This is a genomic window from Streptomyces hygroscopicus (assembly GCF_026168105.1).
GTDB classification, from domain to species: domain Bacteria; phylum Actinomycetota; class Actinomycetes; order Streptomycetales; family Streptomycetaceae; genus Streptomyces; species Streptomyces hygroscopicus_D.
On the sequence record NZ_LBMW01000048.1, the window covers coordinates 1 to 57,055 of the forward strand.

Genomic DNA, 57,055 nt, shown 5'->3' on the forward strand with positions numbered 1-57,055 from the left:
CCAGCACCCGGGCGCCGAGCTGGATACCCAGGCCGGGGAAGCTGTCCCCGGCACCCCCATCTCGTGACAGCCGCGGGCGCGTGACCGGCCGACGAGGGTCCGGCAGGCGGGAGAAACTGATTCACGTGCTCGAAGCAACACATCCGGGTGCCTGGCGATGGACCCCCAGCGTCCTACTGAGACACAGGCTCGGATCGCACCAAGTTTCCTCGACGTCCGCCGGACGGCCACGCACCGATTTTCACGCCCACGGGGTGGAGCCGCCAGGCCCCCGGATTACTGAGACGAAGCCCGCGCGGAACTCGGATGACGGCCGACTGCTGCGGGCGCTAGCCTGCGGCGGTGATCAGCAGTGAGGGAGTACGCCTGGGAACGGCGGCCGCACGTCGTCTCGCGCAGACAGGCCTCTATGAGTTCGAGCCCGGTCTGACGGACGCCGAGTTCACGCGTATCAAGCGCGAGTACGGCTTCGAGTTCGCGGACGATCACCGAGCGTTCCTCGCGGCTGGCCTCCCGGTCAACGTCCCTCCCGAGGAGGGGCAGACCTGGTCCAGGCCCTGGCCCGAGTGGCGCGGCGGCGATCCGGACAGCTTGCGTCGACAACTCGACTGGCCGGTCGAGGGTGTTCTGCTCGACGTTGAGCACAACCGGTTCTGGTACGAGGGCTGGGGTGAGCGTCCGGCCGACGGGACGGCGGCACTGGATATTGCGCAGCGTCATCTGGCGGAGGCGCCAGTGCTGGTGCCCGTGTATGCCCACAGGTACCTGCCCGCCGGCCGGGGAAGCTTCGGTCATCCGGTGCTCTCGATGTGGCAGACCGACATCATCTATTACGGGCTGGACCTTGCCGACTACATGCACCAGGAGTTCGACGAGGCGCGGGGCGAGGTCGACGAGACCTGGAACCCCCGGGCGACGGTGCCCTTCTGGCGGGACCTTCTCTGACTCCTCGGAGCCCGTGGCCAGGCGGCGGGCGCGCTCAGCTTGGGAAGCTCAGGTGCTTCAGGGGTGGGCGCACTACTGACCTGCTGTGGAGTGGCCTGGGCTCCTGATGGAGCCCAGGCTGGTTCCCCGCCATTCCCCGTGCATCCCCGCACGATCTGGCACGCACCGGGCACGCCGCGTCCGCGGTCAGTCCAGGTTCGCCGGCCGCTGCCGCCGTCCAATCGCCCGGAGGACCAAGACCAGCACCGTGACGGCCAGCACCAAGTTGAGAGTGTCCACGATCAGGACGACGGGGTGAGGCGCGACCAACAGTCTCGGCATCTCAGCGCCGATCACCCCCACCCCCATCAGGAGGGGGAGCCATGCCCGGAAGAAGCGCATACCGTGGTCGGGATTCGCTCCCTTCCGGCCCTTGGTCCATTGCATCCGCCTACTGCCGAGTCCCACGAGCAGTAGTGCGCACCCCATCACGAGTACGGAGAGGTCCATGAACCGCAACATGACAGCTCCCTTGATCGGCGGGAGGATCATCTTCTTGTGAGGTGACCACGGTCAAGGGGCGGACGTCCCACCTTGCAGCCTGGCCTCTTTAGGTCCGGGGAGCTGTGCGCCCGCCTCGGGCGCCCAGGCCTCTGTGACACTCGCTTTAGGAGTTCGATCCGGCGGCTCTTCTCGGCCTGAGTGGCTTCGTAACGACGTTAGTGAGTACGCCCTCAACTTCACTGATACGCCGACGTTCGCGCCCGTTGATGTCAGGCGTAGATGTCAGCTGCCGCGCCCGACGCCCTTGACCCGCGGATCACGGGCAAGGCGTTTGCGGGGTCACAGGGCGTATCGGCCCCCGACCGAAACCGTGCGAGGGCGATACGTCCTACCGCGCCGCTGGCTAACCCATACTCTTGGCGCCGTCCAGGGACTCGCGGATGATGTCGGCGTGGCCGGCGTGCTGGGCGGTCTCGGCAATGATGTGCATCAGCACCCGGCGGACCGACCATCGCGCACCCGACTCGAACCACGGGGCCTTCGGCAGCGGTTGTGTGGCGTCCAGGTCGGGCAGGGTGACAACCAGCTCGTCGGTCCGACGTGCTACCTCGGCATAGTCGGCGAGCACGCCGGTCAGCGTCTCGCCGGTCAGCATCCGGAACTCGTCGGCCCGCCGGGCCCAGTCGGCCTCGGTCATGGCGGTGAAGTCGTCCATCGCCGACGGGCCGTCAAGGATGAACTGCGCCCAGGTCCGCTCGACCGCAGTGACATGCTTGATCAGGCCGCCCAGGCATAGCTGGCTGGCGGTGGTCTGACGCCCAGCCTGCTCGTCGGTGAGGTCGCGGGTGGTGAAACGCAGGAAGTGCCGATGCTTGGCCAGCACCTCCAGCAAGTCGGCGCGCTCGCCGGTGGCGGTCGGCGCATCGGCCGGGTCGTGGGTGGCCAGTGCGTTGACAGTCAGGGTCTCGCTCATGGTCGCTGCCTTCCATGGTTTGTGTTCCGCCGGGCAAGGACGACGCTAGAGGCCGTAGAGGTCAGACTCTGACCTAAATAAAGGGAGAGGCGAGATTTCCATGATCCACTTCCCGCTCGTCCCCAGGCGCCTTCCAAGAACGCATCAGGCCCGATCTCCTGAGAAGGAGAACCGCCCTGACCTGGGGCTTCACCTGTGAGGGTGGCGGGATTTGAACCCACGACCTCTTCGTCTCGAAGCAACTTGGGCAGGTGCCGGACCTTGGGCTGGTGTGCCTCTCACCTGCTGCAATTGTCCACAGGCGTCCGCGCTCGTCCGCCGCTGTCTGTCGGCGTTGTCACGCGGTTAGACACGCACCCGCACTTCATGCCCCGCCCAGTACGGCGCTTGCTCAGCGGCCTACTTGAACCAGTAGCGGACGCCATGGTGGTGGGAGCAAGTGCCCTGCGAGTGCCGCGAGTAGGACAGCGTGGCATCCACGCACTTCGCGGTCTCGTACTTGTCCTTGGGCTTTTGGTGGTGTGTCCACCCACACACGCCCGTGGTGTGGTGAACGCAGTGGTGGGCGGTGTTGGTGGACGGCAACGTCGCCGCGGATGCCGTCGGTGCGCTGAAGAAGACGCCGGCCACGGCGACAGCTATGGCTGAGGCGGCAAGACGAGCACGCAAAGGGACCCCCCCTTTTGAAGTCGGACAAGTGCAGGGGGACTCTATACGGGTTTCAACCGATCGGTGGCTCGTATGGGATTACCCCCGCGCGGTGGGTCACCGGGTCTGATCCGTTGGTCGACGGCGGCCACCCTCGAACGGTCCGCATAAACCTCAGCCGACGATAGTCAGCCATGACGGCGGGTGCGCCGACCGACCAGGCGCGCGTATGTCTTGCTGCCCCCCACCGGCCTCCGCCACGCTGCCAACGCTGTTGACCAGGGCAAGCCGTGGGGCCGGCTCACGATGACGGCACCCGAGCTCTCAGCTTGGGAAGCTGAGGTGATTCAGGGCTCGCTGTGGTAATGACCTGCGGCGGAAGGTTATCGGCGTCTCGCGAGCCAGTTTCATGGTTGCCCGCGGTACCCCGTGGTTCCCCGCAGGATCTGGCACGCCTTTGGCACGCCCTCTTCGTCCCGAACTCGGCCGAGAGGCCATTGAGGTCCACTGGGCTGGTCAGTCGGCTGGCCAGTAATGATCAATCCGGCCCTCCGACGGCCGGTCCGTGACGACGGAATCAGGACCCACAACTTGGGAAGCTCGTGTCTCCTGGCCCCGGTCGCCTGCTGACCTGCGACCACGGCTGTCGGCTACCGGTCAGTGACCTGCCGGGGAAGCGGCTGACGGACGAGGTCGGCGACGACGGCAGTTGGCCGGCTGGCAACTTGCCTGCCTGCCGCAACGCGCCAGCCATGGGGAAAGTGGGGCCGTTTTCGTCGCTGCGCCGACTTGGTTCGGATATCTGACACAGCTGAGGGTACCCGCCTCGCAGCATGGCCCATGGCCGAGTCCGGTACGCGGTGATAGCAACGGAGAACCAGATGAAGGCCCGCCAATCAGCAGCCCCGCCGACGCCAGCGCCGGTTCCAGCGAATGAGCAGCCCACCGAAGTCCTCTCCGGCCGCTACCGGTTGGGCGCGAGAATCGGATCGGGAGGCATGGCCGACGTGTACGAGGGCGTTGACACGCGCCTTCGGAGGCCCGTGGCCGTCAAGGTGTTCCGGCCCGGCCCGGACCCGCAGACGGAGGACCGTCTCACCGCGGAGGCCGTCCTCCTGGCCCGCCTGCAGCACCCGGGACTGGTCACCGTCTACGACGCCGGCCGCCACGACGACCGCACCTACCTGGTCATGCAACTGATCAAGGGCACCACGCTGCGCAGCCTTTTGGCGTGTGGAGCGCTGTCAGAGCGGCGTGTGGTAGATGTGGGCGCCGCCCTTGCGCGGGTGCTGGCCTATGTCCACCGCGCCGACGTCGTGCACCGAGACATCAAACCGTCGAACATCCTCCTCGACGCGGCCGGTGCTCCTCACCTGGCTGATTTCGGCATCGCGCGCCTGGCCAACGCCACCCGCCATACAGCACCGGACGTGCTGATAGGCACCGCCGCCTATCTGGCACCGGAGCAGGTTCAGGGCAGGCGGATCGGGCCGGCCGCCGACGTCTACGCGCTCGGCCTGGTCCTGCTGGAGTGCTTGAAAGGCGAACTGGAGTACCCGGGCACGCCGCTGGAAGCGACAGTCGCCCGCCTACACCGCCCACCCGAAGTCCCCACCTGGCTCCCCTCGGACCTCGCGGCCCTGCTGTGGGCCATGACCGCCCAGGACCCCGAGGCCCGCCCGGACGCCGAGCAGTGCGCGCAAGCCCTCGCCTCCCGGAACGCCGGACCTGATCCATACCCCCTGCCGCTCTCGGCGCCCTCCGAGGCGCGCCTTCCGACGCCGCTGGCCGCTCACCCCGGAACGGAAGAGCACATACGCTTCCAGGAGGCGGCAGTCACCCGACGCAACCTCCCCGGCGGCACTCGCCGCAGCCGTCGCCTGGCAGCGGGGACGGCCCTGGCCCTCTCCGTGGCCCTAGGCGCGACTCTTGCCGTCACATCGAGCACTAGCGGAAGCGACGACCGGGCAGCAGCGACGCCCGCCGAAACCCCCCCGCACCCGCCCTCCGGTACGGCAACTGCCAAGAGCGGGCCCGGTGCCCTCCCACCCACCCGATCTCATGGCGCTCAGCCCCCCTCTAGGGCATTCGGTGCGTCCCACCTCGCGGCTGCGGCAACCGGATCTCATGCCCAGCCCGTCTCTAGGACACTCGGCGCTTCTTATCCGGCGGCTGCCCCGAGCTCGAGCCGCAACGCCTCTGCACCGCCCGCGAGCTCGACGCCGCCCGGATCGGCGTCACCGCCGCCACGACCCGTGCCGACCGCAGCCGGGGCCGCTGGCCCGAGCCGGACGACACCTGCGACGGCGCCAACCGCTGGCACGACGCCCCCATCACCAAGGCCCTCGAAGGGCGGCGCCGCTACCGGCGCACCGCCCAGCCCAAGCCCGACGCATTAGAGGCCGAGGACCAAACCCGCCGTGCCGTTACATGCTTTAGGGGCACACCTGCTTTAGGAGTTCGATCCGCGTTTGCTCCGGCCGCAGAGCTCTGCGGTGGCGTAGTCCACCCAGGGGCATGCAAGTGTGCTGGCGTCCCGCGTCGTTGATGTCATCCCTGGATGTCAGCCAGATACGACAGCCGCCGGGGTTGCCTGCCATCTAAGGCCTGGGCATCGGCAGAATGGGGCCATGGACGCTGGATTGGCTGCACTGCTCGGCGCCGCCGTGGGCTCACTCGCCACGCTCGGCTCCGCGATGGTCACCGGGCGTGCGGCGGCGCGCTCGCAGTTCGCTCAGGGGCGCCGGCAGCACCGCCGGGACGCCTACGCGAACTACCTGGCCGCGGTGTACGACCGCGATGTCGCCCTGGATGCAGTGCGCGACGCGCTGCGGGGGGACCGACCGGACCTGCAGGAAGTTGACGAGAAGATGGAGCGTTTCTACGCCCAGGTCCGCGGTGTTCACCGAGCTGCCGAGTTTGTCATCCTCGAAGGTCCGCAGTCAGTGGTGGAGGCGCTCTATCGTGCCGTGCATGCGGCCGACGACCTGGCCGAGGTCATGCGGCGAATGGTGCGTGATGCCCATGCGGGTGACGCATCCCGCAAGGCCGCGGACACCGCCCTCGCCGCTGAGCGGGAACACCTGCTGTACCAGGCGGTGAAAGGCCTCCGCGTAGCGGCTGCGGACGTCCTCGGCGACAGTCGGATACGTGTCTCCTAGTTATTTGGTCGGCGGAGCCTCAAGGGTGCGTTGAGTAGCAGAAGTCTTGAAAGCCGAAGTGCCCTGGAACGGCCCTCAGAGGCGCGCATCGCGCAGACTCCCCAGCTCAGACAAACCGCAGGTGAGACGGGATGCCAGAGGGAATACGGCGTCCCGCCTCAATGATGCCTGTCTCACCGTGTCTCGTCCTGTGCCGCTATTGATCAGGACTCACGGACCAGCGACGGACCGGCAGGTTGGTCAGCAATCGCGGGCGGCGTTGGAAGAGCGGGAGCTCCGCAGCCGTACTGAGTGATTGGGCTCTCAGCTTGGGAAGCTGCGAGCATTCGCGGCCGGTTCGGGCGCTGACCTGGGCGAACGGGCGGGGCGCGGCCTCGTCGGGCTCGACTGCTTTCCCCGTGATTCCCCGCTGTTCCCCGCTCGATCTGGTGCGCTTGTGGTGCGGGGATGCCGTACCGCAGGCCGGGCATCCCTCCATGCATGCTCGCCATGGTGTTCCACCCCTTCGACGCGGCAACCACCGTTTGGGCGTTCGCGCTGTCGGTTCTGACCGTGCTGGTAATGGGCTGCTCCGTCCGTCTCGCAGATAGGCGTGTCCTCTTGGCATCTACTCCCATACGCTGTGGCTCACGGCACGCCGCCGTCATGGCCAGGGGGGAGCATGATGGAGCAGCTCCGGAAGCTTGTTGTCCGCTACGGCGATTGCGAACAGAAGCCCGTGCGCTTCCGTCCAGAAACGTGGCGCTCGTGGTTGGAGCCGCACGGAGCGGCGCACGTACTCGATATCGGCGTTGGATGTGTGAGCGGGTCGAGCGGTGACCGACTCATCAGCCGGGGCGACCTGGCCCATCTCCGTGACCGCGTTGGTGAGGATGATCCCGACAGTCTGCGTGACCTGTTCGTGGCCGTCATGATCTGGGGCTCGGGCACCACGAACGGACGTGGGCCGCGGTACACGGAAGCGGCTCTGTCCGACGCGCGCATGCCCACTGTCCTCCGGACCACCCGCGAAGCGGTCCGAGACGGCGACCTAAGCGAGGCCTACCGGCAATTCGCCCTCAAGGGGGTGGGGCGGTCCTTCTTCACCAAGTGGTTCGCGACCGTGGACGACCGCGACGCCCCAAGCGACCGGGCCTTGATCCTCGACGACCGGGTCTTTCGTTCGCTCAACGCCCTCGGATGGACCAGTTGGAAGGCGGCCGGCACACGCCACTGGCCCACCCGATACGCCGCCTACGTCAGGTCCATGCATGGCTGGGCCTCGTCTCTGGGAGTCACGGCGGACTGGCTTGAGTGGATTCTCTTCCATCTGAACGGTCGTGTAGACGAGCCGTGAGCTTGGGAAGCTAAGGTGCTCTAGGGCCCTGCTACAGGGTTGACCTGCGGCGGAAGGGTGTCGACACCTGGTGGCCGGGTCCGTTGATTCCCCGCTGTTCCCCCTGGTTCCCCGTACAACCTGGCACGCGTCTGGCACGACCTCTTCGTCCCGAACTCTCGGCTGAGTAGTCATTGCGGTCTTTTGGGCTGGTCAGTCGGCCGTTGTGGGGCATTGACGGTTGGCTGCGATCGTGGACGTCGCTGTACTCCGCTGCTGTACAGCAATGGCCCCCGCTCGCCGGATCGCGACGTGCTTGCGGTCGAGTGCTGAAGGCTGGCTGAGGCCTCGATCCGTCGTTACGGTGGCCGCTACGTTGTCCGAGGGCAGGTTGAACGGAATAAGGAGTAGCGGTGGCAGCCACTGGCGGGGCGGCGACCCGATCCTGGCGCTGGTACGGCGCGGCGGCTTTGGCCGCAACCGTGTTCCCTGCCGTGTTCCTGCAGGCGGCACTCGTTGCGAAATGGTACGTGCAGCACCCGGTGGTCGACCCCGGCGATGACTCACCTGGCGGGGGAAACATGGGGAATGTGATCGTCTTGCCGTTTTTCGGCGTCGCAGCAATCTCCTGTCTGCTGTTTCCTCTGCTCTGGGGGATTGCGGCATTCCGCACATGGAAGGGCGCGGCGGTGAAGGATCTGGCTGAGATTGCCACCGTCCTTCAAGGAGTCGCTCTGCTGATGGCCCTTCCGGTCGCCTGGACCCTGCCCTACAGCTGGGCCGACGTAACAGCCCTCGCTGCCGCAGACCTGGTCGCGCTGTGCACCGTCCTGAGGCGGCTCTGGTTGGGCCGGACAGGCCCTACGTCGGCGTAGCGACACAGCAAAGTGCCGGAGCCCTGCTCCGGAAGCTGCGGTCATTTGAGGGCGGTTCGGGCGCTGACCTGGGGAACGGCCTGGGTGCGGCCTTGTCGGGCTCGGCTGCTTTCACCGTGATTCCCCGCCGTTCCCGTGCAATCTGGTGCGGCGGATGACTGCCAACAGCTAACGGACACGGTGCGGCCCGCTTCCAGGTGGAGGCATGTGCCCTCCTATGGTGATCTTTCGAAGGATGAGCGAACGGCAGTAAACCCGTAGCGAGTTGAGCGGAGATGCTGAAGGGCCTGCCTGGCAGGCGAGCGCCAATCACGGGGACCTGAACTTGTGTCGGCGACGGCTGAAAAAGCCGTCGCCGACAAACTTGAACCTTGCGCCGCCCACGGGGAGCGCACGCTGCCGGCCACGCCACGTTCCTGACGCGACTTGGTGCACACAGAAACCGGCGGGCTCTTCCGGTAGGTCGATGTCGCCGAGCAGCTCTAGCGGTCAAGCGGCTGCATGCGCACGCGATTTGGCCCGAGCGGGCTGATGTCGAGGGTGACTCGGTTCGACCCGGCCTGACTGCCCCGACGCCAAATCGTGAGTATGATCACACAGGTTTGTCGTGTGGCAAGCACAACTGTCCGGCTGTGGTTGGGTCTGTCCCGTTGACGGCCCACGGCTCCGGGCCACGCCCGCCGCAGGGCCACCCACAAATCCGCCGGGGGCGAATAACATCTGCGTCCTGCCGCATCGGGTACAACCGCGACGGCATCTGCACTCATCTCTCATTCTTGTCCTGACCCCACGAGGTCGTAGTGAAGCTGTCCGGTGCCCAGGCGGCAATCGCCACGGTCACGCCATCGCCTCCGCCACTGTTCCGGCGGGCCTCCCAGCCGCCCGGTCTGCACGGTCCTGCTCCGTCCTCACGTCCCCAAAAAGCGCGGCTGTCGCGAGTGCCTAAGGCCTCCCCGCGCGTAGCTGTCCTCATCCCGCCCGTCGGAGGAAGTGTGATATCCAAGCGCGGCCTGTTCGCCGCCACCGCAACCGGAGCGGGCGCCGCTCTGCTGTTCAGTGGTGCCGCCTTCGCCAGTGACATAAGCGACTTCTCGGTGACGCCGGTGGCCAGTTGTGACACCAGCTCCGGTGTCGCCAAGGCCGCGATCACGGTCACCGACAAAGACAGCTCGGGCACGCCTGCCCACATCACCATCGGCCCGCACATGGCGTCCAGCCTGCCCGGCCCGGTGCTCGACCAGTGGGACTTCCCCCACCCCACCGCGGCCGGAGTCAGCCACACCTTCTACGTGGACTGGAAGCCGGGGGCCCAATGGGACGTCCGCGTGACAGCCGGATCAATCAGGGACGAACCCATCACCCCGTATCCCACGTCCGCTGACAAGCCGTGCACCGTCGCGTCGTCGGCGCCGTCGAAGACTCCGATGCCATCCAACACGCCGACCAGCAGCGCGGCGCCTGCCCCCACGTCCAGCACGACCGCCGCCGACAGCGCCCCTGCCCCGGCCGCCTCGGCGTCCACACAAGGCACATCGCTCGCCAAGACCGGCGGCGGCAGCGACAGCGGAATGATCGCAGGAATCGCGGGTGCCCTGATCGTCATCGGCGGTGGCGCGCTATTCACCGTCCAACGCCGCAAGGCCGCTGCGCGGCACTAACCCGGTCACGCGTAGCTCCGCTCCCCCGAGGGGAGCTACGCGTGTACGCCCCGATCGGTGGGATCACTGTCGGCTACCGTGCCGACGACCTCCCTCCGCAGAGCCGGCGCATCGCGGAACGCCGTCGCGACGCCGACACGGTCATACACCGCGCGCAACGGGGCCGGCACGCCTGAGACGGCTGTCCACCACAAGCGATTAACGTCCTGACCTGTGCTGAGCTGTCGACAGTTGTCGGCGTTGGTCATCGCTGAGCGCCCTTCCACGGCCCGAGGACGGCCCGGGAGGGCGCTTGTGCCTGAGCATCGCGGCGGGCGCGGGCCGGGCAGCGGCGCGGCCCACAAGGACACGGTGGACACCGCATTACGACGGCCCACGGTCGGTGTCGTATCCCGTCTTCAGCTGTACGAACATGATCCGTCGAGGCATGTGGACAGTGTGGCACGTCGTTGGTGGCACATTCGCATGTGGCCGGACAGCTGCAGCACCAGCCGTTCCGGCCGCGCTGTATCGGTCAGGTTGGGGCACGGTCAGCTTCTGATCCGTAGCTCTATATGGATCGGTCGGTGGCGGTCATACCGGTCGCCTGGGAGCTTCCGAGGGACGTAACTGGGCGGGTGCGGTGCTGGGGCTGCTGTATCTCGTTGCTGTACAGCAGGATCCCGAAGCGGGTGACGACGTGAAGCGGGAACAGGTTCAACAGCAACCGGCCGGTGACGACGAGGCGTTCCTTGCCGCTGTAGCAGCCCTTCGCAGCGGTGCCCCTCACGCGGTCTTGGAGGGCACCGCATCGGGGGATCGCGCGTAGTCAGTACCGGACGCGACCCCTACCATGAGCCTCGCTCACCAGCCGACGGGCGGCGACGCCGCGCGCCCCGGGCATGCGGCCCCTCTTCCCCGCCCGAGCCTGCCGACGGCCCCGTTGCGCCTGTGCTGACAGGGCCGCTGCCCGCCCTGCTCAACGTCTTTTCAACGTCTTCTCAACGTCCTCGCCCGAGACCTCGTGCAGGCTGGTCCAGGCCAGTGCCTGCTTCACTTCCGTCGCTCGGCGCCGCGGGCCCACGGTCTTACGTGGAGGGGTAAACACGGCGGGTTTATCAAATGTTCAGATTCCGGCTGTTGCCGCGACAGAACTGTCGATTACCCATATTCCGCGTCGCTGCCCGCGTCATCAATAGCAACTGGAGTTAGTTGTGACCCGCCGATCCATACGACTGGCCGCCGCCCTCGGTGTCGCCACGACCCTCGCCGGAGGCTCACTCGCCGCGGCGTCGGAGCTCACCGGCGCCTCCGCCGCGCCGCAGAAGCCTGCAGCCGCCAAGCACGTCCTCCTTCTGTCCGTCGACGGTCTGCACCAGTCGGATCTGGCCTGGTACATCGCCCGCCACCCCGGCTCCCCGCTGGCCCGGCTGGTGAACGGCGGCGTGCACTACAGCAACGCCCACACCACCACCCCCTCGGACTCCTTCCCCGGTATGACCGCCCAGGTCACCGGCGGCGGCCCGGGCACCACCGGCGTCTACTACGACGACACGTACAACCACGCGCTGCTCCCGGCCGGTACCACCAACTGCAAGACTGCCAAGCCCGGTGTTGAGGTGGACCTCACCGAGGACCTGGACAAGAACAAGGCTTCCCTCGACGCCGGCCAGGGCCTCAAGAACCTGCCCGGCAGCATCCTGCAGATGACCGGCCGGCCGCAGAGCCTGCTCGACCCGAGCAAGCTGCCGGTCGACCCCACGACCTGCAAGCCGGTCTACCCGCACTCGTACCTGCAGGTGAACACGGTCTTCAACGTGGCTCGCGACGCCGGTCTGCGTACCGCGTGGTCGGACAAGCACATCGCGTACGACATCCTCAATGGCCCGTCCGGCACGGGCATCCAGGACCATTTCTCCCCGGAGATCAACAGCGACGCCAACGGCTACCCGGCCGGTAACGACTGGACCACCGACAACAAGGCCACCGAGCAGTACGACAATTACAAGGTCCAGGCCGTCCTCAACGAGATCGACGGCTACGACCACTCCCGCAGCCACAAGGTCGGCACCCCGGCGATCTTCGGCATGAACTTCCAGTCGGTCTCCACCGCCCAGAAGCTCCCCACCTCCGAGGGCCTCAAGGGCGGCTACGCGACCAAGGGCGTCCCCGGCCCGCTGTTGCAGAAGAACCTCGACTTCGTCAACACCGAAGTCGGCGCGATGGTCAAGGAAATCCGGGCCAAGGGCCTGGCCTCCAGCACGGACATCGTCCTGTCCGCCAAGCACGGCCAGTCGCCGACCGACCCCAGTGCCCTGACCCGGATCGACGACGGCCCGCTGCTCGACGGTCTCAACGCAGCCTGGAAGAAGAAGCACCCGGGCGCCGGTGACCTTGTCGCGCACTCTGTGGACGACGACGGCATGCTGCTGTGGCTGAACGATCGCTCCGCCGAGGCCACGTCATTCGCCAAGCGGTACCTGCTCGCCCAGAGCGGCCAGGGCAACGACATCAACGGCAATGCCAAGGCGTTCACCACCAGTGGCCTCAGCAAGGTCTACGCGGGCAAGGAAGCCGCCGCGTACTTCGGCGTCAAGCCCGGTGACGCGCGGGTGCCGGACCTGTTCGGCATCGCCAAGTACGGCGTCGTCTACACCGGTGGCCAGAAGAAGATTGCCGAGCACGGCGGCGCCCACGCCGATGACTTGAACGTCCCGCTCATCATCTCCGGCGCTGGCACCCCCGCGGGTGTCACAAAGTCCGGTCAGGTCGAGACCACCCAGATCGCGCCGACGATCCTGTCCCTCCTGGGCCTGAACCCCAACAACCTGCAGGCCGTCCAGAAGGACCACACCCAGGTCCTGCCGGTCCGTTGACCCTCGGCACCCCGTAACTCCGGCGCGGGTGGGCCGCGCGCAGAACAGCGTGCGGCCCGCCCGTGCATGCGTGCCGTCAAGTGCTGGATGTGCCACGGCCTGCCCGCAAGCACGAGCCCGCTGAAAAGCCCTTCCTTACCGTGAAACCGCAGGTGAGGGGCTTCTTCGGTACCACTTCCGTCTTCTTGCCCTGGGTCTTGCCGGGGATCTTGGTGAGCTGCGTTTTCGCTGTTCAGACGCGGTGGGCTCGTGCGCCTAGTGGTCGTCGTTGGTCGTCATTGGCCACTGTCGAGCGACCTCGGACGGCCCAGAGACGGCCCAGCTTCGGCGCGCTCGGCTGACGCCGGCACCTTCGATGCGACCCGTCTTGGATCTCAGCCGACGACAGTCGGCCACGATGGCGGGTGCGCGTCTCGATCGCGCACGCGTATGTCTCGCTGTACCCCCGCCGAACTCAACCACGTTGCCATTGCCGTCGACCAGAGCAAGCCACGACGGCTGGCCCGCCACGACGCTGCCTGAGCCATCAGCTTGGGAAGCTCGTGTCTCCTGGCCCCGGTTGCCCTGCTGACCTGCGGCCAAGGGCGCGCTGATGCCCCTGGTGGGCCGCCGCTCGATTCCCCGGTGTTCCCCGTGGTTCCCCGTACAACCTGGCACGCGTCTGGCACGACCCCTTCGTCCCGAACTCTCGGCTGAAAGGTCATTCCGGTCCAGGGCACTGGTCGCGCGGTCATGGACAGCCGTTGGCGGCCACCTGTGGTGTTGCGGTGGTTGCTGTACTGCACCGCAGCCGGCTCGGATGGGGCTTTGGGCCACATGGCCCCGACGGCGAGGAACAACGCCTCCACTGAAGTCCTCCTGTTGACAGCCTCAGCCCCCACTCAGTCAGCTCAGAATGATCGGCCCGGTCGCCTTCCTTCTGGTGCGCGTGTCGTGTCGGCGGGTTTGCCCGCGTAGTCATCCGCAGAAGTTTCTGTTGATTGACCAGCGGGCTAGTGATAGTGGCTATCGGATGCGAGGACGGTATCCACCGTGTGGGTTTGTTGGCGGTCGGTGAGCATCTGCCAGCCCACCAGGATTGCCAGCACGGCGAGCAGAGAGGATGAGGTGATCGTGGTTCCTACTCCGAGTCCGCCCTGCGCGACGGGCTTTTCCACCGCGTTCTCCGCCACCGCTCCCAGGGGGCGCGTTAACACGTAGGCCGCCCAGAACAGCACCGTCCCCGAGATCGGGGTCAGATAGTGCGCGGCGAGGATCACGAGCATGGCCCCGGACAGCAGCAGAGAACTGTCGCGGAAGCCGAGGCCCAGACCGCCGGAAAGGAAGTCACCGCTGGAGGTGCCCAGCGTGTTGGACACCAGTGTGGCGGTCCAATACAAGATCTCACCCTTCGTGGTGACGATCCGTTCCACATCCATGGTCTGTCCAGTCATCCGCCACCCGACCAGCACGATCACCAGCAGGCTGGTCAGCAGAATCGAGCCGCCGGCGTAGCCGAGCCCGGCGGTGCGGTTCATGTAGTCGGACATCGAGGTGCCCACGATGCTGGTCGTTAGAATGACCGACCAGAACACCACCGGGTGGAAGCGGTCGGCCTTCAGCTGCATCACCAGCGTGAGCACGAAGGCCACCAGAAAGATGATCGCGCCGACGGAGTAGCCGAGATTCAATGGCGCCATCGTGACGAAGTTCGATGCCGACTCGCCCAGCGTGGTAGCCACGATCTTGGTCGCCCAGAACATCGCACCGACCAGCGGCAACTTGCTCACAGGAACCTTGCTCACCGAAGCTCCCATCCTCGCCCCTCGTAAGACACCGGTCTGTCGACCTCCTCACGGCGGACCGCAGACCTCGCCCGCGAGGCCATAGGTCCCCACCGGGGTCGCTCGCTCCCGCTTGACCGTGCTGATCCACCCGAGAGGGCGATGGTTGAGGGGCGCCCGACAGGTGAAACACGTGCTGGCTGCGCGCGAGTGTCGGCCGGTACTCTCGGCGACTGTGGCGGCCGTGTCAGGCCGCTCGCGCGGCGGTGGGGCTCGCCGTACCGGAACCGCGGCGAGGATGCCGACAGGCGACCGTTAGAGCCCCAGTTTGGAAGACGCCGTATGCGGATCGCGGCTGACCTACGTAGTCCACGACCTGGGCCGGAGTGTGGTCGGCGCCGCTGTTCCCCGTGAGTCCCCGTTGCGTCCCGCCGCAACGGGCACGCAACGGGCATGGTCCCGGCCGGATAGGAGCGCGCATGGGCACGGCATGATGGCCAGCATGGATGAGGACGCCTTTTGGCAGCTGATCGAGGAGTGCAGACCCACTGGGCCTGATCCTGACGCTCGGCGACTCGCCGTCACGCTGATCGCTCGGCTGGCATCCGGCCCGCTCTTCCGGGTCACGGGATTCGCAGAGCAGTTGTCGTGGGCGCTCTACCGACTGGATCGCAAGGAGTTCGGGCTCGGGATGTCGGGTGACGGCTTCCTCTACGCCCGCGCCGGTGTGGTGGCCGCCGGCCGTACCGAGTTCGACAGCGCCCTCGCGGATCCTGCGCTGTTTGCGCGCTACGCGGCTGGCAACGACTGGGCGGAAGGCTTCCTCTACGTCCCAGACCGGGCGTATGAACACATCACGGGTGAGGAGTGGGACCGCCGAACGCGGTACTGCTACGACTCCCACTCCAATGCGGCGGGCTGGAGCGGCGTGTAGCACCGCTTTAGGAGAGAGGGTGGGGCGTCCTGCTAGTGACCTGCGCTTTCGATACCCGATGGGGCGCCTGGCAACTCGACCGCACACCACCGCTGTTGCCCGTGGCTGACCCCTGGATCTGGCACGGTTGTGGCACGAACCTCACCCGACGACAATCAGCCACGACGGCGGACGCGCCGACCGACCACGCACGCGTATGCCTCGCTGCGCCCCCACCAGCCTCAGGCACGCTGCCATGCCATCGTCCAGAAGCGAGCCGCGAGGCATGCAAGGGCGGCTGCCGGAGAGCTAGTTCTGAGAGCCGCTTTGGCCGGCCCCCTTGGCTTTGGCTCGTCGCGCCTTGAAGGCCTCGAACTGCGCGGCGAGGACATAGAGGTAGTCCAGAGGTGCCTCTGCGAGGGCTAGACCATCAGCAGCATCCTCGCGACTTACTCCTGTACCGGTGAAGTGCGCTCCCTCGTTGCCGAGGACTCGAAGTTCTTGAGCCCACTCGAAGAGGCGTCCATCGATCTTTCCGTCATTCTTGAGCTGTTCGAGCATCTGCACGAGACGTTTCGATCACCCGTTCGATCCTGACACGCCTTGATCACTGCACACACCCTCAAGCGTGCGGCGGACCATGACAGCTGTGGCTGTGTATGCCTTGGCCTTGAAGCACTGGCGCGCTTCCTCATGCTCTCGCCGCAGAGACTCGGGAACGTGGATACTCAAGGGGCGCAGTTGCTCGGGCCAGAGCACGCCCGGTCCATCCCAGCCTTGCCCGTAGTCCTCTTCGACGGTGAGGAATGGTTCGTTGCACGTGCCGCATCGGGCTAGCTCAAGCAGATACGGCGGCTCCTCCTCGCCACCGCCGGCAGCCTCACCGGTGATTGTGGCCAGAGCTGGCTTCTCGCAATGCGGACAAATAAAAGGAAAGGTGTGCCCAATTCTGTACTCACGGCTCATGGGGCGAGGCTAGCGGTGCAACGTAGGTCTCACAGTGAGATTGCGTTGTCTATCGCGGGCTCACCCTGACCAGTGCCCGATACTGAGTCTCTCCCCCCTGCCGACATGGGCTCTGGTAGTTGCGGACTTGCGGACACGGCTCCGGAGTGATTGCGTCGATCACCCTGCATAGCTCTCTGACCTGCAACGGACTGCTAAAGAGGGCGCCGGTGAGAGAGACTGTGTCGGAGGTGTGCCGTGCGCTCCCCGCGCGGCTTTGCCCCGACGGTCTGTGATGCGCCTCCGGACCATGCCGGTTGAAATCTGCCGCGCCAAGTATCGCGGCAGTGAGATGTATCGACCTCTATAACTGCGCACGCTCCGGTCGCCTTCGGAGGGCCTGGAGACGGCCCTGGTCGTACTGCCGGGGCCGTCTCCGGTTTGGAAGGCCGACCTGCGGGTTCTCGAGTTGCGCTCCCCAAGGGCCGCTGTTGTCCATGGCTACCCCGTGCCTTCGTGCACTTCGCTGAGCGCTCGCTGAAGCTGCGGCAGCCAAGGAACGAACGGCCACACGTTTCTCTCAGAGGTGATGCCTTTGGCACTGTATCCCGCGCCGAAACTGTCGTTGATCGTCTGATGAGGCACGAGGGTCACACGAATGCCGAGGCAAGACCACGATCTAGGTGGCCGACAGGCTTCCATGTTGGCTCCAGGCAGGTGACAGTGGCGCGCGGCTGATCCCGCCGGGCACGGCATGCATGTCACCGTATTGCCGGAGAGTCCGGATAGGGACGTTGAAATAGAAGCATGGCGAATATTGGAGACGTTCTGAAGTACGCCACACCACTGGTGGTGCCGGTGGTAACGGCTGTGGTAAACGCTGCTGGAATCGTGATCAAGGATCGCTGGGGCAGCAGGAGCTTCGAGCAAAGACGTAGGCACCAGTTGGCGAATGCCCAGATGCAGGTCGATTTCGTTCATGGCTGGCTGCAGGCGCGCAAGCTACTCGGCCCACTTGGGAACACTTCCGAAGCTGCCCAGGACTGGCTGGACAGCTGCTACAGGTCGGTTGAGGGCGCTGAGCCCGCTCCTGTTCCGAGACGGGCAGTGACTTGGCGACGCGTCTTCCTGCTGGGACCGCTCAGCTCACCTCGAGCTCGCTTGGCTCGCAGGCTATTCTGGGTGGCGACCCTGCTCGCCAATATCGTTGCCATCGAGAACAGCATTGAAGTCCTCCTCCACAAAGGCACGAAGTGGGGGGAGACCCTTGGTGATGTCCTGTTCTATCTCGTGCTAGCTCTCATCTTCCGCGTATGGTGCACATTGGCTGAAAGATCAGCGAGGTCTCAAGAGGCTAATTGAAATGTTTGTCCTGTGGGCCAAACTTCGTATGCGGATTTGAGTACATCGCGGGCGGCGGAGTCCCAATGCCGAACCTTGTCCGGCAGCAGTAGACGGCCGCGCAGCGGGTAGCGCCTACAGGCCGGTGGATATATCGTTGCCTCTTCCGCCCCTAGGTCCCCTGTCGACAGACCGTGGTGGCCGAGTCGGCGGGGGCCGCGGGGCAACTTTGGGCGAGGCTCGACTTAGGCTGGCGTGCCTCTCACCTGTTGCGATAATCCGCAGGTGTGCGTGCTTGTCCGCCTCTGTGAATCGGCGTTGTCACGCAGTTAGACACTCACCATTCTTGCTCCCCGCGGACACTTCAGACGTAGATGGCCATCGGCAAAACTTGCACCGCTGGGTAGTCCACCACGGCTGACTGGGAGTCTCCAACAAGCGGGAACGACGTAGTCAATGAGGTAACCATGTCTTCCCCATCGTCCATACTCCCAATGACGGTTCGTCGCGACAGATTGATCGACTCTCCAGGGCTCAGTACGCGAGTTACCTTTCCCAGGACTGTGAAATCTCCGGAATCGAGCCATTCACCCACAGACTGATTGTAGTAGTCGGATGATACGGTCAGAATCACTTGCAGGCCGGATCGGGTCCGCAGAACGACATCCTGAATAGGAGACGCTTCGATTTCCTCTTTAACTTTCTGTAGGAAATTTAGTTCAGCGCTATCTTGGAATTCCCGGAACTGGTCAGCCAACTCGGACAGTCCGCCAGGCGACTGGACTTGCGTGGCTGAGGCTCGCGTCTGAGGATTACCTGAACGGCGAGCACTGGAGGTGCGTTGCCTGTTTCGTTCCTCAGCCTCTGTGATGAGTTGGATATATTCAAGGAATTTCCCCATGAAGGCCAGATTTTTCTCTAGGGGATTTCCCGTATAGCGTCCCGAAGATTCGACGAAGTCTCCAGAGGAAAGAGATGCTAGATCCGCCTCTTTCTCGGCCCTGTGAATCGTGATGCTCTTAGAATCCGCGAGGTGGCTGCGAAGCGCGTTGAATAGACTCGCTGCGGTATGGTGTCGTGCCACTTTGATCTCGGCTGTCTCACCTACTCGACCTCCCATTTCTGCGCTGAGCGAGGCCTCCATACCCAGCAGCGCCCCCAATGAGGGAAGTTTCATCTTTGCGTCGCCCCCACCCTTCCCTTCTTTCGACTTCTCTCGTTGGGTGGTCTCCTCCGTCGATACGTAGACTCCTCCCTCAAGGTAGGCAAGGAAACTGACCATCATCTGGACGTCGAGGTACAGAGGGTGCGCGAGACCGTATTGAGCCATAAGCGACTTGTAGCACCACAGCAGTCAGCCTGTCAGGCATACGCGGAAGGCGGCCAGGTAGCTGTCTGCGTGTGGTGGAGGGGGCGCGCGCTGTGCGTTGGCAGCTCAGGCGGTTCCCTGGACCTGTTCATCTGGCTCCGAGTCGGCCGAGGGCTCTCAGCGGCGTACAACCGAGTCCGCCTCTGCGGAAGATGAAGCAGCCAGTTCGCTTCTGCCCATTAGCTTGCGCCGCCGGCCTCTGTGCTCAGGCCGCATCGCTCACCGGACGCCGTCTGAACAGCCACAACTGATCACGGGCGGCCGTGACCTGCGGCCGCCTGACCGATCAACACTCTGACCTGCTGCCGAGCTGTCGGCACCTGTCGACGTTGGTCACCATTGAGCGCCCTTCCACGGCCCGAGGACGGCCCAGGGGGGCGCTCGTGTGTGAGCACCGCTTTAGGAGTTCGATCAGCGGCCGTTTGCCTGGCTGCTGTCCTCTGACTCGACGGCCAGGCAGGGACACTGATGTACGTCGCAGTCCGGCCTCGTTGATGTCAGCCGTGGATGTCAGACGCCCGGTGAGCGTCGGCTGGAGTCGGAGGCGTCGGTGCCTTCCAGTAGCGCTTTCAATGCGGCGAGGTCCTTGACGTTTGCCCGCCGCACAGTCGCAGCCATCATCGGAGCACTCACCTTGGCAAAGCCGGATGGTTCGCCGCGGTTGCGCAGTGTCATCCGGGTGTGGTCAGCGTCCACTGGCTGCCAGGTGTAGGTCGTCTCCATGGGAAACGGCCCCTGCGCGGTGCGCATCACGAGTCGTTCGGGGGAGTACTCGAGGATTTCGTACGTGTACGTCAGGGTGCGCCCCAGGAACCGGGCGACGAAGTCGAGCTTCGAGCCCGCGGCGAGCGGCGGCGAGGTCCGCCAACGAACCGAGATGATGTTGGCGTACCAGTGCGGCGCATTGGTCGGATCCCCGGCATAGGCGGCGACCTCCGCACAGGGACGGGCGATCACGGTCTCGGTGAGCACGTCGACAGCCATAACCTCCACGCTAGCGCGGTCGTTCATGCTCGGGAGCCCGACACACGTGCTGCCCGCTCAGCCGGCACGCCGCGACGGCCGACCTGTGACAACGGTGCCGGGGCCCTCAGCTTGGGAAGCTGCGAGCCTCTGGCGAGGGTTCGGTCCTTGACCCGGCAGACGGCCGAACTGTGTCCTCCTCGGACCCGCCGGCTTTCACCGCGATTCCCCGCTCGATCTGGTGCGCTCGTGGTGCAGCTGCCCCGAGTGCGTCAGAACCGGTGGGTTACGACAGCCCGCTTCGTCCCGACAGCTTCGAACGGGTATGAAGATCGTGGAGTGAGTTGACCTGCCCAATCCAGAACTCAAGTTTCGCCGTTGCGGAGGAGCCCTTGGGAAGCAGGTCGAGCTGCTGCGCGAGTGTGTAGAAACCAGGCCCGGCGTCGTTCGCGTCGAGGTAGTGGACCAAGGCGGAGATCATGAGCCTACTCTCTGGATAGTCCCGCTTCACTATCAGTCCGAGCAGGTGGCCCATCGCCGCCCGCTCGTCCGCTTGCTCGAAGTCGAAACCAGGAAGTCCGGTCCGCCGGGCCAGCACAGAGTTCATTTCCGTGTAGGTCGTGACCTTGCGGAGCTGTGCTCGCTCAACGAGGAACTTCAAGCCGGCACTGGCCAACTGATCCCACGTCTCATCGCTCCGGCCGTACATCGCCCACCTCCTGCGCTTGCTGTCCAGGCGCCTGAGTATGCCGAACAGACCGACCTAGCGGAGCGGCTTGACTTGCACATGGCTCCGGAGGCCCTTTTCTCTCACAGGCAATGCGCTGGTCAGGGCCTTGATCGTGACGAGTCGGACGGGCTCTGTCCACGGATGGTCCACTGGGTAGCGCTCCTCCGGCGGACCCCCGGGAAGGCGCGGCGCACTCTTTGCGGCCCCGTTGCTTAAAGCAACCGACTGCACGGTACCCTCACGGGATCTACACATGTCAGGGGAGGGTATGCCGTGAGCGACGCCTGGGTTGCCATCGACTTCGAGACCGCCAATGGGTACCGCGGAAGCCCGTGCGCAGTCGGCCTTACAGCCGTCGAGGATGGCTGCATCACCGAGCGGATGCGTACCCTCATCCAGCCTCCCGCTGCGTACAGGCACTTCGATCCGTACAACACTCGCATCCATGGCATCGGGGCTTCCGACGTCGAGACCGCTCCCAGCTGGGCGGAAGCCCTCCAGCGGATTCTGGAGTTCACTGCCGGCAGGACCCTTGTCGCTCACAATGCGGCCTTTGACTTGGGTGTGCTTCGTGATGCCTGCACTGCGGAGGGGAACCCCTGGCCGACGCTGCGCTACGCCTGCTCCCTCGTTGTTTCCCGGAGAACCTGGCGGCTGATCTCATACGCGCTTCCCGAGGTCGCCCGACACGTTGAGGTGACGCTAGAAGAGCATCACCAGGCTGGCGCCGATGCAGACGCCGCCGCACGCATCATGCTCGCAGCCATACGGCACCACAAAGCCCCGAGTCTTGACCAACTCCTCAAAGAACTGAACATAGTTCATGGGACCGTAGCGCCTAACGCGTGGTCTGGTTCCCAGAGCAAGAGCAATTACAAGGGAAAGCCCTCTGCTCCGATGCCTGGGGCGAACCTGGATGCTGACCCTGATGGTGCCTTCTACGGCAAGACCGTCTGCATCACAGGAACCGTGAGCAGGATGAAGCGGGCTGAGGCTCAGGCGGCCCTCGCCGGCGCAGGCGCCACCCCAGTGAAGAATGTCAGCGGTACGACGGACGTCCTCGTGGTGGCCACACCCGACCCGCGGCGGTTCGCTATTGGTTCGGAAAAGAGCAGCAAGCAAAAGACCGCCGAGAAACTGTTGGAGGCTGGGAAAGACATCGAGATCATCGGTGAGGCGGACTTCTTCGAGCGCCTGAACAGCTGAGCTTGCTGGGAGACCCGCCGTCCGGGCCGCAGGCACACTGTGAGGCGCCGGGAGTCTCTCGTTGTACCAACACAGCGAGGGCCGGAATCCTTGATTGAATTCCGGCCCTCGGCCTTCAGTAGCGGGGACAGGATTTGAACCTGCGACCTCTGGGTTATGAGCCCAGCGAGCTACCGAGCTGCTCCACCCCGCGTCGGTGAATACGACACTACGTGACCGACGGGGAAAGTAGCAAATCCCTTAGGGAGGAGCCTCACGCCGACAGCTACTCGTGCAGCCCGTCGCCCGAGTCGGCGGGCCGCCTCCTGCGGACCACGGGTGGGGCGCGCGCTGAGGTTTGCTTGACCGGTCACCTGGACCGTCGGGGCGGGCGGTTGGCGCCGGCCGGTAAGGACGCCGTACTCCTCCGCTGTACGACCGGCTCCGAACCGCCTTTTGTAGCACGAACGTCCACAATCGAGAGCTGATGGTGATACAGATAGCGAAGACTTGAGCGGCTCTTGTGGGCGCGCGCAGGCGGCGGTTGATGGAGCCGCGGATCGATTGGGGGCGGGACAGTGGCGTACCCGGTACAGGTGCGTAACCTTCAACGGCAGCTCGAACAAAGGTTCAGGCCGCTCATCGACATGTCGGACTGGTCGGGGCGTGCACCTGCGGACGTGGAGTCGGCCTTCCTGAGTCGGGCGGTAGCTGCGCTGGCTGTGAAGATGGAGACGGCGTGCTCGGACGAGGACGCTGCTCGGGCAGTGATCGACTGCGAAACGGACCGCGGGATCGACGCGGTGGCCGTCCAACCGCAGGGTGAACGCCAGCACGTGACCCTCGTTCAGGCGAAGTGGAGTGACAAGGGGGAGGCGGGTTTCGGGGAAGCAGATGTCTCCGCGGTCATCCGGGGCCTCGACTACCTGCTGGAGTTGGAGTTCCATCGTTTCGGAAGTAAAATTGACCGACACGCGGCTGCGATAGATTCCGCTCTGAATAGCCCGTCGCCGAAAGTCACCCTCGTTCTGGCACTCGTAACCGGTACGGACCTGCACCCCAACACACGGGCGGTCCTGGAAGAAGAGATCGGCAAGCACAACTTGGACGACGACCTAGTCGACTACAAGGTCTTGAATCTCAGGGACTTGCATCGAGAAATCCTTGGCGAACACGGTGAGCGAAAAGTAGATCTAGATGTGCAGGTCCATGGCGTTGGTAAGGTGGCAGAACCCTTTCTGGCTTACTATGGGACCGTTTCAGCTGAAGAGATCGCCGGGTGGTATAGGGTGCACGGGCGGCACCTTACCGCGCGCAATATCCGAGATGCCTTGGATGTCAGCGACGTCAACGAAAAGATTCGGACCACGCTGGTCAAGGAGCCAGACTACTTCTGGTATCTTAGCAATGGGATCACCCTTATCTGTGATCGTATACGTAAACACGGGAAAGGTGCTCCAGCCTCCACGTCGGATGTAAGCCGAGCTTTCCGATTGGAAGGTGCCAGCGTAATCAACGGTGCTCAGACTGTGAGTGCTGTTTATCGCGCCGTACGACAGAAGCCAGGCAAAGCAGCTGCCGGCCGCGTGCTAGTGCGCATCATATCCCTCGAGGACACGCCAGAGGGGTTTGGTGACAGGATCACTGTCGCGGCGAACACGCAGAACCCCACGGAAGAACGCGACTTCCGGTCCCGCCGGCCGGAACAGTTCGATCTTCGACATGATTTTGCGCTCTCGCTAGGCCTCAATTATGTAATTAAGCGAGGCGAGCCGGAACCGAATATCGCCGACGGCTGCACCATGACCGAGGCTGCGCTAGCTCTCGCCGCAACGTACCGCTCACCGGACTTCGCCGCCAGAGCTAAGCGGGACGCCTCGACCTTGTGGGAGAATCGTTATTACCAACCGCTCTTTGGTAATAAACCGAGCGCGGTGAGAGTGTGGCGCTGTGTCAGGCTCCTCAGGTTGGTGCGTCAAGCGCTCGCTGAGGAGCAAGAAAACCTAGCTGGCCGGATGGCTGGAGCCGCGGCCCACGGTGACTTGCTGCTGACCCACGTGCTCTTTCAGACCATGGATACCGACGATATCGATTCTGAAACCCAAGAAGCGTCGGCCTCTTGGGAGGCGCGGTTCGCTGAGGTGCGCGAACGGGTCAGGAAAGCGTTGGGTTGGATGGTCGTCGTCATCGATGGTGCTTACGGACGAAATAGTCAAATCGGCACTACTGTGCGCGCGTCTGAACGAGCTGAGCGGGTAGCTGGCGGCCTCTATGAGCGTGTACGCAGTTCCGAGGAGCCACCGAGTGACGCTGAATCCAGGGTGGACCAGCCCGGCGGGTTGGGAAGCAATGTCACACGATCGGTGTGGTCGATCGTGGATGCGGATTTGATTCCAGACGGCACGATCTTGGAGTTTCGTCCTGTCACAACGCCGGAAAGACGGCAGTTGCCGCGGTGGCTCGACGAGGAGCCGCGACGAGCGAAGGCCGTGTGGCGCAACAACAAGAGCAGGCCGCTTATATGGAGCGCGGATAACAAGGCTTATGCGCCATCGACTTTGGTGCGTCAGATGCGGCGCGATGCGATGGGAAACGATCAGCAGGTCCAGGGAACACGGTATTGGCACGTACCTGGGCAAGGTTCGCTTGTCGATATCGCTCAGGAAGCGCGGCAGGAAGTAGAGAAAAGGAATCGAGACAGCTAGTTGGCTCCCTGAGGCGGTCACCAAGTGACCGCCTCACGCGACTGCGACGTCTCTTTAGTCGTCCTCAGGGGCGACAACATCGTCCAGTGAAGCCACAGCAGAGGCCATGAAGATGTAATGCTTGTCTTCGCCAGCGAGATATGCCAGGAAGTTGTCCCTAAGCCTTTGCGTTCCGAGGTAGTAATCCCTAAAGGCCTGGGAGTGCATATCCGCGGTCTCACGGTTAGGAGGAACAGGGATAAGGATCTCTCGGTAGCGCCTGCCTACGTCCTTACGGTTGGTCTGCATGAAGACTATACGGTCCCATTGGGGGCGGACGGTGTGAGAGTGTCGCCCCGACCGCGGTACGCGCGAACTGTGCAGTTCTCAGGTCTCTGTAACGGCAGTCTTGGTCACTCCTCCGTGGTGTGTGACCCGGGGACGGCACTGGACCTTCACCGCTCCTCGGGTGAAGGCGTCGTCAGTAGCCTTGCTGGACCAGACGAACGCCTCACCCGGCCTGAGCCCCGCCATCTTGTCCGGCGTCAGATTCGCCAGTGCGGCATTCGCCTTCTGGAGGTGCTTGAGCCAAGCAGGCGAGATCATCTTGTGCAGCACCATGTGGTTGGACAGTTCGATCAGCGAGATAGGCACAGAGGGGGGGTCCTGGCTCGCCACCAGGATGGACATCCCCTTGTGCCGCATTTCGCGGACGCTCGCCACCAAGCCGTCGACGAGGTCCGGGCTATGGATGTATTTGTGAGCCTCGTCGAAGACGACCAGCTTGTTGAAGGATTGTCCGTCGTGCGTGGCGTCCGCGAAAAGCTGCATAAGGACGACGAACAGCCCCAGTGCCTCGTCCTTGTCGATGTACTCGTCCCTCAGATCCACGATGATAAGGCGCCCAGGACGGACCAGGTCCTGGAGTCGCACGTTGTCATCGATATAGTCGGCGGCCAGTTCCAGACGCTGGAAGGCGAGCTGTTTCAGAGCGTCGGACAGAGGCGAGTCCTCCACTCCTTGACGAATCGCCTCAAGGGTGAGGTTGCGACGATGCGCCTTCATGATCCGCCCGAGCTGACGAATGTAGATCGACTGGTTTCCAATGGCCCCCATCAGGAATCGCCAGTGGGCCGCCTGAAGCTCCGACGAGGCGAAGGCCAGCGGCCGCACTTCCAGGTCCGGGTATTCTCCGCGCCGCTCCTCCACCTTGTCGGCCGGGGCGAGCAGTACGACGTCGGAGAGTGCAGCGGGCTCGGCTCCGTAGCGAGCCCGTAGCGCCGCACGCTGCGCCTCATCACTATTGTGACGCGTCATGCTGGTGAACTCGGGCGCGTAGTCCTGGGTGTCGCTGTAGTGGAAGACGATGCTGGCCAGCGGATGCGACAACTGGTTGACACCGGGAGCGGGCAGGCTCGCCATCTCAAGGATCGAACCGAGCGTGTAGCTCTTGCCGCCACCCTGGACACCGAACAGGCTGATCGTGTGGGTCTCATTGAGGTCCAGAGCGATCTTTCGCCCCGCGGTCGTCCCCAGAAGGCCGTACTGCTTCGTCGGCTGCGACACGCCGAGGAAAACATCGGGACTCGGCTGCGCCTCTCCTCCCTCCTCCGGGATGTCGGCTTCAAGCGGCGCAGACTCGTCCTGCGGGGCCTCTGGGGCACTGGGCGAGGATTCCGGTTCTGCCGCCTCGGTCGCCGTGTCGACGCGAGCCTCGGAAATCACCGGAGCGGAGTCCTGAGGCTTGTCCACCTCGGGACTGTCGGAGGCATCCACGCCTGTCGGCGCATGCTCGATCTCCCCCTCCGGCTCATCGTCCGCCGATGAGCGCAGCGGAGCGGGCTCATCGGGCACGTCACGCGTCCGCTGTCGGGGACGCAGACAGCGTGTGACCTCGCTCTGCTCCATGTCAACACCGACAGTCGGAAGTTGCAGCGGCGTGCTGTGGACACGGCCGCCGAGGTACTCCGTCTGGATCATGTCCAGCAGTTGCCGGACCGTGTCCTTGCCCACCCTGTGGAAGACGACTCCGGCGTCCGCCTCGGAGTCGGTTCCGGAATGCCCCAGGTCGAAGACCAGACCCGTCCGCGCGAACTCCAACGAGTAGCCGTGGTCCAGGTGCTCCAGCAGCCAGCGCGCCTCGGCATACGCCTTCTTGTCGAACAGCCCGTACCTGTTCGCACGGGCGAGGTAGTAGCCCATCAGCGATCGCAGGGTGAGGTTCCGCAACGGGCGGTCAGCCCGCTTGACCGCCGGGTCGAACTGCTCGGCCAGGACGCGCTGACTGCTCTCAATCTGCTGGACGATCTGCTTCTTCTTCGCCTCGTAGGCACCCAGACCACCGCTTCCGCTGAAGCACTTCACCTCGACGAGCCGGCACACGATGGTCCGGCGCTCCGCGTCCAGGTCGAGCAGGGCGAGGTCAGTGCGGTGAAGCCGGACCATGGCCTCACCGGTCGCGGCTCGCCGTCTGTCCTCCCCGTACAGATCGACGTGCGCGTCGAGAGGGATCAGGATCTGGTTCCTGAGCGCGTCGATGGAGCCCAGATAGAGCCGCGCCAGCGCCAGGCCGAGGACCTCGCTGTGGCTGCTTTCGCCAAGGGCCGCGAGCTTGAAGGCGAAGCTGCCCGAAAGTTCCCGCAACTGGTCGAAGAACGTCACCACATGGCGTTCCTCCATGTCGAGTTTCTGGTCCGCGAGGACGGGATTGATCAGCGCGCGCAGTTCGTCGATGGATCGTGAGGAGACCACGATGTGGTGTCCCAGACCGGTCTGTGAGGTGGCCGAGTAGTCGATGACGTATTCGGGCCGGTCGGCTCGGCCGTGGTCGAAGTACTCGACGCCGAGTGTGCGGTCCACCGTGACGACCCAGTCGCTGACCTGGTGCACGTCGTGTAGCAGGGCCCGGTCGTCCGGCGTCAGCCGCAGGGTGATCTGCGGCAGATGCCCGGGACGCGGCTCACCCGAGGTGACAGCAACGACGGCGGCTGACAGCGCCTCGGGTAGCGCGGCGAGCAGATCTCCCGTCTCCTCGGTGCCGTCGAGCGGGTCGGTGGCCCCGTGGCGCGGCTGGCGGCTCCAGGCCACGTACTCGTTATCCTCGGCGTAGACACTGGTGAGTTCCTGGACCAGGCCGTGGGCGGCCACCCGGCCGGTCGTCCGGACTCCGGGGGCGATGTCGTACTGCTCTCCACCGAAGGGATCGAACAGGATGCTGAGATGCGCCGGGAACTCTTCGGCCCGGTGTCGCAGATCGCCTGCCTCGCGTACCACGACGGCGAGTTTGGGGCGGAGCGGGTCACCTGGTGTGGCGAATGCCTCGGCGGCCACCGAACGTGGGCCCGAGGCGGGCGAGAACAGGTCGATGAGTGCCTCGCCCACCCACGGTTCGGCCGGGTTGTCCGCGAACAGGCGGATGGTGTAACGCAGGTGGGCCAGGTGCCTGCGGCTCTGCAGTTCGGTGAGCATCGCAGTCAGCAGATCGCCCCGGCCGGCGCCCAGGGCGTTGATGACCAGGCTGTCGGCGTACGGGTGGAGCCGCACGTAGCGTTCTACCCGGTCGGCGAGGTCGGCTCCGGTGACCATCCCCGAAGCCGCTGCTTCCGAGGCCGCACCGATAGCGGCGGCGAGCAGGGACACGGTGCCGCGGGGGTCAGCGGTCTCGCTCGGCAGGCACACCTGCCAGAAGTCGGTGAGCTGTCCGCCCGCGAAGGTCAGTTCTCCTGTGGCCAGCGGCACGACCAGGGGAAACCCGAGCGGTACGAGTGAGGTGCTGAGGCTGTGCAGGCGCTCCTGGACGGTGTCCCGGTTCTCGTTGGTCAGCCGCTCCAGCCAGTTGTCGGCCAGGGCCGCCTGGCCGCTCCACCACAGCATCCGCAGCGGATGGGTCGGGGCCACGAGGATCACCCGGCGCCGGCCGCCGCGGGCGTCGGTCAGATCCACCTGGAGCGTGTCCGTGCGCAGCAGCAGCGCGAGTTCGGCGCGATCCCGGTCCACGGTGTTCCCCCGCGGGTTCTCCAGGGCGCGGACACAGCGGTTCACCGCTCTCAGATACGTCTCCGCGTACGCCTCCGTCTCCTTGCGGACCCTACGCGGATCCGTCGCCTCCACCACCAGGGGCGCAGCACCCTCGGCGTCGGCACGCACAGAGGCGAACAGGTCGGCGCGGGCCTGGAGGTAGGCGTCGAAGTCGCTGCCGGGATCAGCGGTGACGGCGGGTGTCTCATCGGCCCCGAGTACCGCGACGCCGGTGGCCTCGACCGTGAGACGGGGCCCCTCAAGGGCGTTCGGCCGGGTCAGCATGCGCTCCTCGGCCTCGGCGAGCGGGATGGGCAGGTCGATGGTGACCGACCCGGCCGCTCCGAACGACGCCTTCAACGGCCATGTCTTGGTGGTCTTGGCGGCCCAGCCGACGTCACGGCAGACGACCCGTGCGGGATCCCGTCCCTCGGCGAGCGCGGTGAAGCGCAGCTTGTTCACCGCCTGGGCCAGGCCGGGGGCGTGCTGGGACCGGCGCACGGGGGGATCGTCGAACTCGCCGTCGGGGACGACGTAGAAACGGTCGCTCTCGTCCGGCCGCTGCGTTCCCTCCGCCCCCACGACCCGCATGGCGTCGCCGTTGGAGTCCAGCGGGACGACCCGTACGAAGTGCCAGCCCTCCTCCCAGTCGGCCTTGCGGCCCCTTTTCAGCTTGATGTTCGCCTTGAATCGCCTCCTGGCGGTCTTGGTGACCGAAACCGTCGCGGTGAAGCCGGTGGGGCTGACCGTGGTGGCCGCGCTGTCACCCTCGGTCTCGGACTCGGCGAAGATCTGGACGGCGAACCGGCTGAGTCCGGGGATGTGGCGGGCGTCCGGTTCGACCGTGAAGGTCACCGGCAGCGAGGCGAGCCCGCCGGGCAGCAGGTACTGCGCACCGAACAGCCGTTCAAGAGCCGGGTGGCTGCGCAGATCGTCCTGGTTCTGTCCCGCCTTGGGCAGCGAGGACAGCTCCTCGACCTCGATGCCCACTTTCTCGTCGCCGGGCTCGTTCTCCTGCGGCCAGTTGTGGAAAGCCAGCGGCCAGTTGTCCTGGTCGATCGCGATGGCACGGCACCAGCGGCCCGGCTCGTCCAGCCCTCCCTCGGCCGCGAATTCGACGAGGCGGCGTACGAAGGCCTGGTGCGCCGGCGAGTTCTGCGGCAGGGCCAGGGCCAGCACCCGCTGGCGGTCGGTCGCGGCGGAGTCCGTGAGGCGCAACACGGTCTTGCGGTTGCGGTCCGCCTTACGCGTGATCACCGCCAAATCCTGGAACAGTTCGAAGTCGGGGATGAGCCCGAGCAGGAAGACGGCCGCTCCGGCCGCCTGCGGGTCGAAGTCGTTCTCCCGCAGGGTCAGCAGATAGCGGACCGCGGCCTGGTCGCTCGCCCCGGGCCAGTCCTCCGCTGAGAGCCGCTCCAGCAGCTCGGTGACCGCAGGACGCAGCGCCTCGGGCACCTCACGCAGCAGGGAGGTCTTCAGATTGCCGTGGACGTCGCTCAGAGACAGCTGCTCGAAAGTGGCGATTCCGAAGGAGTCCTCGGCGCTGGCCCGCACCCCCGGCGGCACGAACACCAGCAGGGGCGGCCTCAGCCGGCCCTCCTCGTCGGGGTTGCGCAGCTCCACCAGCTTGGTGCTGCTCACCGCCACGTCGTCGGGCAGATGCGGGGTTCCGTTGCCCAGAACGAACACCTGGGAATCGGGTACGGCCGTGCGCAGGCCCCGCACCAGCCGGGTTGCGAGCTCGGCGTCGAGGTCACCGAGGCGCATGCAGTGGCCGGCCTCACGGCCACGCAGTACGGAGGCGAGCCTGGGCAGCAGGGCGTGCTCCAGAGCGTCGCGCCACTGCGCCTCGGTGATCTCGTTCAGTCCGTGTGCCATGTCGTGTGTCCTCCGCTACCTTCCGCCCGCCGTCACCGTGCCGTCCGCACCGATCACGAAGCGCGGCGTGATCACCTGGGTGAGGTAGGCGTCGGACAGGTCGCTGTAGAAGCCGATCTCCCTCATCCGCGTCGTAAACGCCTCCGCGTTCGACCGCAGTACGGCCTGTTCCTCGAAGCTCGTCGAGGGGAAACCGTCACCGGCCGGCAGCTGGTTCACGTGGAGGCCGTAGCGGCGCCGCAGGATGTCCATGAACTCGTCCAGGCGCAGGGACGCGGTGTGGTGCAGGAAGCGGGACCGGGTGCCCCGGGGGTTCGGCCTGAGCAGCGCGATCTGTACCAGCACCTCCAGCAGCGCGCTGTCCAGGACGAAGCGGCGGCGGCCCCGGTAGGGCTGGGCGATGACCGCTCCCGGACGGTTCTTGAGCAGGAGGGAGTCGATGGAGTCAATGATGTAGTCGTTGTGGTATTTGCCCCGGTATGCCATGACCAGCTCGATGTACTGCTCGAATGAGCTCAGGCCCATGCCCGCGCCGAGCAGCGGCCGTACTCCCTCGGGTTGTTGCTCGATGGGAGTGTCGTCGAGCAGCGAGTCCATCCTTGCGGCGAAGAACTGTTCACGGCGCTGCTGATAGGTCTTGTCCGCGAACCGGAGTACCTCGGCGACCGTGAAGAATCCCCTGGACGGCTTCGTGACCTCGCCCAGGCTCACCAGGTGCTCGGCGAACTCGTCCAGTTTGCGGACTGTGTACCCGGCGCGGACGAAGCCTGGGATACGCCGCAGCCAGACGTCGGCGCTCCGTTCGGCCAGGGCGGCGGCCGGGGTTCCCGGCGCTCCCGCCACGTCCACGAACAGGCCTACGCGGAACGGGCAGTCGGGGAAGTCGTCGCGGCCCTGGCCGGGGCCGGCGGGGCAGTTCTCCGGACCACAGGAGGGTTCGGCGCCGGACCGCTCGACCATCGACGTCAGTAGCTTCATCGTCTTGAGCTGTCCCAGGGCCAGGTGGAAGGCGAAGAGGATCTTCAGGTATTCGACCATGACGATCCGCGGCAGGAGTTCCCGCAGGGACAGCAGCCTCAGCACGTCGTCGGCGAGCAGGTCGGACTGCCCGACGCACAGCGGCGGGGCCGAGTACCAGCCCTTCACGGTCTGCGGGGTGTCGTGTTTCACCTGGCTGTTGAGGTGGAGCACGGCCTGGGTCTCGACATCGAGGCTGTTGTCGGGCAGTGGGGTGCCCAGGGCCGGGTCCAGGCCGGTGAAGAAGAACCCGCGGATCGCCTCCAGGGCGAGGGTTCCGCGTCCGTCACGGGCGTGCCGCAGCATCTCGTACAGCTGGGCGTCGGCGCCATAGGCCCGCGAGTGGTAGTAGTTGCGGAATTTGTACGTCAGGCCGTGCAGAGGGCGCAGTCCGGCGACGGCCTGGCTCGGCTTGCCCCGGTTCACCATATCCAGCAGTTGGGTCTCGATCCAGCGGCCGGCCATGTCGGGATGTTCTCTGAACCCCTGGAAGCGGTCGGCGTACTGTTCGTCCAGGAATTCCTGGACGAAGGTGTCGCTCTCGTGCTTGTGCCGCTGGGCGAGCCTGCTCGGCTGCCCGTTGTGGTTCACCCGCATGAGGAAACCGGTGAGAACCCGGTCCATCTCGACGCGCTTGAAGTCCAGGTAAGACACGCCGAGATGGCGGAACTCGCTGTCGCGTTTCCGCAAGGCCATCAGTTACCCCCCCGTTCCCGTGTCAGGCGCGGAGTCGACCGGCGCCAGCCTGAGCGCCCCGTCCCCCAGCCTGGTGATCTTGTGCGGCACGCTGCCCGGCGCAGTGAGTAGCACCTCCTGGTACGGCGTGGCGGACAGCGCGTTCTTGAACACCGTCAGCGCCAGGTTCTGTCCCTGCCGGTCCTCCACGCCCGGCTGGTAGCCGTCGTGGAGGCGGTCCAGCAGCTCGTACAGGTCCAGCCGCACCACGAGTTGGGCACGGTGCTGTCCGGCGCCATCGGCTCCCTCGTAACGGACGACGAGCTCGCGGGGGCTGGTCTCGACGTACGGTGAGTCGGGGGCGGCCCCGATCCGCAGGGTGAACCGGTCGGCGGGGAACAGCCGGTAGCTGCGTACGGTGCCGCCGGGAACCGAACGGACCTGGAGGGCCAGCGCCCGCTCGCCGTCGAGGGCGGCCCCAGGCAGGCCCTCGCCTCTGTTGACGGCCTCGATGATCCGGCCCAGTTCCGTGGAATTCGACTCGCCGCCAGTGAGCAGGTCCAGGAACCGTCCTCCGGAGTGGTAGCTGAGCATGGTCTTCCAGCGCTCGTCGTCGAGGCTTTCGAAGAAGAAGCGGCGGCGGGCGGCGGCGAGATAGGCCCGGTGCCGCTCGGGGGCGCCGGTGGTTGCCGCGGGGGTGCGGGGCAGCTCGGTGAAGCGGTCCGCCAGCAGCGTGGCGTCGTGGTCGCCACGCTGGTCGACACTGATGAGACTGTGTCCTCCTGCGGGTCCCACGTAGTCCAGTCTGCGGTCCAGTTGCGGGTCCGGAACGGTGGAGATGTCCAGTTCCTGCAGCTGCACCAGCAGCCGGTCGGGTTCTCCCGGGCCGCCGGTGTGGATACCGGCCCAGCTCGTGAAGTAGAAGCCGTCGAGGCGGTCCTGGACGCTGCCGGGACGGTCGTAAAGCTCGTGGATCTCGGCGCAGTCCCGCCCCGAGGTGAGGGTGTAGGCGAGGGCGGATCGCAGATCGCGCAGGGTGATGTGCAGGCGTCCGCGCAGATGGGTCATGCGGTAGAGCGCGGCGAGCCGCTCGGTGACCTGGGGGCCCGCCGTCGGATGGGCGAAGGTCTGCGCGTTGTGGCGGGCGTAGCAACGCGACGCCAGGTCGCAGGAGGAGCAGGCGGCCCAGTGTTTGGTGTCGCTCATCGCGCCGATCATGCGGTGCAGGATCGACTCACCGGTGCCTTCAGGGTCGGCGACCACGTCGCGGACGTTGAGGTTCACCACGGCGATTCCGTGCGCGGCCCGTCCGGAGCCCAGTCCTCCGCGGATCGCCTCGGCGAGCAGCGGATACTCGGCGCCATGCTCGGTGATGAAGTCGACGAGCCTGCCTTCGTTGATGGCGATCAGCCGTGTTTCGTCGTCCGGCCAGGCACCGGAGTCCGCGCCCTTGTACGGGGCGAGAAACGCCTCCAGTACGGCGTCGTTGTCCTGCTCACCCTCGTCCTGGCTGCCGTCATGATTCGTACGGAAGGTTCGGCCCTGGAAGACGAAGTCGTCGCCGTTGACTCGTTTCTCGCCGGGGACCGCGCCCCGTTTGACCGCCTCGGCGGCGAGCTGCTCCAGAAAGGCGGTCTTGCCGTCGCCCGCGTTGCCGGTGATCACCACCAGCCGGTGGTTCCCGGCCAGTACGTCCGCCTGCAGTCTGGTGTCCAGCGCGGTGGCCACGTAGAGCGGGAACTCCGCTGGGTCCAGCCCGCGCGTGCCGGCGTTGGTACGGCTGCTCTGGCTGTACAGCGTCTGGAGGTGGCCGACGAACGGGTTGGTGTTCTCCTCCGCCACGACGGCCGCCGAGGCGGGCAGGGCGTAGGTGGTCTCGTGCGGCGGGACGGCGGGCCGCACCCGCACCTCGCCGATGGCCCGTACGGTGGCCAGGAACGTCTCGGCGTCAGGGAAGCGGTCCGCCCGGCGCGGTGCGAAGGAGCGCATGAGCAGGTCCGCGAAGGCCCGACTGAGATCGCCCAGCCCGGCGATCTTCCGGGGGTCGAGTCCGGGTTCGTCGCGTGGCGGCTCCTGCTTGCGCGGCCAGGGGTAGTCACCCGTGAGCGCCATGTAGGCCGAGATACCCAGGGCGTACAGGTCGAGGTCGGCGAGTTCCGCGCGGGTGGGGCGCCGGCCTCGGACGGAGTCCGGCGGGTAATACTTCGGCGAGCCCAGCGTGGGGGTCAGGGTGGAGTCGATCGAGACGGCGGCGTTGAAGTCCAGCAGCTTGGTGCCCTCGGGCGTCCACAGCAGGTTGCTGGGCTTGATGTCGCAGTGGTAGACGCCGTTGCCGTGCAGGTGGTCGAGCCCGCGCAGGCAGTCCTCCAGCAGCCGCTTCACGTCTGCCGCGCCGAGCTTGCGTTCCCTGCGGGACACCGTCTGCAGATCGTGCCCTTCCGCGAACTCCATGCGAAGGTAGGGGAATCCGCCCTTGGGGAGCCAGTCGGCGTCGATGAGTCTGACCAGGTTCGGGTGCGGCGGGAGCTGGCGCAGGATGCGGTACTCCCCCTTGAGCCGGGCCTCCACGGACTCGCGGTCCCGGGTGATGATCTTCAGGACCTCGTCGGTCTCGTCCAGGGAGTTGAACACCTGGTAGACCACGCCGAAGCTGCCCCGCCCCAGTTCCTTACGGACGTGGAACTTCTCGGTGAGCCGGAATCCCGACGGCAGGCCGTGGTAACGGTGCGGATTCGTCCAGTCGAAGGGTTCCTCGGGTTCTCCGGGCGGCTCCTGGCCTCCCGCGCCACGGCCGCCGCCCGCGCCGGCGCCCGAGCCCGCCCTCAACAGCGCCTCCAGTTCGGCGACGGCCGCCGCCGCGTCGGGCCGCTGCACCGGATCGACCGACAGCAGCCGCCTGATCAGGTCCTTGACGCCGGGCCCCAGCCCGGAGGCCTCGTCGAGACTGTCCACCAGCTGGTTCCCGCGGGTGACGACGGGCAGTTCGCCGGTGAAGAGCTCGTGGAAGAGGACCCCCGCCGCGTACATGTCCGACGCTTTGGAGAACCCCTGGGGCCCGGCCAGGCACTCCGGGGCCAGATAGGCCGCCTCGTGGCGCTCGTACGCGTCCATCGCCACCGTGCCCGCGCGGGACTGACCGGTGTGGGCGTAGTCGAAACCAGTGATCATCGCGGTGCCGTTGCGGGCCACCAGTACCGTGTCCGGGGTGATGTGCCGGTGTACCACCCGGTAGCCGTGCGCGACCGCGAGCCCGGACAGCACTCCGGAGACCACCCGCCGTTTGGCGTCCGCTCCCAGCACGGGCCGGTCGCCCCCCGCGGCCATGCGCACGCGCAACGCCTCGGCCTGCACGTCCTTGAGGACCACCGCGTAGCCGGTCTCGTCGTCCAGGGGCACCACGTCGACGCACGGCACGATGTTGCGGCTCGGCGGCAGTTTGTTGAGCGCCTGCAGCGGGTTGCCGATCTTCTCGCGCGCCCGGGTGTGCTCCTGCTCCGGCAGCAGCGGGTCCACCGTGTGCACCTGCACCAGATAGGTGCCCGTGTTCGGCTGGTCCGGCCGCACCGCCCGGTACACCGACACCCGGTCCGCGTCGTCCGCCGCGTCGGAACCGGCCTCTGCCAGGGCCTCGACAGACTCGTAGACACCGAAGCGGCGTGGCCCGGACGACGGCTTCGACACCGCGCCCAGCGCCCGGGCGATCTCCTCGTGGAGCCCGGTGATGTCCATCACGGGCGCACTGGTGGACGGCCGGTGCCGCCGCAGGAACGGCACGAGGTCCTTCAACAAGACGGTGTTCTTCTCGTCCTTGCCGTCCGGGTCGATCAGCCGCGAGTCCTCGTACGGGAGGATGACCAGCTCCTCGCACCACACCGACCCCAGCGGATGCGAGACGCTCGACTGCCGCAACAGGCTCGCGACCGTCTTGGCGTGCTCCCGGACCTTGCGTACCGGACTCGGAAACGGCTGGCGTCCGGCCGGAAACCAGCGCGGGCCGTGCACCTCGATACGCCCGTGCGTCCCCTTGGTGTCGGCGATGTAGCAGGCGCGGTCGGTGAGGATCGCGAGGTCCACCTCGAAGGTCTGACGGTGCCGGGTGATCTCGAAGTTGTGGATCACGGTCCAGTCGGCCGGGGCGTACTCCCGCAGCTGCCGCAGTACGACTCGCTCAGCGTCGTTGACCGGCTCTCCCACCCGGATGATGCGCGCCATCAGCGGCTGTTCCCCCCTGTACGGTCCCGTCGCGCTCGCCTGGCCCCCGCGTTGCGCGCACCCAAGGGCTGTGGACGAACGTGCACCGCAGGGCACCGAGGTGCGCACGGATCACTTTAGTGCGGGCGGGGTTGTGGCGTGGCGGGCTGTGGATAAGTGGGGGGGAGGTGGTGGGGGTCAGTCGACAGGACCGTCGTCACCGGTCGCACCAGAAGGCGACCGTTCGGCGACGAACGATCCCTTACCCGGCACAGTCACGATCAGACCACGCTGGCTGAGGAGTTGCAGAGCCGCCCGTGCCCGCTCCCCGCTCTCCCTACGGCACGGACACACCACTGGACGGCGCCGCCACACGTCTCGTACACCCCTATGTGACCGCGTGCGAACGGGCACGGCAACGCCGTCGCAGGGTCGCTCTCGTGCTCACCGCCGACTTCGGCACCGACATCGACCGCCATGTGATCGGCACGGAGAGGGCGGCTTGATGCGGAAGAACGCAAGCGTCCCGGCCAGCGGTCGCCCGAATGCGGCCTCGCGCGGCAGGCCAGGTACGAGGACTTGCACGCGTGGTGCCGCCAGGAGAAGGACGTACCCCTGCCGCATGGGCGGGGCCTGCTCCTGATGCGCCGTTGCGGCTGCTCGTGTCACCAGCGGCAACGCTCGCGACGGACGGCCGACGGCCAGGAGCAAGGAGCTCACCTACGACGGCGGCAACCCCCGGCCAGGTGCCCGACTCGCTGACGTGGCCGCCCTGCCGCTGCCCGCGCTGCCGCGAGCGCACTGCGCGATAGCGATCCCCCGCAACAATGCGCCCGCCCCTTCGTCCAGGTCGGGGCGGGCAGTCACGCGGAAGCCGCGCCCGTGTACTCCGCGACCGCCTTCTCCAAGAGGCTCATGGCCTGGTCTTCCTTCTCGTCGGCTTCGTCGCGCCTGCGGTAGGCGGTCCGGACCACTTCTGCAATCCGGCTCCTGTCACCAGGCGCGAGTTTCGGAACGGGAATTTTCCGGCGCAGGCTCTCATGGATGTCCTGCTGCTTTCCTCCGACCGACATCGAACGGAGAATCCGGAATGCAGCCTCCGATCGAAGGAACGCGAAGAGGTAAGCGCCAGGGAAAGTGGAGTCACCGGACACTACGCGGAGGAAATGCTGCGAATAGACGTGATCCATCCAGGATCCCGTCACGAAGAGCGCCCGACAGAACACTTCGTTCTCGCCGAGAGTTCCCTGTGCGGCAATCATGGTGGTTTCATCTTGCGCGAAGATTCCAGCAGGCGCCTGCGTCGGGCTGATCCATCGCCCTTCGGGCCTGATCCAGAAGCCTTGCCTCTGCCCGATCAGGCGAGCCGCACCATGGCCAGGCTCGGCATCGATTCGCTTGAATCGGGCCCCAGACCCCAACATGCCTCCTTGGCAGACCTCGCCGAGAGTTACATGATCGACCGAGGCAAGAGCATCGATGATCCGCCGAGCCCTCGGCTGATAATTCAACGCCCGCAACGTGGTCGGCGTGAGCTTTCGCTGGGTAAAGCCCAGGTCCCGCGGCTGCTCATGCCACCGCACGTTGAGCAGCTTCTCCAGGCCGGCCGTGGTGAACAGGTCCCTGGTCGCCTCCTGCAAGCCGCTCTGGAACTCCAACCGGAGTTGCGCCGCCTCCTCCACGAGATCGTGGATACGGTTCTCCACCTCTTCCCCGAACCGCGGCACTGGCAGATCCGCGATGTGGTGCGGCTCGATGTGCTGGATGATTGCGCCGTAGGCCTGGCTGGTGATGATGGGAACGCCGAAGCGGCTCCGCAGGAAGGTGTTCAGGTAACCGGATTTCACCCTCGCCGGATTGGCTTGCACCTTCATCACGTGCTGCGAGGACCAGATTCCCCGCATGTCAGGTCGCACATAAGCCATGCGCCCGATGGTCCCCGAGCAGGAGATCAACGTCATCCCGGGCTGGATTTCCAGATAAGCCAATTTCTCTGCGACCTCATGGCCGAGCAATGGAAGATGCGTGAGATCCGCTTCCATCATGTCGGTACTGCCGAGAAAAGGCACACCCATTTCAGGATCGTTCACGTACACGCGACTGAACTTGGGACCGTTGAAGATCCCCCCGTTGTACCCCGCCGTGAGATCCGCCAATGCATCCTTGCGGACGGGAAGCCCCTTCAACAACTGCTTCGCCGCGAACGCCCCCGACAGATAAGGCGCCGCGTCCAGCCGGAGGCCCTGTTCTCGCAGCCAGCTCAGCCGGACCGGGTGATCGATGGACGCGGTCTTCACAGCTTGCGCTCCGTCTGCTCGATGGGATGGGTCCCGTACTTTCCCGCCGCCATCGCTTCCTGGGCCGGGAACCATTCGATCAGGGTGGCCGTCAGTTGCCGGAACGACTCGTCCGTGCACCTTCGCACGGAGCGCAGGTTCCGGGCGAGCCGCACCAAGATGCCACTGTCGGCGGGGGCTCGGGTGTAGCCCTGGTAGCGCAGCCACTCCACCGCGTGCTTCGGGTCCCGGGGTTTGTCGGTCCCGGGCTCCCACAGGCCGGCTGCCTCCAGGACTTCCCTCGGCGCACGGTCGTCGTACTTGGGGTTCCAGACCAGTGCGCGCTTGACGTCGTCCTGCGAGTCGACCCAGAACCAGTTCTCCAGCTCGGGGTCGATACAGATGACCTGGAACTGTTCCCAGACTCCGTCGAGTTGAGCGGCGATCAGCTCGCGGATCCGGTCCGGCCCGGGCGAGCCGTCGTAGGCGTTGTCCACGACGACGATCGCGCGGCGGTACTCGCGCCTCCAACGGTTGATCACGGCGGCTTCGCGCTTGACCAGTCCGGGGTCGTGCCCGCCGGCCCGCTTGATGTCCGTCTTGGGGTTGAAGGCGAAACGGGCGCAGCCCAGCCTGTGATGGAAGTCCTGTCGGCCCAGAAAGGTGCCGATCATCGCTTCCATGCCCTTGTCGGCGACAAGGAAGACCAGCTCCCGCTTCGTGGACTCGTCCACGGGGGCCGCTTGCCGGGGCACGGCGGTACGGAGAGACTCCGTGAATCCGGGACGTGGCCGTTTCGCGTCGCGGCGGCTCATTCGAAGACTCCCGCGGCGAACAGAGTGCCGAGATCGAGGTCGTCCAGGTCGGCGCGCCAGTCGGCCAGGCGCGGGTGTTGATCGCCGCGCACGACGGTGACCGCCCCGGTCTCGGTGTCCATCCGGGTGGCGAGGACGTCGGCCAGGTCGACCTGGGACAGCACCAGCGGTGACTGGGTGGCGACGAGGATCTGGCTGTCGGGGACGGTCCGCAGGGCCCGCATGACGATCTCAATGGCCTGAGGGTAGATGCCGTTCTCCGGTTCCTCGGTCACGAGCAGCGGGGGTGTGCCGGTGAGGTACGGCAGCAGCGTGAGAGCGAGGACGCGCAGGGTGCCGTCGGACAGCCCGGAGGAGGTGACCTGGTAGCCGCCGGTGTAGGTGACGCGGAAGTAGGCGTGGCGGTCCTCCTCGCGCTCGACGACGTCCACCGCTTCCACCTGGGGGAGTGTCAGTCGGACCAGGTCGATCCAGGCGTCGTAGAGTTCGGGATCCTGGCGGCGGAGCCGGAGGGCGAGCCAGGGCGTGTTCCGTCCCTGGGTGTCCAGGCCTGGTTCGGGGCCGGCGGGCGGGGCGGCCTGGCGGAGCGCGGACCACTCGGGGTCGTAGAGGACCGATCCTTCCTGGAGCAGGTTGCGGAACCACAGGGCGGCCGGGAAGTGGGTGTCGTCGAAGGGGACGGCGGCCAGCGCGAGGGTGTTGCCGCGGCTCTGGAGGCGGAGCTGGGGCTGGCGGCCGGTCTCGGAGGTGAACAGGACGACGGAGCCGCCGTTGTGCGTGATCACTGGCCGCCAGGGCTCCTGCCAGGGGTACTCGGTCCGCCGGGGACGGCGACCGGCGCCCGGAATGACCACCTTCTCGTCCGGGTCCCGGAACGCTTTGTCCCCCGGAACGGGCCGAATCGGGCTGTCCTCATGGAAGATCACCAGATGCTCACCAGCGATCTCGATGCCCAGCCCGCTGTCGACGGGCGCCAGGTGAAGCTCGTACCGCACATGCGTGGGAACGGGAATGCGCAGGTCGCGACTGGTGCCCGCGATCGTGTCGACGACGTCGCCCGGCAGCCGGGCCTCGACGGCGAAGCCGAACGCCCCGTCCCGCCCCCGGTGGGCGGGCTCGCTCAGGGAGAGGGCGCGCGGCGGGCGGCCGGTGGACGGCGAGGGTCGCAGGAACGCGTCCTCAATCTGCCGGACACTCAGCAGGTCCCGAAGCAGCACGGGGATGTCGAGGAGCGTGCTCTTGCCCGAGCCGTTGGCGCCCGCGAGGACGTGGAATCCGGAAAGATCGATGGCGAGATCTTCGAAGCAGCGGTAGTTGTACGCCTCGATGCGGGTGATCACGTACGGGCCTTCCAGGGAAGCTCGTGGGCGTGCCGCGCCTCGAACTCGTGAAACCTCTTCGCGATCTCCGGCAGGTCGTTGTCGATGATGGGCCGCTCGCGCTTGAACGTGCGCCGCACCTCGACACCCGAGACCCGGAGGACCTCCTCGTCCTCGTACTCCTCGGTGACGACGTGGCCCTCCGGAGACCGGACGACAACGGGCTTGCCCCGGCGGTCGAGACCCACCTTCTCGGCGACCGCCATGAACACGGGATAGTCCTCGGCTCCGTGGAAGCGCTCGGCCTGCTTCTCCTCGTCGGTCTTGCGGACGAGGAACAGCAAGGTGGTGAGGATGTTGACGCCGGCCTCGTAGATGAACGCCTCCACCGGCAGTTCGACGCTGGCCATGACCCAGCACTCCTGCAGGATGAACCGCCGTACCGCCTCGTCCGACGGGCCGGGATTAGACAGGATGCCGTTGGGCAGGACGATGCCGATGCGTCCTCCCGGCCTGACCCACTCGATGGCGCGCTGCACGAACAGCTGCTCGGGGGAGACGGCCGTGGCCTCACCCGACTTCTTCAGCTCACCGTTCTCGCGCGTATAGGTCCAGGCGACACCCCAGTCGCCACCGCGCTGGCGTACCCGGTCCCGATACCTGCCCAGGACCGCCGCCTCGGAGAAAGGGATGTCGGAGCCGAACGGCGGGTTCGTCATCAACACGTCCACGGCGCCGAGCTGTATCTCCGGCACCTTCTTCGCCTCGTCGTTCCCCGGCAGGTGGCCGTCGGGGAAGGCGATCGAGTCCATCTGGTAGACGTTGCCGGCGATGTCGGTGAGCATCATGACGCCCATCGCGGCGGCGCGGCGCAGGAAGGGGTCGAAGTCGGCGCCGAAGACATGCCCGCGCGCGTACGCGGCGAGCTTCTCGCGCAGAGGCGGGAGGATCTTGGCGTACTCCTGGCTGGTGAAGGTACCGCTCTTCGGTTTCCACTTCTCCTGAAGGTAGTTGAGGGTCTCCCGGAGGAAACCGCCCGTTCCGCAGCAGGGGTCGAAGACCGTCTCGTGTTCCTTGGGCGCGAGGATGTCCACCATGAGCCTCACCGCCCCGATGGGAGTGAAGTACTGGCCGCGGTCACCGCGCAGGTTGTCGCCCACGAGTTCCTGGTACGCCACACCCTTGGCGTCGATGGGGGTGGCGTAGAGGCTGAAGGGGGCCAGCTCACTGGTAATGAAGGTGAGGGCCGGATCGGACAGGGTGAGGCGGTCACGGTCGTCGAACAACCCCTGATCCGCGTAGAAGGCCTTGACCTCGTTGAAGAGTTCCTTTATCCGGGCGGCGACGGCAGGGCTGCCTGTGCGGCCGTCCTTGTCCAGGTCCTCGATGCCGACCCGGAAGCGTGGTTCCTGCCGCTCTTCACGGACCAGCCGTTCGTCATGGATCTTGGCGAACAGGACGTAGAGGAACTGCCAGAAGGCGGCGTCCTTGGGCAGGCCCTCGTTGCCGTGGATGAAGTTGTGGCAGCGGCGGAAGGCGAAGCGGAGCATGTACTCGTCCGCGTGCCGCAGCTCCGCCAGGGAGGACGCGTCACGAGTGGCGTCGAACTCCTCGTTGTCACCGCGCGGCCAGTTCGGCAACGGCCGGAAGCGCGGCTCGAAGCGGGTGCTCTCGCGCTCGATGAAGTACAGGTCCTTGTCGTCGGTCCACATCCCCAAGGTGCACGACGGTCCCGCGGCGGCCATCAGGTCGCGGAGCTCCTGCAGCTGGGCGTCCGCCTGGGCGTAGGTACGGATCTTGGTGACCGTACGGCCGTTCCTGGGGCGTGCCTTGGTGACCACGATGCGCTTCAGGGTCTCCGGCGACTTCGGCTTGCCGTGCTCGAAGATGGCGATGCTCGCCCGCTTGCGGCTCATCCGGCCCGTCTCGGCGTTGAGGACCTGAAGCGGATAGTCGCGGACCATGTCCTCGGGGTTGATGCCGTACTGGTGCACCAGGACCTTGGCGATGCGCTGGCGGACGATCTCGGCGTCGGTCAGCTTGACGACGTCCTTGTTGCTGATGTAGTCGATCGTCTCATCATCGGCGAGCTTTCGAGGTGCGCCGGTCGAATCGGGCTGCTGCTTGGGCCGCCCGTTTTCCGTCGGCTTCTCCGATACGGGGATACCCAGGTCCAGCTGCTCGTCGGCCATGTGTACCGTCTGCTCCATTCCGACTACCGTCAGTCCCGCCGACGGATAGATCTGTGTGCGCTGCGCGCACCCACACCTTAAGGCAGTGCGAGGCTCCGCGGTGGTGCCGGGCTTCTCCAGCCTCGGTGCGCAAGGACAACGCCCGACTGATCTACAGCGAGATTGGCAGGGTTATCGTCCGACCTGCCCATATGAACATCAGCGACTGAGCTCGGGGCACTACCACGCATGCCGTAGAACTCCACCGGAGCACTGCGCCCCCTCGAGCAGTAAGGCGGCTGGACGACTTCGCCTCGGAGTGACCCACAAAGTCGGCAGACGAGTACACCGAGGCGGCTGCAGTGCGGACGCGGCCCGTTGCCGAGTTGGGTCACAGGGTTGCCGAATGCCGATAACGGCTGAATCGTGGACGGGGGGCACCAGGTGAAAAGTGGACGTCAAGGACCGCCCGTCCAGCACCCGGACCGTGCGGGACGGCCACAGCCGGGTCTACGGCGCGTATGGGGTGCGGAAGGTGTGGCTGCAGTTGCCGGGAGAGCTGTGAGGCGGGGATCTACTGAGCGAGGACCTTCCGACCCCGGCACCTTTCCCTGTCCACCACTCACCCAGCTCCCATCCCGTCCGCCGTCGACTCACACGATGTGGAGCGGGCGTGGTTCCTGGCGTCCAGGTGGAGCGCGCCACTGTACGAACGACCTGGACGCCAGGGGCCGCGTCTGCTCGGCTCTGCCTGAGTCGACGGCGGACGGGATGGGAGCTCCCCGCGCACGCCACTACGGACCCGCGGTCGGAAACGGCGCCCCCTCCATCCCGGTGCCGGCCGATCCCCCGCCGGAGGCATCGTTTTGACCGTGGCCACTCCCGTGCAGTAGTCGGCTCGTGACCTTCGGTTCGTTGATGTGCGCGTGGTCCGGCCCCCTGCCGGGCTGGAGCGGGGCGGAGACAGGAGCGCAGGCCCGGCCGGGGGCCGGGCCGCGCGCGGTGAGCGGAGCGAGCCGCCTTGAACCAGTGAAGAAAATTGTTACTCAGGCTTCTGCTGGGATGTGCCACAGGGGCGCGGCGTATTGCTCCGGTCGGCTGTTGATGAGGAGTTGACGCAGGTCGTCGCGTTGCGAGCCGTTGAGGTTCAGGGCCTCGGTGATGCGGCGGAACGTTGTGTGCGTGACTCCGCGGGCTCGGGCTTCGGCCTCGAACTGGGCCAACCGGGCAATGATCGCTTCCGGGTCCAGCTCCGTCGGTTGCTGCTCTTTGAGCCACAGGGCCTTGTTGCGCTCGTAGTCGATCTCTGAATAGCCGCAGACCTCACGGCTGTACCTCTCGACCTCGTCCAGGCTCTCGGTCGCCATGATGGCTCGGGCCAACTGGTTGCGGCTGACGGCCTCGTCCAGGTCGACCTCATGCACCGTCGGGCTCTCGTCCGTAAGCGGCACCGGGAGCCCTGCATCCCGGATCTCGCACGTGCCTCGGACGCCTCGGGCTGTTGCTGCGAGTACCCCGGTCGCCTCGGAGGGATGCCACTCCAGTACCGAGCTAATCCGTTCGACGTCTGTCGGGGTGAAAGTGTGGACGAGGGGGCCGAGTACGGTTCGCAGGTCTTCCGGCAGGAGTTCGCCGTCCACGCCGGGGCCCGCGACGAGGAGCCGCACGGTTGCGTTCACCTGGCAGCACGCGGCAAGCGTCAGGGCGTCGGCGAGGGGGCTCTTGAGCGTCGGCTCGTCGCCCCGCGCAAGGATGTCCCCGCCTACGTCCAGGAGGTCGATCGACTCGGGTTCCAAGTGGTTCACCAGCTCTTCGAGCTGGCGCGTGATGCCTTCGGCACCGTGGTACGGGTCGATGAGAGCGAAGGTGTGTGGGAGTTCCGCTGCGAGTCGGGGGAGTGTGGAGCCTGCGGGAGCGATCGGGCGGGCCTCCGCCGGCACTGCCCATACAGCCGGGGTGATCTGTTCGAGGCCCGTGAAGTCGGTAGCGCCCCGCGGGCCCGCTATCGGGTCGATCAGAAGGCGGTCCCACGCGTACGTGAGGATCACCGCCTGGTCCTCGTCGCCGTACAGAGCGGCGTCAAGCATTGCGGCGGCGACAGCGTCGCCCCCTCCTCCTGCTGCGACGATCAACCGCGTCATGCGCACAGGGTACGGGTTCACGGATTGGCCACTCACCCTATAGTGGCTAGAGGCCATAGCCACTTGGACTAGGAGGGTAGATGCCTCAGATTGAGGAGGCTCAGCCGAAGTACCTCCAGATCGCGCACTTCATCCGTGATCAGATCCTTCGGGGTGACCTGCGTCCGGGAGACGAGGTTCCCTCGGAGCGGCAACTCGCCGCGGACTGGAATGTATCGCGGCCCACGGCCGCACGGTCGCTGGAGGCGCTGAGTCATCAGGGCCTGGTCGAGAAGCGTCAGGGTTCGGGCACGTATGTGCGGAGTCCGGAGGTCAACCGGCGCGCACGTGAGCTGTACGGGCGAGCCCGGCAGACCGGGAAGATCTACACGCCCGGTGAGTACGCCGTCATCACTTCGGCCGGCTGGCTGGAGGCGCCGGAGTATGTGGCGGAGGCCTTGGGCCTGGTGAAGGATCGTCGGGCGGTGCACCGTCGCCGGGTGACGAACAACCAGGACGGGCCGATCACACTGTCCACCTCGTGGTTCGCTCCGGATGTCGGAAAGGGGGCTCCCAAGCTCATGGACCCTGAGCGGATCCAGGAGGGGACGCTCATGTATGTCGAGACCATGACGGGGCGTCAAGGCAGCTACGCCGAAGATCGCATGTGCGCTCGGGCCGCCACGGATGAGGAGGCGGCCGATCTCGGGCTGGAGCCGGGCTCCGCGGTCCTGGTCGTCCATCACGTCGTCTTCGACCTGCAGGATTGGCCGCTGGAGTTCGCCGAAGCCACGTATCCCCCGCACCGCTGGGCCTTCGAGCAGGGGTATCCGCTCACCTGACGGCGTGACAGATGCGTCGAACCGCTTGCGCACCCGAAGTGGCTAATGCCACTATCCACAAAGTGGCTAAGGCCACTTGACAGGAAGGGGCACGACGTGACGAGTCGGCGGCCGGATCAGGGTGCTCGCTTAGCTTGCCGGGGGTGTCGGGGACGTGGCTGGAAGAGCGTCGGCTCCCGTACGGCGCTGGCGCTCTCCACGGTCAACGATCGCAGCCGTGCCACGTCGAAGCGGCGCTGCCTCGACTGCGACGGCAGCGGCAAGGAGTGAGCGCGGATGGCTTACATCATCGATCGCTGCGGCGGCCAGGGCCCAGCGCGGCTTGGAGCGATGCCCCTGCACCCTGGCCCGGAGTCCGTGCCCCGGGCTCGGCGCTGGTTTCGTAGGTTCATCGCTCCCTACAACCCGGCCTGTTCGGTCGACGACTGCACGTTGATGATCTCGGAGTTGGTGACCAACGCGATCCTGTACGGGCGATCGGACGAGACCTGGCTCGTGCGTGTGGAGTGGTACCGCGAGGGGACCTCGCTGCGGGTCGAGGTGCACAACCCCGGGTTTCCCGCGAACGTGCGGATGCGGCACCCGGAAGCGAACGACGCCCACGGGCGCGGACTGTTACTGGTCGATTCCATCGCCGACTCCTGGCACTCGGGGCCCAGTCGCTTCGGTGGAACCATGGTCGCCTTCATGGTGGCCGATGCCTGGCCGGTCTGAGGGGAAGCTACCCCGCTTCTACTGCCGCAGGAGAAATGTCGCTAGTCTGGTTGACCAGTTGACTTGGCCAATCTCGACAGGCGGCGTCCATGGCGTATGAAGTGGTGGCACCGAAGTATGTGCGCCTCGCGCAGACGATCCAGCGCCGTATTGAGGATGGCACCTACCCGCCGGGGTCCCGGGTTCCGAGTGAGAACCAGCTGGTGCAGGCGTTCGGAATGTCCCGCCCCACCGTCGTCCGGGCGCTGGAGTTGCTGAAACGGGATGGCTGGCTGGAGTCCCGGCAGGGGTTCGGCACGATCGTCCGCGGCCGTCCGGAAGTCGTCGAACGGAAGGACCAGAGGGGTCGCGAGGCGCTGGAGCGCGACGAGTCGCAAGCTCCCGGGCGGCTGGTCGAGGTTGAGCGTGTACCTGTTCCGGCTCGGGTCGCCTCGGCGCTTGGGCTGCCGAAGCGGGCCGAAGTCCTCATGCGCCGGTTCCTCGTCGAGGGGGACGGCGAAGCGGTCGAGCTGATCTCGTCGTACTTCCCCGCCGGCCTCGTCGAGGGCACCGACCTGGAGCGCACGGAACCTCTGAGTGGTGGCGTCCGGGGGCACTTGGAAGCGCGGAAGAAGGTCCGCTTCGACCACGTCACGGAGCGGGTCTCGGCTCGACTGCCCGAACGCGACGAAGCCGAACTGCTGGGGCTGCCGGACGGGGTTCCCGTCCTGAGCGTGCTGGTTGTGGCCTGTGACGCTTCCGGTACCGCGTTGCAGGTGTCTGACGTGCTGCTTCCTGCCGACCGGCAGGAACTTGAAGACACGTACCGCTTGAACTGACTGGTTCCTTCGGGGGACTTCACCGCGATAGCGACTTGACAAGTCAACTTGGCATCCATGGCTTCGAGCTTGCTAAGTCAACTTGTCATGTGGACAGGTTGATCGATTCAGAAGGAGAAATCCCAGTGCGTGTGATCCGCGTTGACGCCTCGACCGCCACGATCCTGCTCACGGAAGCTCCGGCGCCGAAGGTGCGCGACCGGCAGACCGGCGAGATCGCCAAGGACGCCGTGAGTGGCGAGGCACTGATGACCGTCGGCGTCGTCTACATCGACGAAGGCGAGTCGTCGCTGATCCAGGTCACCGTTCCCGAGAGCGGCGTCACGGACGGGCTGACCGTCGGTGCTCCGGTCTCACTGCCGGGGCTGGTGGCTCGGCCGTGGGAAAGCGTGTTCAACGGCCAGCAGCGCCACGGCATCGCCTACCGCGCCACCGCTGTTGCGCCCGGTGCCTTCCCGATGGCTCAGGCGGGCTGATAGCCGTGACCGATCTCATGACGTTGGCCGAGCTGGGCGGGCCGCTCGCTGCAATGGGCGGCGCGGCCTACGCTCGGCACGCTCACCCGGCGGCGTACTGGTCCACGGTCGGGCTGCCGGTCTCGGTGGCCCGGCTGATGGCCTCGTACACCTCGACCATGGACGCCCGCGGCCTGACCGTCGAACCGTCCCGGTGGCGGACGCTGGCCGTCAAGGCGACCACTCGCCGTGAGGTCCGGCCTGTCCCGCCCCGCCGGGGCATGATCCGGCCGACCTCGACCGGTCTCCGGATCCGGCTGCGGCTGGCTGCGGGCCAGGAACCGGCGGACGTGGCGGCCTCGGCGGAACGACTCCGCCACGCCTGGGGCGTCCATGCCGTGTACGTCCGCGACGTCAGGCCTGGTGTCGTCGAGCTCCGGCTCGTCGGCTTCGACGTCCTGCGGAAGGTGCGGATGCCCCGTCGGATCGACGGCGGGCTCCTCCGGGTCCCCGTGGCTCTGCGGGAGGACGCGACCGCGTTCTTACGCGACTACCGCGCTGTACCGCATGAACTCGTCCTCGGCGCCACGTTGTCCGGCAAGTCCATGTACCTGCGAAACCTGCTTACAGGGCTGGCGGCTCAGCCTGTCGTCCTGGTCGGTATCGACTGCAAGCGCGGGGTCGAGCTGGCGCCATTCGCCGCCCGGCTCTCCGCGCTGGCGACCGACCCGGACCAGGCGGCCGAGCTGCTGCCCGTGCTCGTGAAGGAGATGGAAGATGGCTCTGGGCGACATCGCCCCTGACGCAGCCGTCGCCGCCTGCGCCATCGCTGCCGAACGGCCCGGCCTGGCCGTAGCGGGCGACACCTCGGGCGGCTGGTCGCCGTCTCGGCGCCCTTGGTGGCGTACTTGGCGATGTACGCCGCTACGGCGCGCTCGGTCAGCTCCTGGCCGTCGTCGAAATCGGCGCAACGAATCGGGCGGACATCCAGCTGTCGGCCGAACACGAAGCTGTGGGCCCGGCCGTCGATCTCCGCTCCGTCGACACGCGCGTTGGTGGCGGCGGCTCGGATGGCGTCGGTGAGCAGCTACCATGGAGCTGCTCGTCGAGCGCGCAGGACGGCCGTTCGATGAGGAGATCCGTAAGGCATTACGCAACTGGGCCTTCGTGTTGCCAGGGCCGAACGACCGGGAAGTTCCGGATAACGTTCAGAACGTTCTGCACTGGGTGGCAAAGGCATCCCGACCGCTTGCGGATCTCGCTGAACCGGCAATTTCCCATGCAGTGCTCGATGGGCTGAAGCTGAAGCTCGACGGCACCGCGGCAGCCGCTGAGACTGTGCGGCGGAAGCGGCGGACCCTCGTCAACGCTGCGAACTACGCGGTCGACTTGGGGGAGCTGCGTGAGAATCCGATTACGGCGGTTCGCTGGCAGAAGCCCAAGGTCTCGAACCAGGTCGATCCGCGTGTTGTCGCCAACCCGGAGCAGGCTCGCAATCTCCTGGCAGCAGTGTCCTACGTGGGCGGCTACCGGCGTGCTCGCGGTCGGCGTCTCGTCGGGCTGTTCGCGGCGATGTACTTCGGTGGCCTCCGTCCTGCTGAGGCGGTGGGCCTGGTGGAGACGGACCTCGTCCTCCCGGAGCAGGGCTGGGGATCGGCGCTGCTCCACCGGACTCGTCTTTCGGTCGGCAAGCAGTGGACCGACTCGGGGGAGACCCACGACGACCGCGGGCTCAAGAATCGGCCGGCTGAGGGCGTTCGGCGTGTGCCCATTCCGCCCCAGCTCGTCGCAGTGCTACACGATCACCTCGTCACATTCGGCACGGCGGAAGACGGGCGGCTCTTCTTCAGTGAGAAGGGCTCGGTCGTCGCGTCCTCGACCTACTACCGCGTGTGGCAAGAGGCTCGGCTCCTGGCGCTCCCGCCGGCCGTCGCGGCCTCGCCGCTCGCGAGTAGGCCGTACGACCTTCGCCACTCGGCGCTGTCGACGTGGCTAAACGCCGGAGTCGATCCCACCGAGGTTGCCGAACGCGCCGGCAACAGCGTTGAGGTCCTGCTGACCCGGTACGCGAAGTGCCTCGACGGACGGCAGGACGTCGCCAACCGTCGCATCGAGGACCTGCTCCGCGAGTACGAGTGAGACAACCTGCACCCACACCGAGTCCCCAGGCATGCCCGGGGCCTCCCTCGTGTCGTGCCTTACCTGCGGCGATGCTTCAAACGGGAGGAGCGAGCTGAGCCGCACCGCTCGCCCTGCGGTCTTGTGGCTTCGTCTTTCTTGCTGCTGACATGTCGGCAATGTCGCTGCGAGAGCACAGGGGCCTTGTGGAGCTGCACGTCACGCGCTGGAAGCGGTACGGACATGATCGCCTGTACGCCAACCTGCCTGATGGCACCGCGGTCGGTTGGGCGGACGTCAGAACGGGGAACATCACAGTCCTGCACGCTGAGTATCGCGACGACGTGATTGCCGTGCTGACACAGCACTTACAGAACCTCACCGAGGCAGTCCCGCCAGACAGGGCGCCCGAGGCTAGAGCGCGTCCGATGCTGCCGCCTCTGACGCCAGCCGACGACCTGGCCGTCAACCCTCCCGGGGCGTCCTTGCGCGATCTGCTCGATGAATCTGGCCCGGGGCTAATGGAGCGAGTGGTCTCACGGCTTCTTCGGCGACCCACGGAGTGGGACTCCTGGCAAAAGGGATTGGCGGGGGAGCGACGAGTGGGGGCCGAGCTGAACCGCTTAGGGCACCACGGCTGGCGTGTCCTGCACTCCATCCCCTTGGCCAACAAAGTGGATATCGATCACTTACTGATCGGGCCTGGTGGGGTGTTCAGCATCAATACGAAGCACCACCACAAGAAGGCCGTATGGGTCGGCGATGATTCCGTGAAAGTCGATCACGGAAAACCGGCGCCCTACGCACGCAAGAGTCGGGCGGAGGCCAAGCGAGTAGTCCGAGTGCTTGAGCACTATTGCGACTTTCCTGTACCGGTGGAGCCAGTGCTCGTGTTCGTCGGTGTCACCGAGCTGAAGGTGGTCGCTACGCAGCTCAGTGTCCGGGTGTACCAGGAACGCCAAGTAGCGGCACTTGCTCCGCTCTCGGGCGTACTCACGGCCGAGCAGGTCGAGCAGGTGTACAGCGTCGCTCGCCATCGTCAGGCTTGGAGTCGGGCTTGAGCCAGTGCGCCGCGGTGAGGCGCTGGCCGCCTTCACGGGTGCCCGTGGGCGGCCGCCATGGCGTGATGATTTATATGAGGCAGGCCGCAGGGCGTGCGACCCTCGCCTTTTCCCGAACCTCACCTGCGGTGATGCTCCAAGATCCCGTCCACGCCTCGTCCACGGATCCCGACATACGGCCGCTCTGGGCGGCACACGGCTGCACACACACGAAGACCCCGGCCTCAGCGTTTCCGCTGGTGACGGGGTCTTTGGGCACCTCATACTGGGTGCCCCCGGCAGGATTCGAACCTGCGCACACGGCTCTCGCTCCGTTGAGGGAGGTGTGCGGACTCTCAACCCACCGATGCAGGAGCTCCGTTTGATTTCTGTTGTGTTGCACTCGACCTGTCTGACGCGCTGGTCGAGTCGGTTCAGAGAGTCTGCTCGGCCCAGACGGTCTTGCCGTCGAGGGAGTAGCGGACGCCCCAGTTCTGTGCGAGTTGGGCGATGATGAACAAGCCGCGCCCGCCTTCGTCGATGGTCTTCGCGTGGCGCAACCGCGGCGCGAGGGGATTGCCGTCGTGGACCTCGCAGGTGAGTGCGCGGTCCTTGATGAGCCGCAGCCGCAGAGGTGGGGTGCCGTAGCGGACGGCGTTGGTGACCAGTTCGCTGACGATCGTTTCGGTGATGTAGGCGGTTTCCTCATCCACTCGCCAATAGGCGAGCTGGTGTTGGGTGTGGGCGCGCGCTGTGGCGACAGCTTTGGGGTGTTGGTCGAGAGGCCACGCGGCGACCTGGTCGGCGGGGAGTGGGTGGGTGCGGGCGAGGAGCAGGATGACGTCGCCGTGGCGGGTGTCGGTCCGCTGCCGGTAGAGCACGTCATCGCACAGATCCTGCAGAGGCCGGTCAGGGTGGGCCAGCACCCGTTGGAGGGTGTCCGAGGACGCGGAGGTGTGCAGGAGGGATGCGGTGTAGAAGGCGAGGACGCTGCCATCGGCGACAGAGATCGTGGTGGCGGCGAAGGGGGGTCCCTCGGCACTGCCCAAGGGAGGTCCGCTCGGCAGGTGGGGGATCTCGGTCCTCCCGTCGGGATGGGCGATGACGGGTGGGGGGTGGCCGGCCAGGGCGATGATGCAGGTCTGGGCGAGCGGGTCGTAGACCGCGTACGCGCAGCTTGCCGTAAGGGGCATGCGGTCGCCGGGCGGCAGAGCTGCGCGTTCCTGGGCCAGGCATACGACGGTGTCGTTGAGGCGTGCGAGGAGTTCGTCGGGCTCGAGGTCGAGTGCGGCCAGGGAATGGATGGCGATCTCAAGCTGTGCCATGGTGGTGGCCGCGTAAATGCCCTGCCCTGCGACCTCACCGACCACCAGCGCGGTGCGGGCGCCTGACAGGGCGAAGGTGTCGAACCCGCCGCCCCCGCCCACCTCTGAGGGCACGTGCAGGTGCGCGGTTTCCACCGTGGTCTGCGACGCCGGGCAGGGAGGCAACAGGTGACGCTGGATCGTCAACGCGATGGTGTGTTCGCGGGTGTAGCGGCGGGCGTTGTCGATGCACAGTGCGGTGTAAGCGGCCACTGCGAGGGCGAGGGTGACATCGTCGTTGTCGTAGACGTCCGCCTGGTCGGTGCGGTACAGGCTCAGCAGCCCCAGAATGGTTCCACGCAGCGTCAGGGGCACGGTGATGAGGCTGTGGGCGCCGGATGCGCGGATCGCCTCGGCCCGCGGCGAATCGGCTGCCAGCCAGGGTGTGTCGGGGCCCAGGGCCACGAGGCGGGGTTTGAGGTCGGCCAGCGTCTGGGCGTAAGGCGTCGGGACCGGTAGCGCGCGCACGTCACCCACCGGATGTGCCTGAATCTGCTCCTCGCCGCCTTTGTGGCCGAAGGCGGCACGGCGAAGCGGCACCTCCCGTCCCAGAGGGCTCAGCGGAGGGTCCTCGCCACGTATCACTGCGTCGACCACTTCCACCACGGCGATATCGGCGAGGTCCGGCACCACCGCCTGCACCAGTTCCTCACAGGTAGCCACCACATCGAGGGTCCGTCCCACGTGCTCGCGCACCGAGCGGAGGACGCGCAGGCGGGCGCGTACGTTTTCGCGTTCGGTGACATCGAGCATCTCCGCCAGTACCCCCCAAATCCTCCCCTGCGGGTCCTCCAGGCGGGATGCCGAGACGGAGAACAGGTACTCCGGACCCGGCGCGCCTTTCGGACGCATCCCCACCAGCTGCCCCCGCGCGGGCGTGCCGCTCTCCAGCACGCCACCCAGCATCGCCTCCACCTCACCGGGTGCGGAAAGGTCGTACACGTCGGTGACGTGCCGGCCGACGATCGGTTCAGGGGGCGCTTCGTGCAGAACCGGTCTGGTGAGGTTGAGCCGGAGGACTCGCAGATCGGTATCCAGGATCAGCAGGCCTGTGGGGGACTGGTGAAACAGAGCGTCCAATACGGCAGTGTCCTCGACAGGCGGGATGGCTTCGTTTTGCGCCACGGCAACCCACCTCCACTACCAGCCTGCTCCTGGCTCCCATGCGCCGCTCCCTCACTTCGCGAGACGTGTCGGGCGTCGGGGGTCCAGATGTGGGTTTGGGCGGCCGGCCTGCTCGGCTTGGGTCCTCAACTGAGTGTGTCGGAGGTGTGTCGCGACCCTTGTGACCACCTCAGGTCAAAACTGTCCGCGCTTCCGTAAAACAGCTCACCGAGCGGGGAAGGTGAGTCGCAGAACGATCTCGCCGTCGTCGATCTCCCCGGTGGGCTCGAACCCGAACTTCTGGTAGAAGGGCCACGGCTCGCCGTCGCCGGGCTCGTAGCTGGTCAGCAGCTCGGTGGCGCCGTCCGCGCGAACCAGGGTGGCGACCTGCGTGAGCGCCTCTCGGCCGGTCCCTCGCCCCTGGTACCGCTTGTCGACGAGGAGGCGCCAGAGGAAGTGTCGCCCTTTGTAAGGACCGGCCGGCGGTTTCCACGACAGCATCACGAAGCCGACTGGCTCATCGCTGCGGTACACGGCGCGGTACCAGGGATTGGCCTCCGGTTTCTTCGCCGCCTCCTTCAGGGAGTGGGACACGGAGGCGACGAATTGCTTCTGGTCACGTCGGACGCGGAGGGCACGGACGGCATCGCGGTTGTCGTCGGTGATCTCCCGTAGGTGCACGCTCGGGGATCTCATGCCACACCCCTTCCGCATCCGACAGCTGCGCCGTCCCGGCCTACGTGAAGAGCCGATACCGGGCGGCATTCCCGCGCATCCGCGTTGTCGAGGCCGCCAGGTCGGACGTCTTCGCAGCGTATTCGACCCAGGCGATCTGGAGCGGCACTGGCACGCCGGGCTGTGACCGCGCCCAAGGCAGCTCCTAGGAGAGCAACCTGGCCTGACGCGGCGATGCGCATGCGCAGGCCCCTTCGTCAGTTAGATGGGCTGACCTGGGTAATCGCTCGGCCGCGACTGGCTCCCCGTCGACCGCGGACGAGCCGGATGCCGCAGTCGCAGGTGATCGCGAGAGGTTTCCTTCGAAACCTACCGAAAGGCTATTGACTTATGGCGCCTGGCGTGCATCGTGATTAGTAGGCCATAACACCGAAAGAGTTGCAAAGTCGATGAGGACGTCTAGCCGGCTAGTGACTTGGACAGGATGTGGTTCAGGCCCCCAGTAAGCCGGCGCGATACCGAGGCAACAGTGACGACTGAAGCTTCAGGACACGAGCAGTACTACTGGGGACTGTTTTTTGCCCTCAAGGCGCGGCCACTGCACCGTGCTCTACCGCGACAGTCAGCCGACCGAGATCGGCTACTGCAACCGACCCTCAGGCCCCTGGACTTGTCCCGGGGCCTCGCCCTTTGTCGGGGCTGACCTGGGCAGACGCCTCAAGATCCCGTCCACGCCTCGTCCACAGACCCCGGCATACAGCCGCTTCGGGCGGCACACGCCTGCACAAACACGAAGACCCCGGCCTCAGCGTTTCCGCTGGTGACGGGGTCTTTGGGCACCTCATACAGGGTGCCCCCGGCAGGATTCGAACCTGCGCACACGGCTCCGGAGGCCGTTGCTCTATCCCCTGAGCTACGGGGGCGTGTCGGCCGCTCTCTGCGGCGACGGGTAGAACCCTACCAGCTCCTTCGGGGTCTTCATGAACGGTTTCCCGGGGGCTGCTCGGTGCCGCTCGCCCGGACGGGGTGGAAGTCGGGAAAACCCGGACGCGACCCCCGGAGTCGACCTACTCTCGAGTTGTGCCAGGCGTGTCCGGCCGGGTGCTTGTTGTGGACGACAACAAGGTCATCCGGCAGCTGATCAGGGTCAACCTCGAACTGGAGGGTCTCGAGGTCGTGACCGCCGCCGACGGTGCCGAGTGTCTGGACGTCGTGCATCACGTGCAGCCCGATGTGGTCACCCTGGACGTCGTCATGCCGCGGCTCGACGGGCTGCGGACCGCCGCGCGGCTGCGTGCCGACCCCCGCACGCGGACTCTTCCCCTCGCCATCATCAGTGCTTGTACGCAGTACGAGGTCGAGAGCGGCCTTGACGTGGGCGTCGATGCGTTTCTCGCCAAGCCCTTCGAGCCTTCCGAACTCGTACGGCTGGTGAAGGAGTTGATGGAGCGACGTGAGCCTGTCGGGGAGGGGGCGTCCGCGTTCGGGGGTGGTCTTGATGTGGGTGACGGGCACGTCGCGCCCACCGGGTCTCCCGCCCCTGCGAAGCCTCCTGCCCGGACGATGCCTCCCGCCTAGGCAGGCCTCTGGCCCGGGTGTCGGGCTCCCGCCCCTGCGAAGCCTCCTGCCCGGACGATGCCTCCCGCCTAGGCAGGCCTCTGGCCCGGGTGTCGGGCTCCCGCCCCTGCGAAGCCTCCTGCCCGGACGATGCCTCCCGCCTAGGCAGGCCTCTGGCCCGGGTGTCGGGCTCCCGCACAGGCGAAGCCTTCGGCCCGGATAGGGGCCCGCCAGGCAGGGTCTCCTGTCCGGAGTGGGACTCCAGCCCGGGCGAGGCCTCTGGGGCGCGCGAGACATGTGGGGCACATGGGCCTTGAGTTACGCCGGCATGTGGTTCGAGTCCCGCCGACATGTGGTGGGAGCCGTCGGCTGATGGTTCAGGGCTGGAGATTGTTCAGGGCCGGAGATTGTTCAGGGCTGCGGGCGGGCAGTTGAGTTGCGCCGACAGGTGGGCGCGTGCCATCGGGCCGGCGCCCCAATGCACCCCGCCAAACCTCCCACCCCACCCACCCCGTCCACATCCCGGACCCCCGCCCAAACCAGTTCGCATACCTGCCCCCCTCCTCCCATACCCTTGTCCCGTGACCCCCGTCGAGCTCTCCCGTACCGTGCTGTGCGCGGTGCGTCGTGCTGTCGATGACGGGGAGCTGAGCGTGGCCGTGCCCGCACGTGCCGTGGTCACCCCGCCCGGGCCCGGCGGCCGTGGCGACTACGCCACCAACATCGCCCTGCAGCTCGCCCGTCCAGCCGGACGGACGCCCCTCGACGTCGCCGAGATCCTGCGGCCCCGTATCCGGGACACGAGCGGCGTCGCCGATGTCGAGATCACCGGGCCCGGCTTCCTCAACATTCATCTCGAGCGGGCCACCGCCACCGCCGCCCTCGTCCGGGAGATCCTCGGCTGCGGCCCTGGTGACGGCTCCGGCAACGGAAGCCCCCCGCCAGCCCGCACCCGGCACGGCGACACCCGGCACGGCGACACCCGGCACGGCGACACCCGGCACGGCGACACCCGGCACGGCGACACCCGGCACGGCGACACCCGGCACGGCGACACCCGGCACGAACAAACCTCATACGAGT

At 66.4% G+C, this 57,055-nt stretch carries 38 protein-coding genes, 2 tRNA genes and 4 pseudogenes; 21 read left to right on the forward strand and 23 right to left on the reverse strand.

Going from position 1 to position 57,055, the window contains the following annotated elements; genetic code table 11:
* The first annotated feature begins 342 nt into the window (after positions 1–342).
* A complete protein-coding gene (locus tag AAW14_RS31930) occupies positions 343–945 on the forward strand; it encodes a hypothetical protein (RefSeq protein WP_265567918.1) in 603 nt (200 codons plus the stop codon).
* 186 nt (positions 946–1,131) lie between these two features.
* Here AAW14_RS31930 and AAW14_RS31935 read toward each other — a convergent pair whose 3' ends face one another.
* The 3 genes from AAW14_RS31935 to AAW14_RS31945 form a co-directional block, all read right to left on the reverse strand.
* Entirely contained in the window at positions 1,132–1,446 is a 315-nt protein-coding gene (locus tag AAW14_RS31935) for a hypothetical protein (protein ID WP_265567919.1), read from the reverse strand.
* 385 nt (positions 1,447–1,831) lie between these two features.
* Positions 1,832–2,401 carry a DinB family protein gene (locus AAW14_RS31940; RefSeq protein WP_265567920.1) on the reverse strand — a complete coding sequence of 190 codons (570 nt, stop codon included), beginning with the start codon at positions 2,399–2,401 and terminating at the stop codon, positions 1,832–1,834.
* A gap of 399 nt (positions 2,402–2,800) precedes the next feature.
* Positions 2,801–3,070 carry a DUF3761 domain-containing protein gene (locus tag AAW14_RS31945; RefSeq protein WP_265567921.1) on the reverse strand — a complete coding sequence of 90 codons (270 nt, stop codon included), beginning with the start codon at positions 3,068–3,070 and terminating at the stop codon, positions 2,801–2,803.
* Positions 3,071–4,020: 950 nt separating this feature from the next.
* On the opposite strand from AAW14_RS31945, the gene AAW14_RS31950 reads away from it, so the two are divergent.
* The 5 genes from AAW14_RS31950 (at position 4,021) to AAW14_RS31970 (ending at position 10,058) form a co-directional block, all read left to right on the forward strand.
* Complete coding sequence (locus AAW14_RS31950; protein ID WP_265567954.1) at positions 4,021–5,448, forward strand: serine/threonine-protein kinase; 1,428 nt, start codon at positions 4,021–4,023, stop codon at positions 5,446–5,448.
* A 231-nt stretch (positions 5,449–5,679) separates the two neighbouring features.
* On the forward strand, positions 5,680–6,210 hold the full coding sequence (locus AAW14_RS31955; RefSeq protein ID WP_265567922.1) for a proline dehydrogenase: 531 nt from the start codon (positions 5,680–5,682) through the stop codon (positions 6,208–6,210).
* Between the two features lie 661 nt (positions 6,211–6,871).
* On the forward strand, positions 6,872–7,546 hold the full coding sequence (locus AAW14_RS31960; RefSeq protein ID WP_265567923.1) for a hypothetical protein: 675 nt from the start codon (positions 6,872–6,874) through the stop codon (positions 7,544–7,546).
* A 392-nt stretch (positions 7,547–7,938) separates the two neighbouring features.
* On the forward strand, positions 7,939–8,400 hold the full coding sequence (locus AAW14_RS31965) for a hypothetical protein (RefSeq protein WP_265567924.1): 462 nt from the start codon (positions 7,939–7,941) through the stop codon (positions 8,398–8,400).
* A gap of 992 nt (positions 8,401–9,392) precedes the next feature.
* Complete coding sequence (locus AAW14_RS31970; protein ID WP_265567925.1) at positions 9,393–10,058, forward strand: LAETG motif-containing sortase-dependent surface protein; 666 nt, start codon at positions 9,393–9,395, stop codon at positions 10,056–10,058.
* Between the two features lie 550 nt (positions 10,059–10,608).
* Here AAW14_RS31970 and AAW14_RS31975 read toward each other — a convergent pair.
* A complete protein-coding gene (locus AAW14_RS31975) occupies positions 10,609–10,827 on the reverse strand; it encodes a hypothetical protein (protein ID WP_265567926.1) in 219 nt (72 codons plus the stop codon).
* 424 nt (positions 10,828–11,251) lie between these two features.
* Here AAW14_RS31975 and AAW14_RS31980 point away from each other — a divergent pair, with 424 nt between their 5' ends.
* Positions 11,252–12,913, forward strand: coding sequence for an alkaline phosphatase family protein (locus AAW14_RS31980; RefSeq protein ID WP_265567927.1), 1,662 nt, complete (start codon positions 11,252–11,254; stop codon positions 12,911–12,913).
* Between the two features lie 992 nt (positions 12,914–13,905).
* Here AAW14_RS31980 and AAW14_RS31985 read toward each other — a convergent pair.
* On the reverse strand, positions 13,906–14,697 hold the full coding sequence (locus AAW14_RS31985) for a hypothetical protein (RefSeq protein WP_265567928.1): 792 nt from the start codon (positions 14,695–14,697) through the stop codon (positions 13,906–13,908).
* A gap of 481 nt (positions 14,698–15,178) precedes the next feature.
* Between AAW14_RS31985 and AAW14_RS31990 the strand changes: the two genes are divergently transcribed.
* Entirely contained in the window at positions 15,179–15,610 is a 432-nt protein-coding gene (locus AAW14_RS31990) for a DUF4240 domain-containing protein (RefSeq protein ID WP_265567929.1), read from the forward strand.
* A gap of 288 nt (positions 15,611–15,898) precedes the next feature.
* Here AAW14_RS31990 and AAW14_RS31995 read toward each other — a convergent pair whose 3' ends face one another.
* Positions 15,899–16,156 (reverse strand): DUF4145 domain-containing protein, encoded by a 258-nt coding sequence (locus tag AAW14_RS31995; RefSeq protein ID WP_322741139.1) that lies wholly within the window; start codon positions 16,154–16,156, stop codon positions 15,899–15,901.
* Positions 16,157–16,168: 12 nt separating this feature from the next.
* Positions 16,169–16,555 carry a hypothetical protein gene (locus tag AAW14_RS32000; RefSeq protein ID WP_265567930.1) on the reverse strand — a complete coding sequence of 129 codons (387 nt, stop codon included), beginning with the start codon at positions 16,553–16,555 and terminating at the stop codon, positions 16,169–16,171.
* 786 nt (positions 16,556–17,341) lie between these two features.
* Here AAW14_RS32000 and AAW14_RS32005 point away from each other — a divergent pair.
* The gene (locus AAW14_RS32005; RefSeq protein WP_265567931.1) at positions 17,342–17,896 is read left to right on the forward strand and encodes a hypothetical protein; all 555 of its coding nucleotides are present in this window, start codon (positions 17,342–17,344) and stop codon (positions 17,894–17,896) included.
* Positions 17,897–18,239: 343 nt separating this feature from the next.
* Here AAW14_RS32005 and AAW14_RS32010 read toward each other — a convergent pair whose 3' ends face one another.
* The 3 genes from AAW14_RS32010 to AAW14_RS32020 form a co-directional block, all read right to left on the reverse strand.
* Complete coding sequence (locus AAW14_RS32010) at positions 18,240–19,205, reverse strand: hypothetical protein (RefSeq protein WP_265567932.1); 966 nt, start codon at positions 19,203–19,205, stop codon at positions 18,240–18,242.
* Between the two features lie 549 nt (positions 19,206–19,754).
* Positions 19,755–20,216 carry an SRPBCC family protein gene (locus tag AAW14_RS32015; protein ID WP_265567933.1) on the reverse strand — a complete coding sequence of 154 codons (462 nt, stop codon included), beginning with the start codon at positions 20,214–20,216 and terminating at the stop codon, positions 19,755–19,757.
* Between the two features lie 277 nt (positions 20,217–20,493).
* Positions 20,494–20,916, reverse strand: a complete 423-nt coding sequence (locus AAW14_RS32020; protein ID WP_265567934.1) for a hypothetical protein — start codon at positions 20,914–20,916, stop codon at positions 20,494–20,496.
* Positions 20,917–21,210: 294 nt separating this feature from the next.
* On the opposite strand from AAW14_RS32020, the gene AAW14_RS32025 reads away from it, so the two are divergent.
* Positions 21,211–22,143 (forward strand): exonuclease domain-containing protein, encoded by a 933-nt coding sequence (locus tag AAW14_RS32025; RefSeq protein WP_265567935.1) that lies wholly within the window; start codon positions 21,211–21,213, stop codon positions 22,141–22,143.
* Positions 22,144–22,262: 119 nt separating this feature from the next.
* Here AAW14_RS32025 and AAW14_RS32030 read toward each other — a convergent pair.
* Positions 22,263–22,336 (reverse strand) — tRNA-Met (locus tag AAW14_RS32030).
* Between the two features lie 553 nt (positions 22,337–22,889).
* On the opposite strand from AAW14_RS32030, the gene AAW14_RS32035 reads away from it, so the two are divergent.
* On the forward strand, positions 22,890–24,827 hold the full coding sequence (locus AAW14_RS32035) for an AIPR family protein (RefSeq protein WP_265567936.1): 1,938 nt from the start codon (positions 22,890–22,892) through the stop codon (positions 24,825–24,827).
* Positions 24,828–25,193: 366 nt separating this feature from the next.
* On the opposite strand, the gene mads8 is transcribed toward AAW14_RS32035, so the two are convergent.
* Genes mads8 through mads6 form a run of 3 tightly spaced genes read right to left on the reverse strand, consistent with a single transcriptional unit; the run spans position 25,194 to position 36,605 of the window.
* Positions 25,194–30,701 carry a methylation-associated defense system ATP-binding protein MAD8 gene (gene mads8, locus AAW14_RS32040; protein WP_265567937.1) on the reverse strand — a complete coding sequence of 1,836 codons (5,508 nt, stop codon included), beginning with the start codon at positions 30,699–30,701 and terminating at the stop codon, positions 25,194–25,196.
* Positions 30,702–30,716: 15 nt separating this feature from the next.
* On the reverse strand, positions 30,717–32,414 hold the full coding sequence (gene mads7 / locus AAW14_RS32045) for a methylation-associated defense system protein MAD7 (RefSeq protein WP_265567938.1): 1,698 nt from the start codon (positions 32,412–32,414) through the stop codon (positions 30,717–30,719).
* A 3-nt stretch (positions 32,415–32,417) separates the two neighbouring features.
* Complete coding sequence (mads6, locus tag AAW14_RS32050) at positions 32,418–36,605, reverse strand: methylation-associated defense system protein kinase MAD6 (protein WP_265567939.1); 4,188 nt, start codon at positions 36,603–36,605, stop codon at positions 32,418–32,420.
* Positions 36,606–36,901: 296 nt separating this feature from the next.
* On the opposite strand from mads6, the gene AAW14_RS32055 reads away from it, so the two are divergent.
* Positions 36,902–37,090: a hypothetical protein gene (locus tag AAW14_RS32055; protein ID WP_322741140.1), complete on the forward strand. Its 189-nt coding sequence runs from the start codon at positions 36,902–36,904 to the stop codon at positions 37,088–37,090.
* A gap of 357 nt (positions 37,091–37,447) precedes the next feature.
* Here AAW14_RS32055 and mads5 read toward each other — a convergent pair whose 3' ends face one another.
* From mads5 to AAW14_RS32080, 5 genes are all read right to left on the reverse strand, one after another.
* A complete protein-coding gene (gene mads5 / locus AAW14_RS32060) occupies positions 37,448–38,881 on the reverse strand; it encodes a methylation-associated defense system restriction endonuclease subunit S MAD5 (RefSeq protein ID WP_265567940.1) in 1,434 nt (477 codons plus the stop codon).
* Positions 38,878–39,594 (reverse strand): methylation-associated defense system protein MAD4, encoded by a 717-nt coding sequence (mads4, locus tag AAW14_RS32065; RefSeq protein ID WP_265567941.1) that lies wholly within the window; start codon positions 39,592–39,594, stop codon positions 38,878–38,880. Before mads4 ends, mads5 begins: the two co-directional genes overlap by 4 nt.
* A 77-nt stretch (positions 39,595–39,671) precedes the next feature.
* On the reverse strand, positions 39,672–41,015 hold the full coding sequence (gene mads3, locus AAW14_RS32070; RefSeq protein ID WP_265567942.1) for a methylation-associated defense system AAA family ATPase MAD3: 1,344 nt from the start codon (positions 41,013–41,015) through the stop codon (positions 39,672–39,674).
* Positions 41,012–43,204, reverse strand: a complete 2,193-nt coding sequence (gene mads2, locus AAW14_RS32075) for a methylation-associated defense system DNA methyltransferase MAD2 (protein ID WP_265567943.1) — start codon at positions 43,202–43,204, stop codon at positions 41,012–41,014. Before mads2 ends, mads3 begins: the two co-directional genes overlap by 4 nt.
* A 1,007-nt stretch (positions 43,205–44,211) precedes the next feature.
* On the reverse strand, positions 44,212–45,306 hold the full coding sequence (locus tag AAW14_RS32080) for a DUF1152 domain-containing protein (RefSeq protein ID WP_265567944.1): 1,095 nt from the start codon (positions 45,304–45,306) through the stop codon (positions 44,212–44,214).
* Positions 45,307–45,386: 80 nt separating this feature from the next.
* Here AAW14_RS32080 and AAW14_RS32085 point away from each other — a divergent pair, with 80 nt between their 5' ends.
* The 5 genes and pseudogenes from AAW14_RS32085 to AAW14_RS32105 all read left to right on the forward strand — a co-directional run.
* Entirely contained in the window at positions 45,387–46,127 is a 741-nt protein-coding gene (locus AAW14_RS32085) for a GntR family transcriptional regulator (RefSeq protein WP_265567945.1), read from the forward strand.
* Positions 46,128–46,403: 276 nt separating this feature from the next.
* Positions 46,404–46,841 (forward strand): ATP-binding protein, encoded by a 438-nt coding sequence (locus AAW14_RS32090; RefSeq protein WP_265567946.1) that lies wholly within the window; start codon positions 46,404–46,406, stop codon positions 46,839–46,841.
* Between the two features lie 89 nt (positions 46,842–46,930).
* Positions 46,931–47,659, forward strand: a complete 729-nt coding sequence (locus AAW14_RS32095; RefSeq protein WP_265567947.1) for a GntR family transcriptional regulator — start codon at positions 46,931–46,933, stop codon at positions 47,657–47,659.
* A gap of 125 nt (positions 47,660–47,784) precedes the next feature.
* The gene (locus AAW14_RS32100) at positions 47,785–48,135 is read left to right on the forward strand and encodes a hypothetical protein (RefSeq protein ID WP_265567948.1); all 351 of its coding nucleotides are present in this window, start codon (positions 47,785–47,787) and stop codon (positions 48,133–48,135) included.
* A gap of 5 nt (positions 48,136–48,140) precedes the next feature.
* A pseudogene (locus tag AAW14_RS32105) lies at positions 48,141–49,014 on the forward strand (FtsK/SpoIIIE domain-containing protein); the annotation flags it as partial.
* Here the strand turns inward: AAW14_RS32105 and AAW14_RS32110 are convergent.
* Positions 48,965–49,201 (reverse strand): annotated as a pseudogene (locus AAW14_RS32110) (replication initiator); the annotation flags it as partial. The pseudogenes AAW14_RS32105 and AAW14_RS32110 overlap by 50 nt on opposite strands.
* On the opposite strand from AAW14_RS32110, the pseudogene AAW14_RS32115 reads away from it, so the two are divergent.
* Positions 49,198–50,253 (forward strand): annotated as a pseudogene (locus AAW14_RS32115) (tyrosine-type recombinase/integrase); the annotation flags it as partial. The pseudogenes AAW14_RS32110 and AAW14_RS32115 overlap by 4 nt on opposite strands.
* 149 nt (positions 50,254–50,402) lie before the next feature.
* Positions 50,403–51,293, forward strand: coding sequence for a nuclease-related domain-containing protein (locus tag AAW14_RS32120; RefSeq protein ID WP_265567950.1), 891 nt, complete (start codon positions 50,403–50,405; stop codon positions 51,291–51,293).
* 413 nt (positions 51,294–51,706) lie between these two features.
* On the opposite strand, the gene AAW14_RS32125 is transcribed toward AAW14_RS32120, so the two are convergent.
* From AAW14_RS32125 to AAW14_RS32135, 3 genes are all read right to left on the reverse strand, one after another.
* Positions 51,707–53,716, reverse strand: a complete 2,010-nt coding sequence (locus AAW14_RS32125) for a SpoIIE family protein phosphatase (RefSeq protein WP_265567951.1) — start codon at positions 53,714–53,716, stop codon at positions 51,707–51,709.
* Between the two features lie 249 nt (positions 53,717–53,965).
* Positions 53,966–54,436, reverse strand: a complete 471-nt coding sequence (locus AAW14_RS32130) for a GNAT family N-acetyltransferase (protein WP_265567952.1) — start codon at positions 54,434–54,436, stop codon at positions 53,966–53,968.
* An 830-nt stretch (positions 54,437–55,266) separates the two neighbouring features.
* Positions 55,267–55,338, reverse strand: a tRNA-Arg gene (locus AAW14_RS32135).
* Positions 55,339–55,495: 157 nt separating this feature from the next.
* Here AAW14_RS32135 and AAW14_RS32140 point away from each other — a divergent pair.
* Positions 55,496–55,993 (forward strand): response regulator, encoded by a 498-nt coding sequence (locus AAW14_RS32140; RefSeq protein ID WP_265567953.1) that lies wholly within the window; start codon positions 55,496–55,498, stop codon positions 55,991–55,993.
* A gap of 560 nt (positions 55,994–56,553) precedes the next feature.
* Positions 56,554–57,055, forward strand: a pseudogene (locus AAW14_RS32145) (hypothetical protein); the annotation flags it as partial.

Coding starts and splice junctions, on each gene's coding strand:
- AAW14_RS32095 (WP_265567947.1), top strand. CDS start 46,931: ATGGCGTATGAAGTGGTGGCACCGAAGTATGTGCGCCTCGCGCAGACG.
- mads8 (WP_265567937.1), bottom strand. CDS start 30,701: ATGGCACACGGACTGAACGAGATCACCGAGGCGCAGTGGCGCGACGCT.
- AAW14_RS31955 (WP_265567922.1), top strand. CDS start 5,680: ATGGACGCTGGATTGGCTGCACTGCTCGGCGCCGCCGTGGGCTCACTC.
- AAW14_RS32000 (WP_265567930.1), bottom strand. CDS start 16,555: ATGAGCCGTGAGTACAGAATTGGGCACACCTTTCCTTTTATTTGTCCG.
- AAW14_RS32090 (WP_265567946.1), top strand. CDS start 46,404: ATGGCTTACATCATCGATCGCTGCGGCGGCCAGGGCCCAGCGCGGCTT.
- mads6 (WP_265567939.1), bottom strand. CDS start 36,605: ATGGCGCGCATCATCCGGGTGGGAGAGCCGGTCAACGACGCTGAGCGA.
- AAW14_RS32020 (WP_265567934.1), bottom strand. CDS start 20,916: ATGTACGGCCGGAGCGATGAGACGTGGGATCAGTTGGCCAGTGCCGGC.
- mads2 (WP_265567943.1), bottom strand. CDS start 43,204: ATGGAGCAGACGGTACACATGGCCGACGAGCAGCTGGACCTGGGTATC.
- AAW14_RS31935 (WP_265567919.1), bottom strand. CDS start 1,446: ATGTTGCGGTTCATGGACCTCTCCGTACTCGTGATGGGGTGCGCACTA.
- AAW14_RS32005 (WP_265567931.1), top strand. CDS start 17,342: ATGGCGAATATTGGAGACGTTCTGAAGTACGCCACACCACTGGTGGTG.
- AAW14_RS32080 (WP_265567944.1), bottom strand. CDS start 45,306: ATGACGCGGTTGATCGTCGCAGCAGGAGGAGGGGGCGACGCTGTCGCC.
- AAW14_RS31960 (WP_265567923.1), top strand. CDS start 6,872: ATGATGGAGCAGCTCCGGAAGCTTGTTGTCCGCTACGGCGATTGCGAA.
- AAW14_RS32120 (WP_265567950.1), top strand. CDS start 50,403: ATGTCGGCAATGTCGCTGCGAGAGCACAGGGGCCTTGTGGAGCTGCAC.
- AAW14_RS32010 (WP_265567932.1), bottom strand. CDS start 19,205: ATGGCTCAATACGGTCTCGCGCACCCTCTGTACCTCGACGTCCAGATG.
- AAW14_RS32130 (WP_265567952.1), bottom strand. CDS start 54,436: ATGAGATCCCCGAGCGTGCACCTACGGGAGATCACCGACGACAACCGC.
- mads7 (WP_265567938.1), bottom strand. CDS start 32,414: ATGGCCTTGCGGAAACGCGACAGCGAGTTCCGCCATCTCGGCGTGTCT.
- AAW14_RS31990 (WP_265567929.1), top strand. CDS start 15,179: ATGGATGAGGACGCCTTTTGGCAGCTGATCGAGGAGTGCAGACCCACT.
- AAW14_RS32085 (WP_265567945.1), top strand. CDS start 45,387: ATGCCTCAGATTGAGGAGGCTCAGCCGAAGTACCTCCAGATCGCGCAC.
- AAW14_RS31940 (WP_265567920.1), bottom strand. CDS start 2,401: ATGAGCGAGACCCTGACTGTCAACGCACTGGCCACCCACGACCCGGCC.